Source organism: Streptomyces sp. NPDC059679, assembly GCF_042734105.1.
Lineage (GTDB): Bacteria > Actinomycetota > Actinomycetes > Streptomycetales > Streptomycetaceae > Streptomyces.
In genome coordinates this window covers 58251-115337 of sequence record NZ_JBHWES010000036.1, presented here as the reverse complement: position 1 = coordinate 115337, position 57087 = coordinate 58251, and the positions used below count along the sequence as shown (strand labels likewise).

46 protein-coding genes, 1 tRNA gene and 2 pseudogenes are annotated in these 57087 nt (G+C 69.4%); 27 read left to right on the top strand and 22 right to left on the bottom strand.

All coding sequences use genetic code 11. The features are described 5' to 3' along the window. The 3 genes and pseudogenes from ACFV2X_RS32035 to ACFV2X_RS32025 all read left to right on the top strand — a co-directional run. Positions 1–286 (top strand): annotated as a pseudogene (locus tag ACFV2X_RS32035) (integrase); the annotation flags it as partial. Next, the gene (locus ACFV2X_RS32030; RefSeq protein ID WP_385623194.1) at positions 286–828 is read left to right on the top strand and encodes an integrase core domain-containing protein; all 543 of its coding nucleotides are present in this window, start codon (positions 286–288) and stop codon (positions 826–828) included. The pseudogene ACFV2X_RS32035 and the gene ACFV2X_RS32030, both read left to right, overlap by 1 nt. Before the next feature lie 214 nt (positions 829–1042). Then, a complete protein-coding gene (locus ACFV2X_RS32025) occupies positions 1043–1612 on the top strand; it encodes a MarR family winged helix-turn-helix transcriptional regulator (RefSeq protein WP_385623200.1) in 570 nt (189 codons plus the stop codon). 34 nt (positions 1613–1646) lie between these two features. On the opposite strand, the gene ACFV2X_RS32020 is transcribed toward ACFV2X_RS32025, so the two are convergent. The 3 genes from ACFV2X_RS32020 to ACFV2X_RS32010 are packed head-to-tail and all read right to left on the bottom strand — an operon-like array spanning position 1647 to position 4720. After that, positions 1647–2042 (bottom strand): ATP-binding protein, encoded by a 396-nt coding sequence (locus tag ACFV2X_RS32020; protein WP_385623192.1) that lies wholly within the window; start codon positions 2040–2042, stop codon positions 1647–1649. Continuing rightward, on the bottom strand, positions 1993–4065 hold the full coding sequence (locus ACFV2X_RS32015; protein WP_385623190.1) for a SpoIIE family protein phosphatase: 2073 nt from the start codon (positions 4063–4065) through the stop codon (positions 1993–1995). The genes ACFV2X_RS32020 and ACFV2X_RS32015 overlap by 50 nt, the downstream gene beginning before the upstream one ends. After that, on the bottom strand, positions 4043–4720 hold the full coding sequence (locus tag ACFV2X_RS32010) for a TetR/AcrR family transcriptional regulator (protein WP_385623188.1): 678 nt from the start codon (positions 4718–4720) through the stop codon (positions 4043–4045). The genes ACFV2X_RS32015 and ACFV2X_RS32010 overlap by 23 nt, the downstream gene beginning before the upstream one ends. A gap of 119 nt (positions 4721–4839) precedes the next feature. Here ACFV2X_RS32010 and ACFV2X_RS32005 point away from each other — a divergent pair, with 119 nt between their 5' ends. The 3 genes from ACFV2X_RS32005 to ACFV2X_RS31995 are packed head-to-tail and all read left to right on the top strand — an operon-like array spanning position 4840 to position 7701. Continuing rightward, positions 4840–5961, top strand: coding sequence for an aminomethyltransferase family protein (locus ACFV2X_RS32005; RefSeq protein WP_385623186.1), 1122 nt, complete (start codon positions 4840–4842; stop codon positions 5959–5961). Positions 5962–5980: 19 nt separating this feature from the next. Next, positions 5981–6826: a formyltetrahydrofolate deformylase gene (purU, locus tag ACFV2X_RS32000; RefSeq protein ID WP_385623184.1), complete on the top strand. Its 846-nt coding sequence runs from the start codon at positions 5981–5983 to the stop codon at positions 6824–6826. 20 nt (positions 6827–6846) lie between these two features. Continuing rightward, positions 6847–7701, top strand: a complete 855-nt coding sequence (locus tag ACFV2X_RS31995; RefSeq protein ID WP_385623182.1) for a bifunctional methylenetetrahydrofolate dehydrogenase/methenyltetrahydrofolate cyclohydrolase — start codon at positions 6847–6849, stop codon at positions 7699–7701. A 257-nt stretch (positions 7702–7958) separates the two neighbouring features. On the opposite strand, the gene ACFV2X_RS31990 is transcribed toward ACFV2X_RS31995, so the two are convergent. The 3 genes from ACFV2X_RS31990 to ACFV2X_RS31980 form a co-directional block, all read right to left on the bottom strand. Further along, positions 7959–8450, bottom strand: a complete 492-nt coding sequence (locus tag ACFV2X_RS31990; RefSeq protein WP_385623180.1) for a hypothetical protein — start codon at positions 8448–8450, stop codon at positions 7959–7961. A 320-nt stretch (positions 8451–8770) separates the two neighbouring features. Continuing rightward, positions 8771–9472 carry a gamma-glutamyl-gamma-aminobutyrate hydrolase family protein gene (locus ACFV2X_RS31985; protein ID WP_385623177.1) on the bottom strand — a complete coding sequence of 234 codons (702 nt, stop codon included), beginning with the start codon at positions 9470–9472 and terminating at the stop codon, positions 8771–8773. Next, positions 9469–10959 (bottom strand): aldehyde dehydrogenase, encoded by a 1491-nt coding sequence (locus ACFV2X_RS31980; RefSeq protein ID WP_385623174.1) that lies wholly within the window; start codon positions 10957–10959, stop codon positions 9469–9471. Before ACFV2X_RS31980 ends, ACFV2X_RS31985 begins: the two co-directional genes overlap by 4 nt. Before the next feature lie 111 nt (positions 10960–11070). Between ACFV2X_RS31980 and ACFV2X_RS31975 the strand changes: the two genes are divergently transcribed. Then, on the top strand, positions 11071–11781 hold the full coding sequence (locus ACFV2X_RS31975) for a type 1 glutamine amidotransferase (protein WP_385623172.1): 711 nt from the start codon (positions 11071–11073) through the stop codon (positions 11779–11781). A 5-nt stretch (positions 11782–11786) separates the two neighbouring features. On the opposite strand, the gene ACFV2X_RS31970 is transcribed toward ACFV2X_RS31975, so the two are convergent. From ACFV2X_RS31970 to ACFV2X_RS31920, 11 genes are all read right to left on the bottom strand, one after another. After that, positions 11787–12893 (bottom strand): class II histone deacetylase, encoded by a 1107-nt coding sequence (locus ACFV2X_RS31970; RefSeq protein WP_385623170.1) that lies wholly within the window; start codon positions 12891–12893, stop codon positions 11787–11789. Positions 12894–12986: 93 nt separating this feature from the next. Continuing rightward, positions 12987–14444, bottom strand: coding sequence for an APC family permease (locus tag ACFV2X_RS31965; protein ID WP_385623167.1), 1458 nt, complete (start codon positions 14442–14444; stop codon positions 12987–12989). A 345-nt stretch (positions 14445–14789) separates the two neighbouring features. After that, entirely contained in the window at positions 14790–15002 is a 213-nt protein-coding gene (locus tag ACFV2X_RS31960; RefSeq protein ID WP_385623165.1) for a ferredoxin, read from the bottom strand. 55 nt (positions 15003–15057) lie between these two features. After that, positions 15058–16239, bottom strand: a complete 1182-nt coding sequence (locus ACFV2X_RS31955) for a cytochrome P450 (RefSeq protein WP_385623162.1) — start codon at positions 16237–16239, stop codon at positions 15058–15060. A 207-nt stretch (positions 16240–16446) separates the two neighbouring features. Beyond that, positions 16447–17082, bottom strand: a complete 636-nt coding sequence (locus ACFV2X_RS31950; RefSeq protein ID WP_385623159.1) for a TetR/AcrR family transcriptional regulator — start codon at positions 17080–17082, stop codon at positions 16447–16449. An 81-nt stretch (positions 17083–17163) separates the two neighbouring features. Then, positions 17164–18009 (bottom strand): fumarylacetoacetate hydrolase family protein, encoded by an 846-nt coding sequence (locus ACFV2X_RS31945; protein WP_385623157.1) that lies wholly within the window; start codon positions 18007–18009, stop codon positions 17164–17166. Positions 18010–18020: 11 nt separating this feature from the next. Beyond that, positions 18021–18947 (bottom strand): 3,4-dihydroxyphenylacetate 2,3-dioxygenase, encoded by a 927-nt coding sequence (locus ACFV2X_RS31940; RefSeq protein WP_385623155.1) that lies wholly within the window; start codon positions 18945–18947, stop codon positions 18021–18023. After that, positions 18940–20403, bottom strand: a complete 1464-nt coding sequence (locus tag ACFV2X_RS31935) for an aldehyde dehydrogenase (protein ID WP_385623154.1) — start codon at positions 20401–20403, stop codon at positions 18940–18942. The genes ACFV2X_RS31940 and ACFV2X_RS31935 overlap by 8 nt, the downstream gene beginning before the upstream one ends. Before the next feature lie 33 nt (positions 20404–20436). Beyond that, complete coding sequence (locus tag ACFV2X_RS31930) at positions 20437–21243, bottom strand: acetoacetate decarboxylase family protein (RefSeq protein WP_385623152.1); 807 nt, start codon at positions 21241–21243, stop codon at positions 20437–20439. 11 nt (positions 21244–21254) lie between these two features. Continuing rightward, a complete protein-coding gene (locus ACFV2X_RS31925; RefSeq protein ID WP_385623149.1) occupies positions 21255–22475 on the bottom strand; it encodes an NAD(P)/FAD-dependent oxidoreductase in 1221 nt (406 codons plus the stop codon). Between the two features lie 5 nt (positions 22476–22480). After that, on the bottom strand, positions 22481–22669 hold the full coding sequence (locus ACFV2X_RS31920; RefSeq protein WP_385623147.1) for a ferredoxin: 189 nt from the start codon (positions 22667–22669) through the stop codon (positions 22481–22483). Between the two features lie 355 nt (positions 22670–23024). Between ACFV2X_RS31920 and ACFV2X_RS31915 the strand changes: the two genes are divergently transcribed. The 7 genes and pseudogenes from ACFV2X_RS31915 (at position 23025) to ACFV2X_RS31885 (ending at position 30073) form a co-directional block, all read left to right on the top strand. Next, positions 23025–24380, top strand: coding sequence for a glutamine synthetase family protein (locus ACFV2X_RS31915; RefSeq protein ID WP_385623145.1), 1356 nt, complete (start codon positions 23025–23027; stop codon positions 24378–24380). Positions 24381–24416: 36 nt separating this feature from the next. Further along, positions 24417–25733, top strand: a complete 1317-nt coding sequence (locus tag ACFV2X_RS31910; RefSeq protein WP_385623143.1) for a cytochrome P450 — start codon at positions 24417–24419, stop codon at positions 25731–25733. 111 nt (positions 25734–25844) lie between these two features. Beyond that, the gene (locus ACFV2X_RS31905; RefSeq protein WP_385623141.1) at positions 25845–26783 is read left to right on the top strand and encodes a TIGR03619 family F420-dependent LLM class oxidoreductase; all 939 of its coding nucleotides are present in this window, start codon (positions 25845–25847) and stop codon (positions 26781–26783) included. 100 nt (positions 26784–26883) lie between these two features. After that, positions 26884–27078, top strand: a pseudogene (locus ACFV2X_RS31900) (NAD(P)-binding domain-containing protein); the annotation flags it as partial. A gap of 77 nt (positions 27079–27155) precedes the next feature. Beyond that, positions 27156–28265 carry an integrase core domain-containing protein gene (locus ACFV2X_RS31895; RefSeq protein WP_385623139.1) on the top strand — a complete coding sequence of 370 codons (1110 nt, stop codon included), beginning with the start codon at positions 27156–27158 and terminating at the stop codon, positions 28263–28265. Positions 28266–28485: 220 nt separating this feature from the next. Next, on the top strand, positions 28486–30024 hold the full coding sequence (locus tag ACFV2X_RS31890) for an ATP-binding protein (RefSeq protein WP_385623137.1): 1539 nt from the start codon (positions 28486–28488) through the stop codon (positions 30022–30024). Beyond that, positions 29998–30073, top strand: a tRNA-OTHER gene (locus ACFV2X_RS31885). The genes ACFV2X_RS31890 and ACFV2X_RS31885 overlap by 27 nt, the downstream gene beginning before the upstream one ends. 28 nt (positions 30074–30101) lie before the next feature. Here the strand turns inward: ACFV2X_RS31885 and ACFV2X_RS31880 are convergent. Further along, positions 30102–30680 carry a tyrosine-type recombinase/integrase gene (locus tag ACFV2X_RS31880; protein WP_385623198.1) on the bottom strand — a complete coding sequence of 193 codons (579 nt, stop codon included), beginning with the start codon at positions 30678–30680 and terminating at the stop codon, positions 30102–30104. 311 nt (positions 30681–30991) lie between these two features. Beyond that, a complete protein-coding gene (locus ACFV2X_RS31875; RefSeq protein ID WP_385623134.1) occupies positions 30992–31378 on the bottom strand; it encodes a hypothetical protein in 387 nt (128 codons plus the stop codon). 18 nt (positions 31379–31396) lie between these two features. Here ACFV2X_RS31875 and ACFV2X_RS31870 point away from each other — a divergent pair, with 18 nt between their 5' ends. From ACFV2X_RS31870 to ACFV2X_RS31860, 3 genes are all read left to right on the top strand, one after another. Further along, the gene (locus tag ACFV2X_RS31870) at positions 31397–32221 is read left to right on the top strand and encodes a hypothetical protein (protein ID WP_385623131.1); all 825 of its coding nucleotides are present in this window, start codon (positions 31397–31399) and stop codon (positions 32219–32221) included. 72 nt (positions 32222–32293) lie between these two features. Then, positions 32294–34447 carry a hypothetical protein gene (locus tag ACFV2X_RS31865; RefSeq protein WP_385623129.1) on the top strand — a complete coding sequence of 718 codons (2154 nt, stop codon included), beginning with the start codon at positions 32294–32296 and terminating at the stop codon, positions 34445–34447. Between the two features lie 146 nt (positions 34448–34593). After that, on the top strand, positions 34594–35130 hold the full coding sequence (locus ACFV2X_RS31860; RefSeq protein WP_385623126.1) for a hypothetical protein: 537 nt from the start codon (positions 34594–34596) through the stop codon (positions 35128–35130). 344 nt (positions 35131–35474) lie between these two features. Here ACFV2X_RS31860 and ACFV2X_RS31855 read toward each other — a convergent pair whose 3' ends face one another. Beyond that, complete coding sequence (locus tag ACFV2X_RS31855; protein ID WP_385623124.1) at positions 35475–36683, bottom strand: IS110 family transposase; 1209 nt, start codon at positions 36681–36683, stop codon at positions 35475–35477. Between the two features lie 324 nt (positions 36684–37007). Between ACFV2X_RS31855 and ACFV2X_RS31850 the strand changes: the two genes are divergently transcribed. Continuing rightward, positions 37008–37418, top strand: a complete 411-nt coding sequence (locus tag ACFV2X_RS31850; RefSeq protein WP_385623123.1) for a restriction endonuclease — start codon at positions 37008–37010, stop codon at positions 37416–37418. After that, positions 37415–38500: an integrase core domain-containing protein gene (locus ACFV2X_RS31845; RefSeq protein WP_385623121.1), complete on the top strand. Its 1086-nt coding sequence runs from the start codon at positions 37415–37417 to the stop codon at positions 38498–38500. Before ACFV2X_RS31850 ends, ACFV2X_RS31845 begins: the two co-directional genes overlap by 4 nt. A gap of 462 nt (positions 38501–38962) precedes the next feature. On the opposite strand, the gene ACFV2X_RS31840 is transcribed toward ACFV2X_RS31845, so the two are convergent. Beyond that, positions 38963–42280 (bottom strand): right-handed parallel beta-helix repeat-containing protein, encoded by a 3318-nt coding sequence (locus ACFV2X_RS31840; protein ID WP_385623118.1) that lies wholly within the window; start codon positions 42278–42280, stop codon positions 38963–38965. Between the two features lie 298 nt (positions 42281–42578). Here ACFV2X_RS31840 and ACFV2X_RS31835 point away from each other — a divergent pair, with 298 nt between their 5' ends. Next, positions 42579–43868: a S8 family serine peptidase gene (locus ACFV2X_RS31835; protein WP_385623115.1), complete on the top strand. Its 1290-nt coding sequence runs from the start codon at positions 42579–42581 to the stop codon at positions 43866–43868. A 233-nt stretch (positions 43869–44101) separates the two neighbouring features. On the opposite strand, the gene eccCa is transcribed toward ACFV2X_RS31835, so the two are convergent. After that, entirely contained in the window at positions 44102–48073 is a 3972-nt protein-coding gene (gene eccCa / locus ACFV2X_RS31830) for a type VII secretion protein EccCa (protein ID WP_385623196.1), read from the bottom strand. Positions 48074–48413: 340 nt separating this feature from the next. Between eccCa and eccD the strand changes: the two genes are divergently transcribed. The 7 genes from eccD to ACFV2X_RS31795 all read left to right on the top strand — a co-directional run bounded on the left by eccD (position 48414) and on the right by ACFV2X_RS31795 (position 57031). Beyond that, the gene (eccD, locus tag ACFV2X_RS31825; RefSeq protein ID WP_385623113.1) at positions 48414–49814 is read left to right on the top strand and encodes a type VII secretion integral membrane protein EccD; all 1401 of its coding nucleotides are present in this window, start codon (positions 48414–48416) and stop codon (positions 49812–49814) included. 41 nt (positions 49815–49855) lie between these two features. Then, positions 49856–51307: a type VII secretion protein EccB gene (eccB, locus tag ACFV2X_RS31820; protein ID WP_385623110.1), complete on the top strand. Its 1452-nt coding sequence runs from the start codon at positions 49856–49858 to the stop codon at positions 51305–51307. Positions 51308–51457: 150 nt separating this feature from the next. Continuing rightward, positions 51458–51793 (top strand): WXG100 family type VII secretion target, encoded by a 336-nt coding sequence (locus tag ACFV2X_RS31815; protein ID WP_385623107.1) that lies wholly within the window; start codon positions 51458–51460, stop codon positions 51791–51793. A gap of 77 nt (positions 51794–51870) precedes the next feature. Next, positions 51871–52194 (top strand): WXG100 family type VII secretion target, encoded by a 324-nt coding sequence (locus ACFV2X_RS31810; RefSeq protein WP_385623104.1) that lies wholly within the window; start codon positions 51871–51873, stop codon positions 52192–52194. A 139-nt stretch (positions 52195–52333) separates the two neighbouring features. Then, positions 52334–52663, top strand: a complete 330-nt coding sequence (locus ACFV2X_RS31805) for a hypothetical protein (protein WP_385623101.1) — start codon at positions 52334–52336, stop codon at positions 52661–52663. Positions 52664–52679: 16 nt separating this feature from the next. Then, positions 52680–53186, top strand: coding sequence for a type VII secretion system-associated protein (locus tag ACFV2X_RS31800; protein ID WP_385623099.1), 507 nt, complete (start codon positions 52680–52682; stop codon positions 53184–53186). Positions 53187–53281: 95 nt separating this feature from the next. Beyond that, positions 53282–57031, top strand: coding sequence for an AAWKG family protein (locus ACFV2X_RS31795; protein WP_385623096.1), 3750 nt, complete (start codon positions 53282–53284; stop codon positions 57029–57031). The last annotated feature ends 56 nt before the right edge of the window (positions 57032–57087 follow it).

Below are 57087 nucleotides of genomic sequence, written 5' to 3'. Positions count from 1 at the left end.
AGCGGCATCCAGATGCCACGAATGAACTCGATCACGGAGCGCTGGATACAGACCTGTCGCCGCGAGCTCCTGGACCGGACATTGATCTGGAACCAACGACATCTCCTCCACACCCTGCGCGAGTTCGAGCAGTTCTACAACGCACACAGGCACACCTGGCCATCGCGAACGCAGGCCACTGCACCCCTTGCCCCCACCGATCGACGATCCCGACGCGTTAGCCCGCCTCGACATACGCCGACACGATCGCCTCGGCGGCGTCCTCCACGGATATCAACATGCGGCGTGCCCTGCACGGATGAGATTTCCGGCAAGGGCAGAGTCCATGTCCTGGGCGTCACCGCCCACCCGACCGGTGCGTGGGTAACCCAACTCGCCCGCAATCTGCTGATGGATCTCGAGGAGAGCGCCGCTGGGTGCTTCCGGTTCCTCATCCGTGACCGGGACAGCAGGTTCACCGCCGCGTTCGACGCCGTCTTCGCCGGCAACGGCACAGCCGTCATCCCAACGCCACCGCAGAGCCCCCGGTCCAACGCGTTCGCCGAACGATGGATACGCACAGCCCGCGCAGAGTGCACCGACCGACTCCTGATCACCGGTGAACGACACCTGCGCACGGTCCTCACCACGTACGCGGAGCACTACAACGCGGGACGGGCCCACCGCAGCCGCGGCCTACGAGCGCCCGACGACGACCCGAACGTCATCCCCCTGCCCGCTGCCGCGGTCAGGCGTCGCCAGGTACTTGGCGGACTGATTAACGAGTACCACACCATGTCGCCCCGGCTGCCTCACCGTCCACCGGAAGAGCCCAGCTCAGCGGCCTGATCGGAATATTGACACCCTTCAGTTCAGTTCAGCTTCAAGGCCCGCAGCAGGTCCGAGGCCAGAGGAAGCTGTCCGCGTGGGGTGCGAGCATGCAGCGCCCCGAGCCCGGACGGGTCGACCCCCATGAGGTCGAGGGCAATGAGGCACCGTATAATTTGGGCCCGAACAATTCTCATGTCTCATGGCTTCTCAGGCGGCCCGAAGGAGCGTGCTCGTGCCCGGCCATCGATCCATCGCCGAAGCCGAGAAACTGGCAGCGGCCAGGCTCGGCGGTATCCCCGTCCGGCATGACCAGATGGCCGTTGTCGCCAACATCTATCGCGCCGCCTCGGCGGTGCGGCAGCACCTGGAGAACTCCGTGCTGCGCGGCGTCGACCTGACCTGGACCGCCTTCGTGGTGCTCTGGGTCATCTGGATCTGGGGCGAATCGGAGACGCGGCACGTGGCCGAAGAAGCCGGGATTTCCAAGGGCACGCTCACGGGGGTTGCCCGGACGTTGGAAAGGCGAGGGCTTGTGCAGCGAGCAGACCATCCCACCGACGGAAGGCTGGTGCTGCTGAGCCTGACCGACGAAGGGGAGGAGCTTATGCAGCGCCTCTTTCCGGCGTTCAACGAAGAGGAAGCCTTTGTCACCGGGCGGCTCAGCGACGCGGACTGCCGGACCGTCGCCGACGGACTGCGCCGGGTGGTGCTGCAGGTGGAGGAGGACGGCGAGGAGCGCCGCCAGGATCTGTTGGGCGGTGCCGCCCCCGCGCCACGCCGCAGCGGCCGCCGTAAGGCCTGAGCCGCGACAGTCCCGGACCAGGGAGCCCGGATCGCTACAGGTCGAATTGCTCGCCTGCGAAGGTTCCTGGCATCCTGGCTGGAACCAGCGACACCTCGGTCCAGATGGTCTTGCCCGTTGGCGTGTATCGGGTTCCCCACTGCTGCGTGAGTTGCGCGACCAGGAACAGACCTCGGCCGCCCTCGTCCTCCATCGCAGCCCGCCGCAGGTGGGGCGAGGTGTGGCCGCCGTCGGAGACCTCGACGATGAGGCCACGTTCCCTGATGAGCCGCAGACACACCGGAGCGCCGCCATAGCGGATCGCGTTGGTGACCAGTTCGCTGACGACGAGCTCGACGACGAACGACGCGGCTTCGTCGACTCCCCAGGCGGCCAGCTGATCAAGGGCCAGCGACCGCGCTCTTGCCACTTCTCCGGCGTCGGAGGCCACGTCCCACGTCGCCACCAGGTTCTCGGCCAGGGCATGGACGCGGAGCAGCAGCAGTGCGGCGTCGTCCTCGGGGGGGCTGGGGCAGGAGTGTGGTGATGACCTTGTCGCATGTCTTGTCCAGTTGGCCGTCCTCGGGCCCGGCGAGTGCGGTGCAGAGAGAGCTGACTCCCGCGTCGATGTCCGTGTGACGGTTTTCGACGAGTCCGTCGGTGTAGAGGGCGAGCGTGGCGCCTTCCGGCAGCTCGATGTCGGCGCATTCGAAGGGCAGGCCGCCCAGGCCGAGGGGCGGTCCGGCGGGAAGGTCCACGAGCTCGGCGTGTCCGTCGGGGGTGAGGAGCACGGGCGGCAGGTGGCCCGCCCGCGCCATGACGCAGTGCCGGGAGACCGGATCATAGATCGCGTACAGGCAGGTGACTCCCAGTGCCTGGTCCTCGGCCTCGGCGGGCCCGGAAGGCGGGGCGCCGGTGCGCGCCACGAGGTCGTCGAGACGGGCGAGCAGTTCGTCCGGCGCGAGGTCGAGTGCCGCGAGCGCCGCGACGGTGGTGCGCACCCGGCCCATGGTGGCGGCCGCGCTCGTACCGTGTCCGGCGACGTCGCCCACCACCAGCCCGACGCGTGCCCCGGAGAGGGGGATGACGTCGTACCAGTCCCCTCCGACGCCGGCGGGCCCGGCCGCGGGCAGATAGCGGTGAGCGACCTCCACACCCGGTTGCTGGGGCAGGGTGCGGGGGAGTAGATCACGCTGGAGCGTGAGCGCGGTCGCGTGTTCTCGGGTGTAGCGGCGGGCGTTGTCCAGGCAGACCGCGGTGCGGGAGACGAGCTCTTCGGCGAGTTGGATCTCCTCGTGCTCGAAGGGGTCGGCGTGTCGGGAGCGTGCGAAGGCCACCGCGCCCAGGGTGGCGCCACGGGCCTTGAGGGGAAGGGCGAGCATGTGGGTGGCCGCGTCGGTGGCCGGCGCGTTCTGGGCCAGGCACCGCAGGCGGACGGTGTCCAGTGCGTCGTACGCGGTGTCCTTGGCCGCGGCGTGATCGGTGCGGTGAGCCACCTGGCACAGGGTGGGGTGGGTGGCGAAGTGTTGTGGTTCCTGCCCGCTCAGGACGGCTTCGACGATGTCCACAGTGACGGCGTCGGCGAACTCGGGGACCACGAGTTCCGCCAGATCTTGGGCCGTGCGCCGGATGTCCAGGGTCCTTCCGATACTGCCGCTGGCCCGGCTGAGCAAGGCAAGACGCTGGCGCGCCACATAGCGGTCGGTGATATCGAGGCCGGCCTCACAGACTCCGATCGGCCGGCCGTCATCGTCCTGAAGCCGGAAGTAGGAACAGGACCAGACGCGTTCGTGACGGGGGTCGAGGAGAGTGGAGCTGCGGTAGCGGACGTCGATCACGGGTGCGCCGGTGCGGGCCACGCGCTGGACGATCTCTTCGACGCTCGTGGCTGTCCCCTCCCCCTCCCCCAGCACCTCGCCCTGCGGCAGGATGTCCTTCACGAATCTGCCGACAGCGTCCTCCAGCGGGATTCCGAACTGTTTTTCGAGCGCGGTGTTGATCCAGCGCACCCGAGCGTCCGTGTCGTAGACCACCAACTGGACGGGCGCTTCCCGGTCGAGTCCGTCAAGCATGGCCCGGCCGATGGCCTCCCGGTGCGCCAGCTCGGCGTCCACGGCCGTCAGCAGCCACCCGGTCGCACCCGCCCCCAGGGTGAGCGGGGTGAGAGACAAGGACACGGACACCGGGCGGCCATCACCACGGCGGACCGGCCGAGGGCCGAGCGACCATGCCGCACCACCGCCACCAGCTGCTGAGACGCCGGCACCCGTCTCGGTGTCGGCCAGGACGGCGTCGGCGGGCCGGCCCAGGACTTCTTCGGACGCCAGACCGAACAGCTCCTCGGCTTCCCGGCTCCACCCGGTGAACCGCAGGTGCTGGTCCAGCACCGCGGTCGCGCCGCCGGGCGCCGGTATGACTGAGGAAAGCCTGCCGTGCGGCCGGACTGGCCGGTCACGCCCTTTGAAAATGCTCATCATCGCCGCTCCTGGTGCAGGAGAGCTTCGGCTCATTCAATGTACCGCCGGGCGCCCTCGGTGACGCCTGCGCGCGATGGGCCGCGAGGAGCCGGCGCAAGGCGTCGACACTCTCCTCGGTGCGGTCCGGTGCGCCGGACGTGACCTGGTGGAAGACCAGGCCGTCCAGGGCCGCGAAGACGATCTCCGTCATCTCCTGCGACACGTCGAAGCAGGCCAGTGCCTCGCGGACGGCATCGCGGTAGGCGTCGTAGAGCAGGTCGATGTGGTGGCGCAGTTCCGGCCGTCGGCTGGATTCGAGCTTCAGCTCGTACTGGAACGCCTGCAGATCCGGATCGGCGGCGATGAACCCGGCCAGCGTCGCGGCGAAGTCCTCCAGCCGGCCACTGGTGGGCACCAACGACGACGTCTCGATGCTGCGCCGCACAGCCCAGCCCAAAGCCTCTTCGAGCAGGGCGTCACGTGATCCGAAGTGGTGGACGACGAGGCCGTGGGTCACACCGGCCTCGGCAGCCACGGACCGGTACGTCAGCTTCCGCAGTCCCCCTCGCGCGACGACTCTGATGGCCGCGGCCATCAAAGCTTCCCGTCCCTGACCGTATCCGGGCCGATTGTCCTGGCCGCCAGTCCCCTCCTCGACCACCGTCTTGGTCATGCACCCCCCTTTCCTCTCCCCCCTACGCACTCTCACAAGGGAATCTATCCTATTGACAAGTTATCCGAATGGATAGATTCTCGGCGGTGCCTCACTTCCTCCGCCTCACTGGAGTTCCTATGGCCCTGCCCGAAGGACTGCGCAGCACCCCGTTCTCCCCGCGGTACGACGACCGCGTCGAGGAGTGGATGGACGTCTACGGCCATGCCGTGCCCCTGTTCATCACGGACCCGGCCGAGGAGTACGAGGCATTCCGCACCGCCGCCGGTGCGCTGGACTACTCGATGCTCTACAAGTGGCACGTCGAGGGCGAGGACGCGCTCGCCACCGTCGAGGCCGTCTTCTCGCGGAGCGTCCGCGGGCTCGGCGCCCGTCGTATCGCCTACGGCGTGGTCGTCGACGGGGACGGCTTCATGATCGACGACGTGACCGTGGCCGTCCTCGCGCCCGGCCATGTGGTCGTCACCGGCGGCAACCCCGCCACCCAGCAATCGCTGACCGCGCACGCCCCCAACGGCACCACGGTCACCGAGCGTCGCGACGAGTTCGCCGTACTGACCGTGCAGGGACCGCGCAGCCGCGAGGTTCTCCAGCGGCTCACGCACGTCGACGTCTCCAACACCGCCTTCCCCTACTACACCTTCATCCGGGACGTCCTGGTCGCCGGCATCAGTGCGCAGGTCAGCCGGATCGGGTTCACCGCCGAACTCGGCTACGAGATCCAGGTGCCGCGCGAGCGTGCGCTGGACCTGTGGGACGCGGTCCTCGACGCGGGGGCTGACCTCGGGGTGAAGGCCGCCGGCGCGCTCGCCCTCCTGACGTGCCGCACCGAGGCCGGGATGATCATGGGTGAGCTGGAGTACGACCACACCGTCACCCCGTTCGAGTGCCGGATGGGCTGGGCGGTCGACTTCGACAAGGGCCCCTTCCAGGGCCGCGACGCGCTGCTCGCCAAGAAGGGCACCGCGCCGGGGCGTGTGGTCAGCGTCGTCGTGGACGCCGCGCCCGAGGCGGCCGAGGGCGCGCGGCTGGAGCTGGACGGACGGGACGTCGGCTACGTGACGATGGCCGTGCCCTCGCCCGTGCTCGACGGCGCCACCCTGGGGCTCGCCCGTGTGCACCGTGACGCGGTGAAGTCAGGGACCGTGTTGACCGCGGTCGCCGCCGACGGTTCCAAGGCCGACGCCACGGTGAAGCCCACCCCCGTGTACGACCCCGAGCGCACCCGCGTACGGGCCTGAGCCGGAAGGCACCGCAGCCATGCAGCGCTACATCCTGACCGTCAGCTGTCCCGACCAGCCGGGCATCGTGCACGCCCTGTCCGGTGGCATCACCGAGGCCAAGGGCAACATTGTGGAGAGTGCCCAGTTCTCCGATCCCGGCACCGGCACTTTCACCATCCGGGTGCTCCTGGAGACCCCGCAGGCCGACGTCGAGGGCCTGCGGGACGAGCTCTCCCCGCGCCTGGCGCGCTTCGACCCCGTGCTGTCCCTGCGGCCGGAGCAGCAGCGGCGCCGGGTCCTGCTGATGGTGTCGAAGTTCGACCACTGCCTGGTCGACCTCCTCTACCGCTGGCGTCTGGGCGAACTGCCCGTCGACATCCCGCTCATCGTTTCCAACCACCCCGACCTGGCGCCCGTCGCGCAGCGCTACGGTATCCCGTTCGTCCACCTCCCTGTCACCCGCGACACCAAGCCGGAGGCGGAGGCCGAGCTGGTGCGGCTGGTCGCCGAGCACCGGGTCGACTTCGTGGTCCTCGCCCGCTACATGCAGGTCCTCTCCGACGACCTGTGCCGCAAGCTGTCGGGGCGGGTCATCAACATCCACCACTCGTTCCTGCCGGGCTTCAAGGGCGCCAAGCCGTACCACCAGGCCCACGACCGGGGCGTCAAACTCATCGGCGCCACCGCCCACTTCGTGACCGCTGACCTGGACGAGGGCCCGATCATCGAGCAGGACGTGGTGCGTGTCGGACACCGGCACACCGCGCCGGAGCTGGTCGCCATCGGCCGGGACGTCGAACGGGTCGTCCTGGCGCGGGCGGTGCGTCTGCACGCCGAGGACCGGGTCGTGCTGACCGGCTCCCGCACCGTCGTGTTCTCCTGACCCGAGAGGTTCGTACGACCATGACCACCGCGACGCTGCTCGACGGCAAGGCCGCGGCAGCCGAGATCAAGGCCGAACTCACCGCCCGCGTCCAGGCGTTGAAGGCATGGGGCGTCACCCCGGGCCTGGGGACCATCCTGGTCGGCGACGACCCGGCCAGCCACTCCTACGTCGGCGGCAAGCACCGCGACTGCGCCCAGGTCGGCATCGCGTCGATCCGGGTGGAGCTGCCCGCCACCGCATCGCAGGCCGACGTCGAGGCCGCCGTGCTCCGGCTCAACGCGGACCCGGCCTGCACCGGCTTCATCGTCCAGCTGCCGCTGCCGGCCCACATCGACACCCACGCCGTACTGGAGCTCGTCGATCCCGCCAAGGACGCCGACGGGCTGCACCCGGCGAACCTCGGGCGCCTCGTGCTCGGCATTCCCGGGCCGCTGCCCTGCACGCCCCGCGGCATCATCGACCTGCTCCGCCGCAACCAGGTGGCCATCACCGGCAGACAGTTCTGCGTGATCGGCTGCGGCATCACGGTGGGCCGCCCGCTGGGCCTGATGCTGACCCGAAGCACCGAACACGCCACGGTCACCCTGTGCCACGAGGCCACCCAGGACACCGCGGCCCACGCCCGGGTCGCCGACGTGGTCGTGGCCGCGGCCGGCGTGGCCCACCTCGTTGGGCCCGACTGGATCAAGCCGGGCGCCACGGTCCTGTCCGTGGGCATCACCCGGACCGTGGAGGGCATCCTCGGGGACGTCCACCCGGACGTCGGGCAGGTCGCCGGCTCCCTGGCCCCACCGGTGGGCGGGGTGGGGCCGATGACCCGGGCCATGCTGCTGACCAACATCGTCGAAGCCGCCGAGCGCGGCCGGCCCTGACGGGAAAGCTGCGGGGCCGAGCCTGTTCGGGCTCGGCCCCGCAGCCGTGTGCGCGCCGGCGGGCACCGGCGGCGCCGGGGCCGGGCAGGCAGTACGCGCGCATGCTCGCCGTCTGCCCCAGCCCACAGGGCCCGGCGAGCCGTACGCACGATCACAGGCGGCCGGCGTAGAAGGTGTAGCGCTCCAGCGGTTCTCCCTCGTGGCCCCATGGCCAGGGCGTCACCAGGCCGTCGATCGCGGTGAACACCGGTCGGGTGTCACCCGTGCGGCCGGTGCGCACCAGGCAGTAGGCAAGCAGCCCGAGGTCGGCGACGGCGGCGGCCTGGCGCAGGTGACCGGGGGCTCAGCCAGGAGGTCAGCGCCTGACCCACCCATCGCACGACGTGCGGTTGTGTCCAGTAGCGGCTCGCCCCCAGCGCCCGGACTCCTCCTCCGTCCAGGTCGCGGTGGTACTGCCGCACGGCGGCCGTGGGCGGCAGGCATGCCGCCGGAGCGTCCGGCGGCATGACGGCGACGACGTCGTCGAGGAAGTCCCGCAACGCGCTCTGGCTCCTCTGCTCCTCCGGGGAGAGATAGCCCAGGATCTGCAGATGCGCCTGCCGGTGCCACGGATCACGCGCGCGGATCTCCTCCCAGACCGGTGCGAGCTCGGCACGGGGCAGCCCCAGCGACCGCAGCGCCGCCAGCGCGCCCACCCAGGGCGTCGGATCGCCCGGACGCGCCTCGGCGGCGAGGCGGCAGAGCGCCAAGGGCACTCCAGGGATCCGTGGCCCGTTCGGCCCACCCGGCGAGAACCAGCGCGTCAGGGTCGCGCGGTCGGCGCTTGTGCCACCCGCGGGCCAGCGCGGGAGCAGCCTGCGCGAGCACGGAGATCCGGTGGCAGCGGCGGTCCCAGTCGGGCCCGGTGTCCCGCAGGAGCTGCTCGATCCGGGCGATGGCGAGGTCCTGTGGGCCCGGGCCCCGCAAAGAGGCGATACCTCTGGGCACCCGGCCCAGGGCCGCATCGTCGAGTTCCGGGGACAGTCGGGGCTTTGGCCGCCTGGTGCTGCCGAAGAATGTCATTGCGGTGTCAGCGTCTGTCGTGGGCGGCTCGGACCAGGGCATCGAACAGTCCCTGCTGGGTGGGGTCCTCGTGGGCGGTGTCCTCCGGGTGCCACTGGACAGCGGTGAACCATCCGTGGACACCGGGAAGTTCGAGCCCCTCCACGGTGCCGTCGGCCGCGCACGCGGTGACCGCGAGTCCCACGCCGGCACGGTGGACGCGCTGGTGGTGGTAGCAGGACGCCTCGACCTTCTGCGCGCCGGTGGCCTGCTCCAGCAAGGTGCCACGCTGGATCGCCACGGGGTGGACGACATGCCGGTGCTCGCGTTCCGGGCCGCCCATGTCCTGCTCCAGGGTGCCGCCGAGGGCGACATTGACGACCTGGAGTCCTCGGCAGATCGCCAGCAGCGGCAGGCCCGAGTCGATGGCCTGGCGGGCGACCTCGATGTCGAAGTCGTCCTGGAGGGCGTCGACGTCGTAGACGCTCTCGTGCGTGTCGGTTGCGCCGTAGCGGTGCGGGGCGAGGTCTCCGCCGCCGGGGAGCAGGACGCCGTCGAAGCGAGCGAGACGTTCGGCCACGTCTGCGGAGGCGGGGTGGATGCTCGCCGGCTCGCCGCCCGCCCGCCACACCGCCTCGATCAGCGCGCGGGCGCCCACCTCGGCGGCGTAGCGCAGCGCGGAGGTCGTCGCGGAGAAGCGGGCGGGGATCGCGATCAGGGGTCGGGTCACAGCTGGATCCAGGTGGTCTTCAGTTCGGTGTACTTCTCGATGGCGTGGGCGGACTTGTCGCGGCCGTTGCCGGACTGCTTCATGCCGCCGAAGGGGACGGTCAGGTCGCCCTCCTCGTAGCAGTTGACCCAGACGGTTCCGGCCCTGAGCGCCCGGGAGACCTGGTGGGCGGTGGACAGGTCGGAGGTCCACAGGCCGGCGGCGAGGCCGTACTCGGTGTCATTGGCGAGTTCAACAGCCTCGTCGAGGTCGTCGAAGGTGAGGACGGACAGGACGGGGCCGAAGATCTCCTCGCGGGCCAGCCGCATGCCGGGGCGCACGTGGTCGAAGACGGTGGGGCGCAGGAAACTGCCGCCGGTCTCGGCCAGGGTGCGGCCGCCGCCGACGCGCAGGCGGGCGCCTTCCTCGAGGCCGGTCTCGATGTGGCCGAGGACCCGTTCGAGGTGGCTCTCACCGGCCATTGCACCCATCTCGGTCGCCGGGTCGAGCGGGTCCCCGACGACCAGTTCCCGGGCTCGCGCCACGATCGCGTCGGTGACCTGTTCGGCGATGGAGGAGTGCACCAGCAGCCGGGAGGGGGCGGTGCACATCTCGCCCTGGTTGAAGAAGATGCCCCAGGCGGCGGTGGCGGCGGCCTTCTCCAGGTCGGGCGCATCCGGGAAGATGATGTTGGGGGACTTGCCGCCGAGTTCGAGCCAGACCCGCTTGAGGTTGGAGTCGGCCGCGTAGTGCAGGAAGTGACGGCCCACGGCGGTCGAGCCGGTGAAGGCCAGGACGTCGACGTCGGGGTGGAGACCGAGGGCGCGCCCGGCGACGGGGCCCTTGCCGCTCACCACGTTGAGCACACCCGGCGGCAGGCCGGCCTCGGTGGCGAGCCGGCCGAGCAGCAGGGCCGAGAGTGGCGAGTTCTCCGACGGCTTCAGTACAACGGTGCAGCCCGCCGCGAGTGCCGGAGCCACCTTCCAACCGGCCAGCGTGAGGGGGAAGTTCCACGGCACCACCGCGCCCACGACACCGGCCGGTTCCCGGGTGACCAGCGCCAGGGCATCGGGGGCGGTGTGGGGCGAGGCGTCGGTGAGTTTGTCGGCCAGTTGCCCGTACCAGCGGAACGTGTTGATGACGGCGCGCAGCTCGATCTCGTACGCGTCCGTGATCGGCTTGCCCATCTCCAGGCTGACGGTCAGCGCCAGTTCCTCGCGGTGCTCTTCGAGCAGGTCGGCGATGCGCAGCAGGATCCGGCCGCGGTCGGCCGGTGCGAGGCGGGGCCAGGGGCCGGAGTCGAAGGCCCGGCGGGCGGCGGCCACGGCCGAGTCCACCTCTTCCGTGCCCCCGTCGGCGACCTGGGTCAGCATCTGGCCGTCGCGGGGGGAGACGGCGGCGAAGGTCGCCCCTGACCCGCCCTCGTCGACACCGTCGATGTGATGCGCGCCGGCCGGGTCCAGTGCCTTGGCCCGGCGCAGCCATTCCTCGTGGGTGATGTCCAGCATGCAGAACCTCCGGATACTTTATTTGATTCCAAACGATATGGTGTGGGCTCAGCCGTCACAAGCGTTCACGGATCGATCCGACGGGTCCGTGAACCCGGGAGGGAGCCCACCGTGCGCGCACTCGTCATCCAGCACGACCACGTGACCGATCCCGGTCCGGTCGGGGCCCGGCTCGCCCGGCGCGGATACGACCTGCACGTCGTGACCGTCGTACCCGGACATCGCCACCACGCGCCGGACGTGGCCTTCGACTTCCCGGCGGCCGACGGCTGGGGCCTGATCGTGTCGCTCGGCGCGCCCTGGTCGGTCTACGACGAGACGGCCGTGGGTTCCTGGATCGGCGGAGAGCTGGCGCTGTTGCGCAAGGCCCACCACCTCGGTGTCCCGGTGCTCGGGGTCTGTTTCGGCGCTCAGGCGCTGACCACCGCGCTCGGGGGCTCGGTCGAGGCGTCGCCGCGCCCGGAGATCGGCTGGGTCCGGGTCGACACCGACGATCCCGCACTGATCGGCCCGGGCCCGTGGTTCCAGTGGCACTACGACCGCTGCCTCCTGCCACCCGGAGCCGAGGAGGTGGCCCGCAACTCCGTGTGCACCCAGGCGTTCCGGCTCGGGCGGAGCCTGGGGATGCAGTTCCATCCGGAGATCACGCCCGCCACCGTGCGCCGGTACCTGGAGCTCGGCGGCGCCGAGCAGTGCCTGCAGCACGGCGTGGACCCCGGGGAGCTGCTCACCCGGACAAGGGACCTGGCGGCGACGGCCCGCGCGAACGCCCGCCGCCTGGTCGACGGGTTCCTCGATCGGGTCGCGGGCACGGCCGACTGACCGTCTCATGCGGGCAGCACCAGCGCGGCGACCTCGTCGACCAGCGCCTTCTGGTGCGGCGCGAGGTCGTGTCCCGTCATCCCGCCGACCACCGGGAACAGCGCGTCGTCCAGCACCTTCACCCCGGCCAGGGTCTCGATGACGGCGTGCCCGCAGAACGGCACATAGAAGAGGCTGTAGCCGCCTTCCTGCACCATCGCCACCCTGCCGTCGCAAACCTCGGCGGCGACCTGGAGGACCTGCTCGGTCATGCCCCGGAAACCGCGGCTGGTCACCAGCTGGCGCGCGAGCGGGTCCATCGCGCCTGGATCGGACCCCGAGGCGACGACGATGAGTTCCGGGGCGAAGGCGCGCAGGGAGGGTACGACGACCCGTTCGAAGGCGTAGAGGTAGCCGAAGTCGCCGGTACCGGGCGGCATCGGAATGTTGATCGCGCTGCCGGGCGCCGATGGCCCGCCGCGTTCCGTGAGATGCCCGGAGCCGGGCGGGAAGCAGCCGTCCTGGTGCACGGAGAGGGTCAGGACGTCGGGCTCTTCCCAGAAGACGGACTGGGTGCCGTTGCCGTGGTGGACGTCCCAGTCGACCACCGCGACCCGCCGCACGCCCAGGGCGGCACGGCCGTGCGCGACCGCGATCGCCACGTTGTTGAGCATGCAGAACCCCATGCCGGTGTGGGCCGGGGCGTGATGCCCGCATGGGTGGACGAGCGCGTAGCCGTTGTCCACCCGTCCGGTGACGACCGCTTCGACCAGTTCGATCGCACCGCCCGCGGCGAGCGCCGCGATCTCGTAACCGCCCTTGCCGAAGGGGGAGATGCCGTCGCCGGCGTCACCGCCCTTGGGCAGGGTGCTCTCACGCCGCAGTCGACCGACGTGTTCGGGGGTGTGGACCCGCAGTACCTCTTCCTCCGTGGCGTGTCGTGCCTCGACGCGTTCCAGATGGCCGATCAGGCCGGACACGGCGACGAGCTCGTGCAGCCGCCGCTTGGTGTCGGCGTGTGCCACATGGTGGCCGAACGGCTGGAGCCCGGCGGCCGGATCGGCGGGGAACAGCCCGCCGCTGCCGCTGTCGGCCCAGCCGAACAGCTCGTGCCACACGTATCCCGAGCTCAAGTGAATCCTCCGTGGGCGGGTGGGAGCCGGACGTGGCCGGCCCGGTCCCGGGGAGCGGGAACCGGACCGGTCACACCGTGAGAAGCAGCTTCTTCAGGCCGGGCCCGTCGCCCGGTCACGCGTCACGCGGGCGGCGACGATGCCGAGGACCAGGACCGCCGGGACGGCGAGTTCGAGCCAGGTCGCCGTGGTCGAGTCGCCGCCGATGAGGGTCGTGAAGTTGGCCAGGATCAGCCAGATCGCACCGGCGATGCCGAGCGCGCCCAGGATGGGGGCGATCAGAGTGTTCCAGGGGCGGGTGTCCAACCGCTCGCGCCGGAAGAACACCACCACCGACACGGAGGTCAGCAGGTACAGGAGCATGATCCCCAGCACGGCCACCCCGCTGAACCACGAGAAGAGGGTCAGCACCGGATCCTTGCCCAGCAGCGCGAAGGGCATGACGAGCAGCAGGGAGAGCACGGTCTGCACGCTGCCCGCCACCCACGGGGAGTGACTCCGATTGATCGCGGTCAGCCCGTGGGGCAGCAGGCCGTCGCGGCCGAGGGAGAAGAGGTAGCGGTTGGCGGAGTTGTGGAAGGCCAGGATGCCGGCGAAGAGGGAGGTCGCCAGGAGGATCGGCAGGACGTCGCCCACCCAGGCGCCGAACTGCGCGGTGATCGGTGCGAAGACCCATGCCGTGGCGTCACCGCTCGCCAGCGCCTTGCCGGCCTCGGCGGTGGCGCGGGAGGCGCCGTGGGCGGAGATCAGCATCCACGAGGTGAAGGCGAAGAAGCCGGTGATCACGGCGACGGAGAGGTACGTGGCCCGGGGCACTGTCCTGCGGGGCTCGCGCGCCTCCTCGCCGTAGATGGCGGTGGCCTCGAAGCCGAACATCGACGCCACGGCGAACATCAGGGCCACGCCGGGAGCACCCTGGAGCGCAGCGTGCGGCGAGAAGCTGTCGGCGAAACCCAGCCCCTCGGGGCCGCCGCCCTTGAAAAGGGTGACCAGGGCGAAGACGAGCAGGATGCTGAACTCGGCCAGGACGAACACGGCCAGCACCTTGGCCCCCATCTCGATGCCGGCCGCGCCGAGGACCTGGACGATCGCCATGGTGACCAGGGTCCAGACCCACCACGGCGCGTTCAGACCGGTGTACTGCTCCACCAGGGCGCTGACGATCGATCCGTACAGCCCGTACATGGCCGCCTGGACCGCGCAGTAGGCGAAGAGCGCGACACCGGCGCTGCCGGAGCCGGTCGGACGGCCGAGCCCCTTGCCGATGTACGTGTAGAAGGCGCCGGCGTCCACGACATGGCGTCCCATGGCGACGAAGCCCACGGAGAACAGCAGGATGACGATGCCGGCCCCGGCATAGGCGGCGGGCGTACCCGCGCCGTTGCCGATGGCGACGGCGATGGGCACAGCCCCGGCGATGCCGGTCAGGGGGGCCTGTGCGGAGAGGACGAAGAAGAGGATGCCGAGGACACCGAGGGAGTTGGGCTTGAGTCGGCCAGCGGTGGGTTCGTCCTGCACGGTCTGGTTTTTCTGGACCGTTTGACTGTCCACGCGGATCACCTGCCAGGGGAGCGGAGCGAAGGAGATTTATTTTGGAGCCAAACGAGTTGCCTCATGGTGAGGCGGAACTATCCACATGACAAGGGGTTGGGTGATGATTTTCCGCTACCGCTCCCGCCCGGGAGTGACATCCCCACGGGAACCGGCGGGGCCATCCGGCCGAGCCGTCGGGCGCCCGCCCGAGGGCCGCCGCGGTAGCGGCGCCAGGACGGCAGCGGAAGTCCGCCGCGTCACCCTTCGGCGGCGAGACGGCCGGACAGCCGTCGTCGACGGCCTCGACACAGCAACCCGGCAACCGGGCAACCCGGCGGCCATCGGTGCCCTGTCGGTGCCCGGCTACTCGTGGACGGTGATGGCCTGCAACGGACAGACGTCCGCGGCTTCCTGCACCTCGTCGACGTTCGCCGCGTCCACCTCCGCCGTGTACAACTCGGTGGCCTCGTTCCGCAGGGACAGGCGTCCCTGCTCGTCGAGGGCGAAGAGTTCGGGGGCGGCGTAGACGCACTGGCCGTGGTCCTGGCACTTCTTGAGGTCGACTTCGACGCGCATGATGACTCCTGGGTGTGGTGCTGTGCTGTGTGCTGGGGGAACGGCCGGCGTTCTGTCAGCGCAGCCGGATCGGCAGGTGGGCGATGCTGCGCAGGAACTCGGTGTGGGTGAAGGTGGGCTCACCGGCGAGTTCGATCATGCTGAAGCGGTTGACCAGCGTGGTGAAGACGACGTCGGCCTGTGCGCGGGCGAGCACCTGTCCCGCGCAGCCGTGCTGGCCGGAGCCGAAGGCCAGGTGCTGGCTCGCGGCGGCCGGACGGTTGTGGTCGAAACGGTCCGGGTCGGGGAAGGCTTCCTGGTCGCGGTTGGCGGAGCCGATGAGCAGGACGAGGACCTCGCCGGCGGGCACGGTCGTGTCGCCGATGACCGTTTCCTGGGTGGTGAGGCGGGAGACCATCTGCTCGGGGGTCTCGATGCGCAGCACCTCGTTGATGAAGCCGGGCCGGATTTCCGGCTGGTCGCGGTAGATCCCGATGTACTCGGGGTGTTCGGCCATGTGCCGGATGCCCTGCACGATGAGGTGCTTGATGTCCAGGTGACCGACGGCGAAGAAGAGCAGGATCGAGAAGATGACCTCGTTCTCGGTCATGTTCCCCGCGTGCTGCTCGGCGAGGAAGTGGTCGATCAGTCCGCTGCCGGGGTGGGCGCGCTTGTGGGCGATCAGGGCGCGGTTGTGCTGCTCGTACCACTCGAAGGCTTCACCGGTGACCCGCCAGTCGTCCTCGTCGGACCCAGGCCCAAGGCTGACGCCGATGTCATAGGTGGCCTTCTGGATCTCCAGCATCTTCGTGGGCTCGACACCGAAGATGTGACAGATGGTTTCGAACGTGGAGCGCAGGGCGAGGTCGTCCACCGCATCGAGCGCGCCGCCCGCCTCAACCGCCTTGTCGAGCACGGCGTCCACGGACGCCTGCATCACCTTGGACCACTCCTCGACCGCCTTGGGCGTGAACCAGCGGTTGGTGATGCGGCGCAGCCGCGTGTGGTCGGGGGCGTCCTGGCCGAGCACCGTGTCGTGCAATGGATCGGCCACACCGAAATCGAGCTTGCGGACACTGAGGGTGGGATTGCGGATCAGCTTCGCGACGTCCTCGTAGCGGGACACCACGTACACGCCGATCGGATGCCGGTAGACGGGCGCCTCCGCGCGGAGCCGGGCGTAGTACGGAGCGGGGTCCGCCCGGTAGCCGGGATCGCGGAACGGAAGCAGCTCGGCTGCGGGAGCCTCGATGGTCATGGGGATCTCCTAGGGATGCATGGCGGCCGCGGACGGTCCCTGCCATGCAGGCGAGAATTATCCACCTGGAAAGCTGCGTCAATGCTTCCTGCGACCGTAACCAACTCTTTACTCGTACGGAATCAAACGAGATCATGGCGCCGAACAGCGAAAGGCTCCGGACGCGGAACGTCCGGAGCCTTGGAAAAAGCAGGTCAGAGGGGGTTTTCAGCCGTCCTCGGCGGTACGGTCGCCGGCAGCGTCACCGCCTGCGTCGAGGAACCTCAGCAAGGAGCGCAGCTCTTCCAGTGCGGCATCCGTGACCTCGGGCTCACCGAGGACGAGCTGGTGCAGTACGAGGCCGTCGAGCGCGGCGAAGACCAGCCGGGTCAGTGCCTTGTCCGCGCCGGCGGGCAGCATGCGGGTCAGTTCGCGCTGGGTGGCGTCGAAGTACTCGTCGTACAACGCGCGGATCTGCGGCAGCAGCTCCGGGCGGCGGCGCGATTCCAGCAGCAGCTCGTACTGGAACGCCTGGATGTCCGGATCCGCCGTGACCATCTCCGACAGCCCCGCCGAGAAGTCCGCGACCTTGCCGGTGCCCGGTTCGAGCGCACTGGTGCTCAGCGAGGTGCGGATGGTGTGGGCGAGGGTCTCCTCGATCAGGGCATCGCGCGAACCGAAGTGGTGCACCACGAGGCCGTGGGTGACCCCGGCCTCCTCCGCGACGGCCCGGTAGGTGAGCCTGCGCAGGCCGCCCCGCGCCACCACACGGACGGCGGCGTTCAGCAGGGCTTCCCGGCCCTCGCCGTAGTGCAGGCGCTTGCGTGAGGGCCGGCTCTTGGGGGCGTCGGTGGACTCGGTCATGGAGGCGACCCTACCTGGGCGGGCGGCCGCACCGGACGCCTCGGTCGGCAGGCCCGGTGCGGCGCCGTTCATGGGCGTCAGTCAACGCCTGGGCGGGCGGATGCCGCGGAACTCCCAGTCGCCGCCGAGCGCGGTGGACAGGACCTCCTCGGACTCGGTGGGCTGGGCGCCGACGTCGGTGCGGACCGGGGTCGGGCCGGTCACGATGCGGTTCGTCAGCCGGCCGAGCCCCTCCACCTCCACCTCGACCACATCCCCCGGCTGGACGGGCCGGGAGTTGGCGGGGGTGCCGGAGAGCAGGACGTCACCGGGGTAGAGGGTGATGGTGCGGGCGATGTCGGCGACGAGGTAGTGCATGTCCCACTTCATCTCGTCGGTCGAACCGTCCTGCACCACCTCGCCGTTGACGTAGGTGCGCAGGCTCTTGCCGTGGAAGTCCCAGTCGGTGACGAGACCGGGGCCGAGTGGGCAGAGGGTGTCGGAGCCCTTCACGCGGAGCATGGACCCGGCGTCGGTGTCGCGGAAGTCGTGCAGGCCGTAGTCGTTGGCGATCGTGTAGCCGGCGATGTACTCGCCCGCCTCGGCCGGGGAGATGTTCCGCGCGGTCTTCCCGATGACGATGGCGACCTCGCCCTCGTAGTTGAGCCACTTGCAGCCCTCGGGGCGGACGATGGCGCCCTTGTGGGAGTTGAGGGAGGAGGTCGGCTTGTGGAAGTAGGTGGGGGTGTCGGGGAGGTCGATCCGGAACTCGTCGACGCGGCTGCGGTGGTTGAGGTGGACGGCGATCACTTTGGACGGCACGACCGGCGGCAGGTGCTGCGCGTCCTCGATCTTGACGCGGCGGCCGTCCCCGGCGACCAGTTCGTCGCCGTCGACGGTGACCTGGACGGCGGCGCCGTCCAGCAGAATGCGGCGGTATTCGGGCATGGCGGGCCTTTCTAGATACGGCTGTGAGGGGTGCGCGGGGAGGGCAGGCCGGCGCCGGTCCAGCCGTCGGCCGGGCGGTCGAACCAGAGGTGGACCTGACCGGTGCCGATGGAGTTCTCGTACTCCCCGTACTGGCGGGCCCGGGCGACGCACGCCTGCTCGCCGAGGGCGCCGGCCATCATCAGGTAGTGGAAGAACTTCGCCTCCGGCTTGAACTTCCAGAAGGCGTCCATGGTGTCGAGGACCTTGTCGTGGCGGCCCTCCTTGAACCAGGCGATCCGCTCCTGGTCGGCCTCGCGCGCCTCGGGCGTGAAGATGTGCACCGGGTCGCTCGACTCGTGGTCGCGCAGTTCGCGCAGCGGCCAGAAGGTGTGTGACAGCGCACCGGAGGCGATGAGCAGGACCCGGCGGCCCGGGGTGGCGGCGATGCCGTCGGCCAGGGCGCGGCCGAGGCGCAGGTGGTCCTCCATGTCGCCGGTCTGGCAGACCCCGATGGTCACCCACCGCTTGTCGTGCAGCCCCTCGCCGAGGAACTTCCAGAGGTTGATGGTGGCGTAGTAGATCGGTAGGTACTCGTCGTCGATCGCGGTGATCCAGGTGCCGTGCTTGTCGGCGAACTTCTCGATGTTGTGGGCGAGTTCCTGGTCACCCGGGAAGTCGTACGGCATCCGGCACATGCCGCGCGGCAGCTCCTCGGAGGTGAAAAGGCCGGCCCTGCGCTGCTGGGCGGTGACGACGAATTCGACCGTCGTGGCCCAGTGGGAGTCCAGGACGACGACGGTGTCGTAGTCGTCGCGCTCGAAGACGTCCTTGCGGAGCTGGTGCAGGCCGGTGACGAGGGTGATCTCCTTGCCCGCGTTGAGCTCCAGCCGGGTCTCCTGCGGAAGCACGATGGTGGGGACGTGGGCGAGCAGGCCCGCCCCGACGATCTCACCCATGGTTCCTCCAGCCGTTCGGCGCGGTCACGGTGTTCTTCACGTCGCAGTAGAAGTCGAAGCTCCAGGTGCCGCCCTCGCGGCCGACGCCGGAGTGGCGGGAGCCGCCGAAGGGCGCCTGCAGGTCGCGGACGAAGAAGCAGTTGGTCCAGACCGTGCCTGCGACCAGCTGGGCGGTGACGCGTTCGGCGCGCTCCGGGTCACCGGTGGCGAGCGTGGCGGCCAGCCCGAAGCGGGTGTCGTTGGCGAGGCGGACGGCCTCGTCCTCGGTGGCGAAGGTCTGCAGTGTCAGGACCGGTCCGAAGACCTCCTCCTGCACGATCTCCGAGTCCTGGGCGACGTCGGTGAGGAGGGTCGGCGCGTAGTACTGGCCGTCCCCCCGGTGCCCGCCGATGACCGCGCGGGCCCCGGCCGCGATCGCCCGCTGCACGAACCCGTCGATCTTCTCCAGCTGGCGCGGGTGGATGTTCGGGCCGATGTCGGTGGCCTCGTCACGCGGGTCGCCCTGGGTGAGCTGCCCGGCCTTCTCGACGAAGCGGCGGGTGAACTCCTCGGCGACCGACTCCTGGACCAGGAAGCGCGTTGCGGCCAGGCACACCTGCCCGGCGTTGTCGTACTGCTCCACCGCCAGGTCGACCGCGAGGTCCAGGTCGGCGTCGGCGAACACCAACAGGGGGGACTTCCCGCCGAGTTCGAGGCTGAGCGGGGTCAGGTTCGCGGCAGCCGAGGCCGAGATCCGCTTCGCCGTCGGCACCGAACCGGTGAAGCTGATCCGCCGCACGTCAGGGTGCGAGGTCAGGGCGTCACCGATCTCCGAGCCGTACCCCTGCACGACGTTCAGCACCCCGGCCGGCAGCCCGGCCTCGGCGGCGATGTCGGCCAGCAGGGAGGCGGTCAGCGGGGTCCACTCGGCGGGCTTGAGGATGACCGTGTTGCCTGCGGCGAGAGCGGGGGCGACTTTCCACGTGGCCAGCATCAGGGGGGCGTTCCAGGGGGTGATCAGGACGCTGGGGCCCGCCGGGTCCCAGCTGACGTGGTTGGTGTGCCCGCGCGTCTCGAAGTCCTCGTGCTCCAGCTTCAGCAGCCAGTCCGCGAAGAAGCGGAAGTTGTGGGCGACGCGGGGCATGACGCCCCGGCGGTGGGAGCGGAGCAGGGCGCCGTTGTCGGTGGTCTCGACGATGGCGAGCTCTTCCAGCCGTTTCTCGACGCCGTCGGCGACGGCATGCAGGATGCGGGCGCGTTCGGCGCGGGGGGTGGCGGCCCAGGCAAGGAAGGCGGCCTTCGCCGCGGCCACCGCGGCCGCGGCCTCCATGGCGGTGCCCCGGGAGATCTCCCCCAGAAGGCTGCCGTCGATCGGCGAGACATCGGTGAACGTTTCGGTGGAGGCGACGCGCTCGCCGCCGATCCAGTGCCGGGTGTCGACGGCGACCCCGGCCACCGTGAGGGTGTGCTCGGTCATGTCCGGTCTCCAAGTCCTGTGGTGCGTACGGGGTTACTCGGCGCCGGACGTGCCGGACTCCAGCAGTCGGCCGCCGTCCCAGACGACGCCGACCTGCCGGTAGTAGGCGGCGATCGGTTCGCGGATCTCCAGGCGTGCCAGTTCCTCGGTGGGCGCCTCGAACAGCTCCAGCTCGGCGTCGCCGCGCCACGGCTGCCCGCCCTCGAAGGAGGCGGCGCCGGACTCGATCAGCTCGTCGAGCGCCAGGCCCTTGCCCTTCTCGATGGAGGGCAGCCAGCGGTGGTGGGCCATGGGGTGGGCGTTGACGAAGCCGTTGGTCTCCGACGGCTCACGCAGGGTGACCACGGCTTGGGCGAGGCGCCGGTCGGCGGCGGCGAGGGTCGCCCCGAAGCGGGCGCCGGCCTCGATGCGCGGGGCGGGCCCGTACGGGTGCGGGCGGGTCTGGTGGATCGAGCCGAGCTTCTTCGGGTATCCCTGGTGCAGTCCGCGGGCGATGGCGAAGTCCTTGTCGACCCAGATGTAGACGCAGCGGCTGTAGGTCTGTCCCCGGTACTTGCAGCGGACGACCGCGAAGGCCTCCTTGTACTGGGCGAGCACCGGGTCCAGCAGCTCCTGGCCCGATTCCGAGCAGGACTGCCAGTCGGCCCAGATCAAAGCAACCGCGCCAGGGTCCTCGTCGGCCAGCTCCAGCGGCTCGGGCAGCAGTTCACGCACCCGCGCGGGATCCGTGCGGTACTCGACGGTCAGCAGGTCGCCGGAGTAGCGCCACGGCGGGGACGGGATCAGCGAGGAGGCACCGCTCGCCGTCTTGGGGTGGAAGTAACCACGGACAGTGGACATGAAGGGATTCCTTACGCGGTGAGGGCGGGCTGCTTGAGCAACTGGGCGCGATACCGGGCGGCCCCCATCGCGGCGGCCTGACCGCCGAGCGCGACGACGCCGACGAGCCGGCCACCGGTGTGGTATCCGACCAGGACGTCACCGTCGGGGTCGCCGTCCAGGATCCGTACGTCGTCCTTGCCCAGGACGGGCGCGCCGAAGGACTGCAGCCGGAAGTCGTGCTGGTCGCTCCAGAACGTCGGCAGCGGGGCGAAGGGCACCAAGTCCCCGTCTATGCCGGTGAGATGGGCGACAAGGGCCTTCGTGGCGTGCTTGGCCGTGTCGGTGGGGATCGACCAGTGCTCGACACGCCGGGGTACGCCGTCGTAGCGGGCGTTGGGGAAGCGGGCGACGTCGCCGACCGCGACGACCTCCGGCCGTCCCCCGACCCGCAGCTGCTCGCAGGTAAGGACGCCGTCACTGAGGTCGAGGCCGTTGCCCTCCAGCCACTCGACGTTGGCCACGGAGCCGACCGACTCCACGACCACATCGGCGGGCAGCACAGTGCCGTCGCTCAGCACGACCCCGGTGACCCGGTCCTCGCCCTCGAAACCGGACACTCCGGTGCCCAGCGCGAAGCGCACCCCTCGCTCCTCGTGCCGCTTCAGCAGTGCGCGGCCCAGCAGTTCGCCGAGCGGGCCGACCATGGGCAGGGGGAGCGGATCGACGACGGTCACCTCGCGGACGCCGAGGCCCACGGCGGTGGCGGCGACCTCGCAGCCGATGAAGCCGGCGCCGACCACGACCACGCGGGCACCAGGGCGGGTCAGCTCGTCGCGCAGGCCCTGGGCGTCGGCGAGGGTGCGGACGGTGTGGCGGCCGGTGAGCGGTCCGGGGCAGCGCAGGCGCCGGGGCCGCATGCCGGTGGCGACGACCAGTCCGTCGTACGAGATCGCCGAGCCGTCGTCGAGTTCGACGACGCGCCGGTCGAGGTCGGCGGCGACGACCCTCGTGCCGAGCCGCCACTCCACGTCGGCGGCGGCTGCCTTCGGCGTGAAGGCGAGCGACTCGAAGGGGGCCTTGCCGGCCAGCACCTCCTTGGACAGCGGGGGCCGGTTGTAGGGCATGTGGGGCTCGTCACCGATGACCCTGATCGTCCCGGTCCAGCCCGCCGCGCGCAGTTGTTCGGCGGCGCGCAGGCCGCCCATCGAGCCGCCGGCGACGACGACACGTCCGGTCGGGGTTGCGGTCATGGCGGTCATCCCTCGATCCGGATGGCCTGCAGCGGACACACGTCGGCGGCCTCTTCGACCTCGTCGCGCAGCGCGTCATCGGGGTCGGACACGTACACCAGGTGTCCGTCGTCGTTCATCGAGAAGACGTCGGGGGCGGCGAAGACGCACTGGCCGTGGTCCTGGCACTTGTTCATGTCGACGACGACCTTCATGGCGGTCCTCCTGAGGGGTGAGGGCGTCGGAGCAAAGAAGAGGAGAGAAAGAGAGGGGCCCGGCCCGGGTGCGGCCGGGCCCCTCGGCCAAAGGGGGCAAAATCCAGCGGATGCCGCACCCCTCACTCGTTTGGCTTCAAACAAGATAGGAAGCCGTCCGACCCTGGTCAATACCTGTCCAGATGGATAACTTTTATCTACCAGCCCCTTGCGGGGACGCAATCCCCTCCATATCGTTCGGGATCAAATGATTAGTCCGGGGCGCGCTTCTCCCCCGCCCCGGCTTCCCTCCTCCGCACCCCACCCCCAGTGCCCCCGGCACGGGGAGTCCCTTCCTTCCGCCAAGGAGACACCGGTGAGCGCATCCGACACCTCAGACATCCGCCAGCACATGGAGCGGCTCGCCGCCGAGGGCGTCGACGTGGTCCGCGTGGTCTACCCCGACCTGATCGGCACCGACCGCGCCCGCGAGGTGCTGCTGGACCATCTGCCGTCGGCCTGCGAGCACGGCCTCGCCTTCTGCCGCGCCGTCTACCACACCACCCCGCAGGGCGACGTGGTCCCGGTCGCGGGCGGTCTGGACGCCGGTCTGCCGGACGTGACCGTACGCCCCGACCTGTCCACCCTGGCCGTCCTGCCCTGGGAGCCGGGTGTCGCCGCCTGTCTCGGCGAGGTCACCGACCCGGCGACCGGTGCCCCGGCGCCCGAGTCCCCCCGCGACCTGCTGCGCACCGTCCTGGCCCGCTGTGCCGAGCAGGGACTGCGCCCCGTGGTCGGCCCCGAGCTGGAGTACTTCCTGCTGGAGGCCGCCCCCGGCTTGCCCACCGGCTGGCGCCGCTCACCGCAGACCGCCGGCGCCGTCTACACCGCGGGCCTGCGCGCCGACCCCGACAACCACCTGCTGCGCACCCTGCGCGCGCTGCGCGACCTGGGGCTCGGTGTCGTCACCGGCAACCACGAGTTCGACGGCGGCCAGTACGAGATCAACCTCACCCACTCCGCCGCCCTCGACGCCGCCGACCGCGCCTTCCGCTTCAAGGCCGCCGTCAAGGAACTGGCCCGCAAGGAGGGCAACCTCGCCACCTTCATGGCCAAGCCCTTCGGCGACGCGGGCGGCTCCGGCTTCCACCTCCACCTGTCCTGCAACGACGCCGATGGCCACAACGCCTTCGACGACCCGGCAGGCTCCTACGGCCTGTCCGCCACGGCCCGGCACGCCATCGCGGGCATTCTCGCCCACGCGCCCGCGCTCGCAGCCCTGGCCAACCCGACCGTGAACTCCTACAAGCGCTTCGGCCCGGACACCCTCGCCCCCTGGCTGATCGACTGGGGGCTGGACAACCGCAGCGCCATGGTCCGCATCCCGCCGGAGCGCGGTGGCGGGGCGCGGCTGGAGCTGCGACTGGGCGACGCAAGCGCCAACCCGTACCTGCTGATCGCCGGCACGATCGCCGCCGCTTCGCTCGGCGTCCAGGCCGGCGAGGAACCGCCCGCCCCGCTTCAGGGCTACGGCTACGACACTTCCCGTGCCGCCCTGCTGCCCCAGAGCCTGTCGGCCGCGCTCGACGCGCTGGAGTCGGACACCGCCCTGACCGACCTGCTCGGCAAGGACTTCACCACGTCCTTCCTCACCTACAAGCGGGACGAGCTCGAACGCTTTGGGCGGCACGTCACCGACTGGGAGTTCACCGAGTACGCCTACCACCTGTAAGCCCGCCCCGAAGCCCTCGCCCGAAGGATCCGCCACATGACCAGCTCCACCGTTCCCGCCGTCCCCACCACCCGGGCCGAACTGCGCGCAGCCCTCGACGAGCCCCTGCCGCTCGACCGGGTGGACCTCGCGGACCTCGACAACTTCGCCGACGGCATCACCCCGTGGCGCATGTTCCACACCCTGCGCCACCAGGACCCGGTCCACTGGCAGCCCGAAGAGACCCCCAACTCCGGCTTCTGGGCGGTGACCCGCCACGCCGACATCGCCACCGTCGACCGCGACCCGGAGACCTTCACCTCCACGAGGTTCGTCAACCTCGAAGAACTCGACGACGACCAGGTCAAGAAGCGCGCCTCCATCCTGGAGATGGACGGCGTCCGCCACCGCGCCCTGCGCAACGTGATCCAGCGGCAGTTCGGCGCGAGCGTCATCAACAGCTACAGCGACTTCCTGCGCGGCCTGACCGCCAAGACGCTCGACGCCGCCCTCGCCAAGGGCACCTTCGACTTCGTCGCCGACGTCTCCGCCGACTTCCCCATCAACGTCCTGGCCCGGCTCCTCGACGTCCCGCCGGAGGACAACCAGCAGCTCATCGACTGGGGCAACCGCATCATCGGCAACACCGACCCCGACTACGCCGACGTCCTGCTGCACAGCGCGGAGAGCGAGAAGTACCGCGACCTGCCCTTCCGTTCCCCCGCGTCGATCGAAGTCTTCGAGTACGGCAGGGCGCTGGCGCGGCAGCGGCGTGGTGGCGACGGTACGGACCTGGTCTCGAAGCTGGTCAACACCACGCCGCGCGACGGCGTCCCGCTCTCGGCCCAGGACTTCGACAACTACTTCCTGCTCCTGGTGGTGGCGGGCAACGAGACGACCCGCCACACCATCTCCCACTCCATGCTGGCCCTCCTCCAGCACCCCGAGCAGCTGGCGAAGCTGAAGGACGACCCGTCCCTGATCCCCACGGCGGTCGAGGAGTTCCTGCGCTGGGCCTCCCCCGTCTACCACTTCCGCCGCACCGCCACCCGCGACGTCGAACTCGGCGGCAAGCACATCAAGGAAGGCGACAAGGTCGTCATGTGGTACGCCTCCGGCAACCGCGACGAGCAGGTCTTCGGCAATCCCTACAACTTCGACGTCACCCGGCAGCACAACGACCACGTCACCTTCGGCAAGGGCAGCCCCCACCTGTGCCTGGGCAACCTCCTCGCCCGCACCGAGATCCGCATCATGTTCGAGGAGCTCATCCCGCGCATCGCCGACATCCGCCTGGCCGGTGACGTGCCGCGCGTCCGCTCCAACTTCGTCAACGGCATCAAGAAGCTGCCGGTCGAGGTCACCCTCGCCTGACTGCCGGCCGCAGCCGTCCAGACGGCTGCGGCCGCCCCGGGCGCCCCGGCCAGAACGAGCGGCCGCCCCTCACTCCTGCCCTCAAACACGCCCGCCTTGAGGATCGCCACGATGACCACTCCCCGTATGCAGCTCGTCCTGAGCGAGAACTGGACCATGACCGCAGGCCGCGCGGACCTGCCGACCGTGATCCGCTGGGCCCGCGAAGCCGAGGACGCCGGATTCGACTCCGTCATGATCAGCGAACACATCGTGCTCGGCCCCGACGCCGGAGCAGGCGGCGTGATGGGCAACCCCCGCGACTACGCCCTGCCGGGCAACCAGGACCCCCACACCCCATGGCCCAACTCCCTCATGCTGCTCAGCGCGATCGCCGCCGTCACCGAGCGGCTGCGCCTCGCCGCGTCGGCGGTCATCGCTCCCCTGCGGCACCCCCTGCTCCTGGCCCGCGAGCTCGGCACCCTCGACCTTCTCTCCGAGGGCCGTCTGATCGTGCTGCCCAACGTCAGCTGGAGCCGGGACGAGTACGCGGCACTCGGTGTCCCGTTCTCCCGGCGCGGCAAGCTCCTCGACGAGCACCTGGAGATCTGGGCGAAGCTGTGGGGCCCCTCTCCCGTGTCCCACGAGAGCGAGTACTACACCTTCCGGGACGTGTACTTCGAGCCCAAGGCATACCGCCCGGACGGCCCCCGACTGTGCTTCGGTGGCGCGGGCATGCACGACGCGATGGTCCGCAGGATCGTCCGGTACGGCCATGCCTTCAACCCGCTGGGCAAGGTGACGTCCGAGGAGATACAGACGCTGAAGGCCGCGATGGCCGCGGCGGGCCGCGACATCGCCGACCTGGAGATGATCGGCGGCACCCGCGCCGTGTTCCCCGACGACGACTCCTGCGCCGACCTCGCCCAGGCCCTCGAGCCCATCCCCGCGCAGATGGCCCAGGGCTTCACCACCTTCTGCATCAAGCCCTCGCAGTTCACTGACGACCCGAACGGGGTGGGCGCCTTCTGCCGCGAGGTGATCCGTCGCGTGGAGTTGCTGACCGCCTGACGGCGCCGGCCGATGTCCCGCATCGCGGCCCGAGCAGCCCGCTGACGACGAACGGCACCGGGCCGCGGAAGAACGAACCGAACGAGCCAAGGACCACAGCATGACGACTCCCGACGAAGCCGCCAGCACCCGTCCCTCCACTCCCGCTGAAGCCACTCGAAACGATCCCCATCGCCTTCCCGATGTGTCCGGCCTGGTCGTCGGCATCCTCGGCGGAACCGGCCCACAGGGGCGCGGCCTCGCCTACCGGCTCGTCGGCGCGGGCCAGCAGGTCGTCATCGGGTCACGGAACGCCTGAAAGGTGTCTTTATTGCCGTACGGTGGTTGACCTGGGGCTTTGCGATTGCCTGCATGTGGGCATGATCAATGATTGTGGGTCTGCGACTGCTCTACCTGATCTTCTGCCGACTGCTGGGCTGCCTTCTTTCGCTGGGCCGGTCGACCGTCGCGAACAACGCCGGGATCCTTGCCCTTCGTCATGAGGTCGCTGTGCTTCGCCGGCAGGTCCAGCGGCCGCGGCTCTCATGGGCTGATCGTGCCGTGCTCTCCGCTCTCGCACGGCACCTGCCACCCGTCTTACACCGCCACCGGCTGGTCACCCCGGGCACCCTGCTGGCCTGGCACCGCCGTCTGGTGCGCTGGAAATGGCGCCAAACACCGGTCAGGCCCGGTCGTCCACCATTGCCGGAAGAGACAGCACTCATCCAGAGCCTGGCGCGAGAGAACCCGACCTGGGGATACGTCAGGATCCAGGGCGAGCTGCGACGGCTTGGCCACCGGGTCGCCGCCGCCACGATCCGGCGCGTCCTGCGCCGCTCCGGCCTGCTACCCGCACCGCAGCGCGCCTCCCTGCAGACCTGGCGCTTCTTCCTCCGTTCGCAGGCGCACACGCTTCTGGCTTGCGATTTCATGCATGTGGAGACCGTCTTCCTCAGACGTCTCTACGTCTTCTTCATCATGGAGATCAAGGCCCGGCGCGTTCACGTCCTGGGCGTCACCGCCCACCCGACCGGTGCGTGGGTAACCCAACTCGCCCGCAATCTGCTCATGGACCTCGGAGACAGGGCCGGGTGCTTCCGGTTCCTCATCCGTGACCGGGACAGCAGGTTCACCGCCGCGTTCGACGCCGTCTTCGCCGGCAACGGCACAGCCGTCATCCCAACGCCACCGCAGAGCCCCCGGTCCAACGCGTTCGCCGAACGATGGATACGCACAGCCCGCGCCGAGTGCACCGACCGACTCCTGATCACCGGTGAACGACACCTGCGTACGGTCCTCACCACGTACGCGGAGCACTACAACGCGGGACGGGCCCACCGCAGCCTCGACCTACGTGCTTCAGACGATGACCCGAACGTCATCCCCCTGCCCGCTGCCGCGGTCAGGCGTCGCCAGGTACTTGGCGGACTGCTCAACGAGTACCACACCATGTCGCCCCGGGTGCCTCACCATCCGCAGGAGACGCCCAGCTCAGCGGCCTGATCGGAATATTGACACCCTTCACTTCAGGCGTGATCAACGAGTACAGATATGCCGCTTGACCAGGAGCGACGATTATTCGAGCCCCACAGCACAGGATGTCATTCTCGCCAAGCGCAGGCGCAGCGGTCCACCTTGCGGTATAACCGTGCCTCATCGAGTTTTGTATAAACCGAGCTATACTGATGGCGTAGGGTTCGTGTAGGGTTACCTGGAGGCGAGCATGGAGAAACCAGGGCATGTGCTCGACCGCGACGAGCAGTGGGCGGCGCTTGTGCGTTTCCTTGAGCGGGGAGGGCAGCCGCTGCGCATCGGCCTGGTCTCCGGGCGCCGCCGTCACGGCAAGTCCTTCCTGCTGCGTGCCCTGTGCGATGTTGCGGGTGGCCTGTACATCACGGCGGTCCAGGAAGAGGGAACGCGCGCGGCGCAACACCGCTTCTGCGCCGCCATCGCGCGGCACGCTGGCCTGCCCGAGAGTGCGGTCCGACTCGATGACTGGGAGCAGATCCTTGCCACGGCGCTTCAGGTGGTGGCCCGGCGCGCGGAAGCTGGCGGCGCCCCGCTGCTGGTGATCGACGAATTCCCGTACCTGCTCACCCACAGCCCGCAGCTGCCCTCGCTGCTCCAGCACCTGTACGACGGCTCGCAGGCCGACAGGGCCCCCGGCGGACGCCTCATTCTGTGCGGGTCGGCGATGTCGGTGATGCACGAGCTGCTCTCGGGCACCAAACCGCTGCGCGGCCGTGCCGTACTGGACATGCGGCTGGGCCCCTTCAGCTACCGGCAGGCCGCGGCGCTGTGGGGCATCGACGACCCGCAGCTGGCCTTCCAACTGCACGCGGTCCTCGGCGGGGCCCCGGGCTACCGGCAGTTGGTTCAAGACGATCCGCCGGCCGGTATCGACGGTTTCGGCGACTGGGTCGTGAACAACCTCTTCGACATCGACCTCGGCCTGTTTACCCGCAACGAGACGGAGTACCTGCTCCGCGAGGACCCGCGTATCACCAATCGCGTCGTCTACTACGAGGTCCTCTCCGCCGTCGCGGCCGGAGCCACCACCCCCAGCAAGATCGGCGGACTCATCGGACGCGAACGCACCGCCCTCGCCCACATCCTCGACGTCCTCCTCTCCTCCGGTTACCTGCGCCGCGAGGACGACCTGCTGCGCCAGCGCAAGCCCACCATCACCGTGGCCGACCCGATCATCCGCTTCAACCAGCTGATCACCGTCCCCTACACCGACCTGCTCGAGCGCCGCGAAGGCCAGCAGGTGTGGCAGGCGGCTGTCCCCACCTTCGCCTCGCAGATCCTCGGTCCCCACTTCGAAGAACTCGCCCGGGACTGGGTGCGACTCTATGCCGCCGACGAGGCTGGCATCACCGCCGGAGCGGTCGGCACCACCGACATCCACGACACCGAGGGACGCGCCAAGCACGAACTCGACGTCGTCGCCCTCACCCCCGGCGACAAGCCGCGCACCCCCAAGGCGCGTATCGCTCTGCTCGGCGAGGCCAAGGCGACCGTCCGACGCCGCGGCGTGGAAGACCTGGAACGCCTGGAGCACATCCGCACCGTTCTGAATTCTCAAGGCCATGACAGTGCCGATGCCGCTCTGGCCTTGTTCTCCCAGCACGGCTTCACCCCGCCGCTCTGCGAGATGGCCGCGGGCCGCGATGACGTCCACTTGATCGACCTTGCCACGTTGTATGGGCGCGATAACCATCAGCTGGGATCGCGTGATGCGCTCCGGCACGGCACTTGACGGGCTGGGGGTCAAGGGGGCGCAGGTTCAAATCCTGTCGTCCCGACCAGCGTTTTCGCAGGTCGGAGGCCGTTTTCTCAGAGATGGGAAAGCGGCCTTTTTCGTGTTGTGGGGGCTGGTGGTCGCATTGTGGTCGCAGTGGCTTGTTGGGGTCGGGGTGCGGTGGGTGAAGTAGCGGTCTTGGTGGGGGAGTAGGTCCGTTTCCAGTGGTGGTGGGGTCGGTTTCGGTGGTCGCGGTGTGGTCGCGGTCGGGGTGGCCAGTGGCGGCGGATGCCGCCGGTGTGGCCGGCGTCGGCTTTGGTGAGTGCTTTGTCGATGGCTTCTACGGCGTCGCGGGCGGCTTGCCGGGTGAGGTGGGCGTAGATGTTGGCGGTGGTGGAGACGGTGGAGTGGCGCAGGGTCTGGGAGACGGTGAGGAGTGGGATGCCTGCGGTGATGGGGAGGGTGGCGGCGAGGTGGCGCAGGTCGTGGAGGGTGATGATGGGGACTTTGGCCTGGGCTGCGAGTCGTTTGAAGGGGTCCAGGAGTGTCTGTGGTCGCAGGGGTTGGCCGTCGGGCCGGGTGAACACCAGGCCGGAGAACAGATCGTCGGGGCGAGGTGCAGCGGGGGTGAGTGGGGCCTGGTGCTGGAGAGCGGCTGCGACACGTGGGGAGATGGCGACCCAGTTTTTGCTGCTGCGGGTTTTGGGTGTGGTGATGACGAGTTGGCTGTTGTTGATGGCGGAGAGGGTGTGGCGGACGTGAGGACTTGTTCGTCGAGGTGGACGTCGGTCCAGTGGAGGCCGAGGGCTTCGCCTTTGCGCATGCCGGTGCCGATGAGGACTTCGACGAAGTCGGCTATCAGGGGGTCGGTGTGGTGGCAGTGGCGCAGGAAGCGGGCGGCTTGTTCGGGTGTCCAGATGGTGTGTTCGGCGGCTGGTGGGCGGGGGAGGACGGAGGGCTTTGCGGGGTTGTGGGCGAGGCGGCGCTAGCGGACGGCGTCGCCGAGTGCGCTGGAGAGTGTGGCGAGGCAGCGGTGGAGGGTGACCTTGCCGCGGCCGGCGGCGAGTTGGGTGCGGGCGAAGCCGGCGATGTGGCGGTAGGCGAGGTCGTCGAGCCTGAGTGTGCCCAGGGCCGGGATGAGGTCGTGGGTGACGTAGTCGCGGTAGCGGACGAGAGTGGTCTGCTTGAGGGTGAGGGCTTTGGCTTCGAGCCAGGTGGTGAGGTAGTCGGCCACGGTCTGGTTCGGATCGGCGTTGAAGCCGCCCGCCTCGCCCTCGAGCATCCGACGCAGCGCGGACCGGGCGGCATCTTCGCTGGGGAAGCCGCCGCGGCGGACGGTGGTGCGTTTGCCAGCGGGGGCGGGCAGGTCCACGGCGAAAGTCCAGGTGCCATGATCACGATCGCCGGCGAGCTTGGGACAGCGCATACCGAGCTGACGATGCTCGGCATCCCGGCAGCCACAGCGCCGGTAGACACGGCCTCGGTCGGCAGGGGAGGGCATGATGATCGCCTCCCGTATGTGGAGCAGAGGTGCCGACACATCCAGTTTGGACCTGGTGAGCTCGCCAATGCGACCACCCGAGGTGTCGCAGCCCCTCTGGCCTGCGGTGATCCCTTGTCGTGGCGCCACAAGTGCGAGGCAATGGCAGTCGGGGTTTCGACGCTCGACGTTTGCTGTTGCTGCTCAAAAATAGTGTGCCAAGCGGGCGCTCACGCTCTGGCGGTCCCGAGCGAGCCCTTCTATGGTCACGTCGTGGAGTGGGTGACTCTGGTAAGCGCTGCGGCGGGCGCTGTCATCGCAACGGCATCAGGTGCGTTCTTCGACCGCCATCGGTGGCGGCGGGACCAGAGCGCCCATCTCCTGGGGGTTCGCCGAACCCTGTACGGCGAGTACCTGACCTGCTTATCGAAGGCGCGCAACGCATTTCGCCTCCTTGCCCGAGACCGTGACCTTGGGGCGCTGGAGCGGGAGAGATTGGCGCGGGAATGCTTCGCTCCGTGCTACGAACTGCGCTACCAGATGACGATTACCGCGTCAGCGCTCGTTGTCGCGGCGTCCGAGGAGACCTTCCGGCGGCTTCGGGACATGCGGGATCTCGCCGCGGCCGGCGTGCTTGCGGGCGATGAGGCCTACTCGGGAGGTCGTGGCGCCTACGAGGCGGCGCTCACTGGGTTACGCCTCGCCATGCGAGCCGAACTCGGGTCAGATCAGTAGCCGGCCTGTCGGTCGTTGGCGCTAGGCTCGCGAACCGGAGGATTGGGGGAGATTTGTGCATGATCACTGCTGATGGCCGAGGTCCCGCTCGGGCCGTTCGAAGGCACGCCGATCACGGTCTACTCGGCTAAGGGGAAGAACGTCAGGCTGCACGTTGCCAGAGCATGCAGCCAGCTTCGTACGTCCGATGTGAGGACTGCTCAGGTCTCTTTGCGCTCGGCGGTGATGGGGCGGCTGTGCTCTCGCTGTACGGAGTGGGGATTGTGGGCACGGCCGACAACTGCGCTGGGCATGTTCCTGCGGGCACTCGGCGGAGTGGGGCTGCTCTATCAGCTGCAGTCCTACACCGAACCGGACGATGACGAGTGCTGGACGCAGGAAGAGGTACAGGCTGCTGCGGAACTTCTGGGCTCGGAGTCGGACGTCGCCGATGAAGAGGGTGACGAGGACGACGGGCAGGAGGCGCCTGAGGACGCGGAGCGCTTGCGTGACCTGGTGTTCTCTCATTGGCGTGGTGCGGCGGAGAGCCTGTACAGGGGTCAGGCCACCCTTGCCCACTTCTCCTGGCTCGAGGACTGGGCGAAGCCGCGGCTGGCGGCGAAGGCGCAGTATCTGGAGACGTTGCGCTCGCAGGCGGCCTTGTTCGTCGAGCCGGCGGGGCTGCTCGTCGCTGCTGCGGCAGCAATCCTGGAGATGCTCCGGCTCCCTGACGAGGATGCGGCCTTCGCGGTTCTGGGCGGCAGCGGCAAGGTATCCGCGGGGCTGAGCGCGTTGTGGCGCCGGTGGCAGAGCGCGGCCGAGAGTGGCTGGGAAGGTCCTCGGGCGCGCTCGTATATCTCCTACTACCTCGTGCAGGACATCCGCGGCAATCGGAAGGGGTATGGCGAGGCCCGCACTGGAGCGGCACGTCTGGTCGAGGCGTGGGAAGAGCAGGCCCGCGTGCTTGCCACATCGGGTGAGGGCAGGCCGACACGGCTTGTGACGGCACGCCTTCCGGAGGAAGGGCTGGATCTATGGGCGCAGGGCGTTGTGGCCGTGTGGGCCGTCGACGCGGACTGGGGACGTCGTACGGTCACACTTGACGTTCCCGCCCTCGTCGCCGACAGACTGCTCGGTCCGTCGAGCAGCATGATGTGCGAACCGTCCCGCGGAGAAGCCGTTCCGACCGAGCCGAGTCGCGGTCCGGCCGGTCGGCAGGGCACCGTCAGCCCCGGGGTCTTCGACGACACCCCGGTCTTCGACCGGCGACCCATCACCGCCGAACACATCCACGCGCTGAGGAGCTTCTCGCCCGGTGCTGACCAGCTCTACGTCGTCTTCTCGGTGAGTGGTGGGGCTGAGGTGCTGCCTCTCGACGTTATCGAGAGGAGGCTCGCGCAGGGGTGGGTCGGAGCCCTTGTCGCAGGGGCCGCCGACCTCCCGGGGAGCCTGATGGGCCCGTGGGCCCGGACTGTCGCCTCCGACCACGAGACGGGCGAGAACTACTGGACGGATGGTGATCGAGGCGTTCACCATCCGCGATTCGGCGAGGAGTTCGGTGGTGAGGACGGTGCGCGCCAGGCTGTCCGGCACACCTACCGGGATGCCGAACGGGAACCCAACTTGCGCCTGCTTGCCTTGTCGCGAGGGGTGCATGATCTGCGAAGCCTCGACGCAGGCCGTGAGCGGGTGCTGCCCTTGGCGGTGTGGCGGGGCCTCCTCGCCCACGACTGGCTGGATCTCGCGCCCTTCAGACAGCCCGGCGCCGACAGGTGGCGCAGCGGTAGTGGCGTTCCGCTGGGGTCTTTGGCCGTGGCCCAGATCTACGCCACGAACGCGGATCCGGGGATCGAGGGCAAGGGCCACTCGCCCCTGTGCAGGCATGCCGGGGAGCGCGGTGTCGCAGCCAGCGACGATCTTCTGACCATCGTTGACCTGCTCGCCCGGGACGACTTCGACTGGTGCAGCAAGTGTGGCGGCTACGCCGTGCGCAGGCTAACCGACACCCAGGTCTCGTACTACCGTGCTGCCCACAGACTGCACGACCTCGCACGTCAACTCGGCGACGACAGCAGGCACCACGACACCATCGACGTAGATACGGTGATCTCACAGCTGGAAGAACTGGCGGACTGGCAGCCGATCGATGAGGAAGGCTGGTACACCAGCGATTCCTGGCGATGGCGCGAGGCCATCAGAAACATCAGGCATAAGGCCGAGCGGACCCGTCGGCACGATGCTTCTTGAGCCGTCGGCCTTCCGGATCGTCGAATCCTCCCCATGAGGCCGACACCTGTCGGCGTCGGCCACCTTCCCGTTCTGCCGGTGACGGGTGAATCATCGGGCTGCCGACGGGCAGTCTTTGAGGTGTTCACAACTCGGGAGGGGACTTGATGCGGCGCACGGAAGCAGCCCGGCAACTGGGGGGATTCGTCCGCGAGCACCGCACCGACGGCGGCAGGCGCCTGCGCCAGGCCGGCGCCCTGCTGATCACCGGCGCCGTGGGCACGGCCTTCGGAATACCCGTCGCCGTTGCCTCCATCGGTACCACCGACGGCGCCCCTGAGCTGGCGGGCCTGTTGCTCGGGGTCGGCCTGGTGGGCCTGGGCCTGGGGATCTGGCGACTGACACAAGCTCTTCGCACCCGGGATCAGTGCTTCGACATCCACGAGCGAGGACTGACTCACCGGATTGCCGGCACCGCCACCCTGATCCCCTGGACAGACATCGAACAGGTGAGCACCAACGGCGACGACGGGCGGCCCCTGGCCGAGGCCCGGGGCATGGGCTTCACCTTCGGCATCCGTCTGCGCAGCGGCGACAAGATCCGCGTTGACACGTTCACCGAGGACACCCGGGAGCTGGCACTGGTCATCCACCGCGCAGTGAGTCTGGGACAGTTCCCGCAGGGCCGCGGCCGAAGACCATGACGACGAATGAGCGAGCCGCACCCATCGGGCTTCCACCAGCAGGCGGATCTCAGGCACAGAAGCCGCTCTTTGTCCGAGCCTGTTCCGGCCCCTGAGAGCCCAGGAGCTGCTGCTCCGGCCAGCCGACGAGTCACCGGCCTACTCCCGTCACACGTGTCTGTTCGCTCGGCACCCCGACCCCTGGACCTTATTCATTCGGTTGTGGTCTTTCCGTGAGCGATCCGTCAGTGATACCTCTAGTGGGTCCATCGCGGAAAGCGGCGGCATTCAGGGGGAGACGTTGGACCCGAGTCAGGGATCGCGGGGGGGGGGTGCCTCTATGTCCTTCGTCAAGCCTGAGCTGGTCATGCGACGGCTGCTTCGGGGAGGCGGGGTTCGTAGAAGGTGCCGTCGCGAAGCATCGCGAACAGCACGCTGATCCGTTGTCGGGCAAGGCGGAGAAGAGCCTGCGTATGGGTCTTCCCGCGGGCCCGGCAGCGGTCGTAGTAGGAACGGGAGGCGGGATCGTGCAGGGCAGCGAACGCGGACAGGAACATTGCCCGCTTGAGCTGGCGGTTGCCGCCTCTGGGCGCGTGTTCGCCGTGGATCGAAGTCCCCGAAGACTTCGTCGTCGGAGCGAGGCCGGCGTAGGAGGCCAGGTGGGCGGCGGTGGGGAAGCTGGTGCCGTCGCCGACGGTGACCAGCAGTACTGCGGCGGTCCTGACCGCGACCCCCGGCATCGAGGTCAGGACCTTGGAAAGAGGGTGGTCCTCCAGCAGGGCTTTGATCTGGGTCTCCAGTGCCCGGCGCTGTTCATGGACGGCCGCGAGGGAGCGGGCCAGGGACGGGATCACGAGGTCGAGGGTGCCGGTCCCGGGGACGACGACGGTCTGTTCGTCGAGCGCGTCGAAGACATCGTCGATCAACCGGGCGGCCATGCGCGGGGCCTTGGGCCGGATCCCCTCGACGAGCCTGCGGCGACCGGCCTTTCGCAGCGCGGCCGGGGAACCGTAGCGTTCCAGCAGCCAGGTGACGGCCTGGTGGTCCAGGCGGGGGCCGAGCACGCGTTCCAGGCTGGGGTGGAACTGGGTGAGCAGGCCGCGTATCCGGTTGGAGGTGCGGGTGGCCTCGGCCGCAAGGTCCTGGTCGAAGCCGGTCAGGACGGTCAGTTCGGCGGTGATCTCGTCGGTCAGTTCCAGCGAGCGCAGGGTGTGGGGCATGGTGCGGGCGGCGTCCGCGATCACCGCGGCGTCCTTCGCGTCGGTCTTCGCCTCGCCCGGATACAGGTCGGCGATCCGCCGCATCGCGAGTCCGGGCAGGTAGGCGACCTTGCAGCCCGCGTCCCGGGCGACCGTCAGGGGCAGGGCTCCGATGGAGGCGGGCTGGTCCACGATCACCAGGACGGTGCCGAACTTCGCGGTCAGCTTGTCGAAGACGGCCCGCAGCTTCGGCTCACTGTTGGGCAGCTGCTTGTCGAGGACCTTCTTCCCGGCCGGGGTGAGTCCGTGGCCGTGGTGAGCACTCTTGCCGACGTCCAGGCCGAGGAACACGCCCACGTCTTCGATCTCGAACATCGCGCCCCTTCCCAAGGGGTGTTGGCGGTGCCGGCCTCGGCTCGGGTGTCGTGCTCGCGCATCCACGTTATGCAGACCTGCCGCCCGCGAGCTGTCCGGCATTGCGCCGGACCGGGCGGTGGCCGGACCTCTGATCAGCGTCTCCGACGGCACCTCCCGGGCCCGGTGACACCACCCCCCAGGTCATCCGTTCGACAGGGGGGAACAGTCATGCCGGGCCCGGAGGCCAGCGGCCCCATTGCGGAACCGCGAAGAACATAACGGGGGGGGGGGGCAGGGAGCCAGGCAGGTGTTCCGTCGCTCATCCTCAACTATCCAATGGCCATGCATTTTCCGGCTATGCCTTCGCCTGAGAAGATAGTCTTCACTTACGATCCCCACGAGTTTGAGAAGTTCGTCGAGGAGTGGGTGCCCGCGCTGGACGGCCTGTACGTGCGGGTGGAGCGCCAAGGAGGCGCTGGCGACCACGGCATCGACGTGGCCGCATTCCTCACTCGCCAGGGCCTGGAAGGTCCCTGGCACAACTACCAGTGCAAGCGCTACAAGGGAACGTTGGCCTGGAGCACCGCCGCGGGTGAGATTCGGAAGATGTTCGCGGGTGTGGTCACCGGTCAGTTCATCGCGCCGGAGCAATACACCTTCATCGCCCCGTCCATCGTGTGGGGCTCGGTTATTCATCGCTGCTGGTCAAACGTCCCACCCGGCATGCAGAGAGCTGCGACCATGATGGGATGATCGTGTCGCTCCTGTACCAGGTGACTCGACGCCTTCTGGCCGTCCCGACGGTGCTTCTGCGGCGGGACACCTCGAAGGAGGCCGAACTTCTTGTCCTGCGCCATGAAAACGCCGTGCTACGACGCCAACTACAGGGACAAGTACGGTACGAACCCGCGGACCGCCTGTGGTTCGTCTCCTTGTTCTCCCTGATCCCCCGCCGCCGCTGGGCAAAGGTCTTCCCTATCGCTCCCAGCACGCTGTTGGCTTGGCACCGCAGGCTCGTCGCCCTCCGGTGGGACTTCTCCCGACGACGCCGCGGTCCCGGACGGCCGCCCACGCAGGCCGCCGTCAAGGACCTCGTACTGCGCCTTGCATGCGAGAACAGCCGATGGGGTCACCGCCGGATTCAAGGTGAACTGGCCCGGCTCGGACACCCGATCGCCGCCTCGACCGTCTGGCAGATCCTCCACACCGCAGGCATCGACCCCGCACCACGCCGCACCGGCCCAACCTGGCGCGAGTTCCTCTCTACGCAGGCTACCGGCCTGATCGCCTGCGACTTCCTCCACATCGACACCATCAGCCTGCAACGTCTCTACGCCCTGGTCTTCCTCGAGCACCGCACCCGGCGCCTGCACATCGCCGGCGTCACCGCACATCCGACCGCGGCCTGGGCCACCCAGCAGGCCCGCAACCTCGCCACCGACCTCGGCATACGCATGGACTCGCTGCGCTTCCTCATCCGGGACCGCGACAGCAAGTACACCGAGGCCTTCGACGCCGTGTTCCAGGCCGAGGACATCGAGATCATCAAGACGCCGGTCCGTGCGCCGAAGGCCAACGCCCACTGTGAACGAGTGATCGGCACTCTCCGCCGAGAAGTCCTGGACCACATACTCATCCTTGGCGAAGGTCACGCGCGCCAGGTCCTGGCCGTGCACCAGAGGCACTACAACGCGCACCGCCCCCACCGGGCCCGATGCCAACTACCTCCCCAAGCTCACGGACAACCACCTCCGATCCTGGAGTCGGCCAGCCGCAGAGTCCTGCGCACCCGCATCCTCGGCGGCGTGATCAACGAGTACAGATATGCCGCTTGACGAGGAGCGATGATTATTCGAGCCCCGCAGGACTCTGTCGCCCGATTCGTGGTGAGGTCCGATTCGATCAGCGCCACTTCCGCTTTCTCCGCCAGCGGTCCACCGGTCTCGCCAGGTCGGCTGAATCGGGCGACAGAGTCCCGCAGGGTGGCAGATGCCGTGCGAGAGCGGAGAGCACGGCACGATCAGCCCATGAGAGCCGCGGCCGCTGTACCTGCCGACGAAGCACAGCGACCTCATGACGAAGGGCAAGGATCTCGGCGTTGTTCGCGGCCGTCGAGCGGCCCAGCAACAGGAAGCAGCTCAGTAGTCGACAGAAGATCAGGTAAAGCAGTCGCAGACCCACGATCAGGGATCATGCCCACACTTGGGCGATCGCAAAGCCCCAGGTCAACCACCATACGGCAATAAAGACACCCTTCAGGACCGGTTGCCCCTGGCCGCCCTCCCCGTCGGCCCTGGTCAGCCCGCCGGCTGCCGCGTCTCTGCCGGAAGGTCTTCCGGCAGCAGCAGCCGCAGGTCGTCCAGGCCCGGTGCGGCCATTGTGCCGATCCGCCGGGCTTGGGCGGTCATCATCGCCTCCAGGATCTGGCGGGCGGTACGGGCGTTGCCGAACGAGCGGTCGCGCGGCAGTCCGGCCACGTAGCGGAGCAGCGCCTCGACGGTCTCCGGTGCGCAGTCGTAGCCGGAGGTCGTGGCGTGGCGGCTCATGATCTCGACCAGTTCGTCCGCGGAGTAGTGCTCGAAGTCCACGGTGCGGGAGAAGCGCGAGGCCAGGCCGGGGTTGGAGGCGAGGAAGCGGGCCATTTCCTCGGTGTAGCCCGCGACGATGACGACGACCTCGTCGCGGTGGTCCTCCATGAGCTTGAGCAGGGTGTCGACGGCCTCTCGGCCGAAGTCGGAGCCGGCGCCCTCGGGGGTGAGGGTGTACGCCTCGTCGATGAACAGCACGCCGCCCAGGGCCCGTTCGAAGACCTCCTTGGTGAGCTGCGCGGTGTGGCCCACATAGCGGCCGACCAGGTCGGCGCGGGCCACCTCCACCAACTGGCCGGTGGTCAGCACGCCCAGGGAGTGCAGCAGGTCGGCGTAGAGGCGGGCGACGGTGGTCTTGCCGGTGCCGGGCGGTCCTGAGAAGACCAGGTGGTGGCTGATCTTCGGGATGGGCAGTCCTGCGGCCTGCCGCTGCCTGGTGGCCGACAGCAGGTTGACCAGGTCGGTGACCTCGCGTTTGACGGCCTGGAGACCGATCATGGCGTCGAGGTCGGCGAGGAGTTCCTCGGAGCTGCGGCCGCCGTCCGCGCCCGCGGCGGCCGAGGCGCCCGCGACGTCCTCGGGCAGCAGCAGGGTGAGGTCGGACTCGGCGGGGCTGGCCATCGAGGCCAGCCGGAACGCCTGCCGGTCGATCATCTCCTCGAAGACCTGGCGGGCGGCGCGGCCGTTGCCGAACGTGGCGTCGCGCGGCATCCGCTCGTAGTGCCGGGCGAGGGCGTCCAGGGTGCTGGGGTCCAACTCGTAGCGGTGCGCCGCGCACATGGACTCGGTGATGGTCACCAGCTCCTCCACCGAGTAGTTGGCGAACTCGATGGTCCGGGTGAAGCGGGAGGCCATACCCGGGTTGGAGGCGAGGAACGAGCCCATCTCGTCGGTGTATCCGGCGGCGATGACGACGACCTCGTCGCGGTGGTCCTCCATCAGTTTCAGCAGCGTGTCGATGGCTTCCTTGCCGAAGTCGGCGCCGGAGCCCTTGCCGTCGGACAGCAGCGTGTACGCCTCGTCGACGAACAGCACGCCGCCCAGCGCCTCGTTGAACGCCTCGGTGGTCTTGATGGCCGTACCCCCGATGACCTGGGCGACCAGGTCGGCGCGGGAGACCTCGACCAGGTGCCCGGAGTTCAGCACGCCGAGTTCGGCGAGGATGCCGCCGTAGAGCCGGGCCACGGTGGTCTTGCCGGTGCCGGGCGGTCCGGAGAAGACCAGGTGGCGGCTCATGGGCGGGACGGGCAAGCCGAGGCTGGCCCGGCGCTGCGCGAGCTGGTTGAGGTTGACCAGGGTGCGCACCTGGTGCTTGACGTCGGCGAGGCCGATCAGCGACTCCAGCTCCGCGAGCGGGCCTTCGGGCTTCTTCCCGCCGGGGCCGGCCGCGGCCTTGCCCTCCTGGGCCAGGTCCCCGGCGGTCTCGCCCCAGGCGTCTGGGGCGGCGTTCCCGCTGCTGTTCAGGCCCTGGACGGTGAGGCGCTCGGTGGCCCGGGTCTGCTTCAGGCCCGCGCCGCGGTTGTCCCGTACGGCGCAGTCGGTGAGGGTGACCTGCTCGGAGCTGTCGACGCGGATGCCGTCGCCGACGCTGCCGCTGATCTGGCAGGACTCCAGCGTGGCCCGGCCGCCGTTGGCGACGAGCACGCCGTGCGCCCCGGCCTCGGTCACCTGGGTGTGGCCGGCGGAGAGTTCGCCGCCGCTCTCCACATGCAGCCCTGCGGCGGTGCCCGCGTGGATCTGGCAGTCCCGCACGGTGGAGCGACCCCCGGTGCCGACCCAGACGGCGGCCTGGGCCGTCCCGCGCAGCACGGTGCCGGTGATCTCGGGGGCACCGCCGCCCGCCGCGAGGATCCCTGCCCCTTCGGGCCGTTCGACCGTGCAGTCCTCCATGCGCCCGCGGCCGTCCTCGACGACCTCGATGCCGTGGCCGCCGGGCGCGATGAGGCGGGCCTTGCGCACCAGGGGGTTGGCCCCGGTACGGATGGAGACGGCGACCCCGGCCGCGTCCACCACCTCCAGCCGGTCGAACTCGGCCGAGGCGTCCTCGGCCAGCCACACGGCCCCCGTCGCGTCGGCGCAGTCCCGCACGGTGGTGTCGGAGAGCAGCGGGGCGCTGGAGCCGATGACGCGGATCGCGGAGGCGGCCGCCGCGTCGAAGGCGCAGTCCTGGAACGTGCCCCGGGAACGCTCGGTGACCGCAAGGCCGTTGCCCTTGGTACGCGCGGTGCCGCAGCGCAGCAGCTCCGGATCGGCGCCCTGGGCGAGCACGATGCCGGGTCCTGTGGTGTCGCTGACGGTGACCTCTTCCAGCGTGGGCCGGGCGGCGCTGGTGACGTAGACGCCGACGGACGTGTCGTGCACGTGGGTGCGCGCCACGTGCGTGGCACACCGGCCCTCCAGGGCGACGGCGGGCTTCTCGGTGCCGGAGATGTCGCAGTCCTCGACCCGGCCCTGCGCCTCGCCGTTGGCGAGCAGGCCGTTGCCCTTGGCGTCGCGCATCCGGCAGCCGCGCACGGTGGTGCGGGCCTGCTCGCTGACGACGACGGCGGAGGTGCCCAGGTGCTCGATCAGACAGTCGTCGATGATGCTGCCGGTGGGGGCCGTGTCCACCACGCCCGCGCCCTCGGGGTTGGAGACCCGGCAGCCGCGCATGGCCAGCGAGCCGTTCTCGCGGGCGAGGAGCGCCGTCCAGCCGGAGCCGACGACGGTGCAGCCGTCCATGGCGACCTGGCCGCGGGGCGCGTCCACCACCGGCAGGTCCTCGCTGCCGCCGCGCAGCGTCAGGTCGGTGAGCATCACCGCGTCCGCGACGAGCACCACGGCGGTGCCGCGCGGCGGGCAGATCTCCACGCTGCCGCGCTCGCCGTCGGCGACGATGGTGAGCCGGGTCTTGACGGTGAGGTTCTCGCGGTAGCGGCCGGGCTTGACGCGGATGACCGCTCCCGTACGCGCCTTCGCCAGGGCCTCGCCGATCGTCCGGAAGTTCTCCGTGTGGTCCGGGCCGACCGTGAGCAACTGCCGTGACACGCTGGGACCTCCTTGTTGTGGTGCCTGCCGCACCTCGATGACCTGGGCGTGGGCCGCGATTGCCGCGGCCGGGCCCGGCCGCCGGCGGTACGGTCGCAGGGGCCGCGCATGCAGGAGACGCGCGCACGAGGCGCACACGCGATGCAGGCTACGGGAATCCCGCGGTGGTCAGACGGGGTCAGACGGGGATCGGGTCGCCGAGTGCACGTCCTGGTGCCCATCAGGGCAGACCGCCGGTGCCCGTTCGGGCAAACCGCCGATCCTGGCGCGCCACCCCGGTCTGCGTAGCGTGCGCGTCATGCGACGTACACCTTCTTCCCGTCCTCTGGTGACGCGGGCGGTCGCCGCCGCCGCGCTGACCGCGGCTTCGCTCGCCTCCGTGGTCCCCTCCGCCGCAGCGGATCCGGGCTCGGGCTCGGTGGAACTGCCCGCCCTCATCTCCGTGCTGCCGTCCGACGACCCGTGCGCCAAGGCATCCAAGGAGAAGGCCGAGGACGCGACCTGGTCCCGGTCCACGCTCGGGCTCGGCCGGGCCTGGGAGCTGTCCCAGGGCGCCGGGGTGACCGTCGCCGTGGTCGACTCCGGCGTCGGCACGGACATCCAGGCGCTGTCCGGCCGCGTCACCGCGGTCGGCGACGCGGGCCAGGACTGCACGGGCCACGGCAGTTTCGCCGCGGGCCTCATCGCGGCGGCGCCCGGCAAGGGCGTGGGGGTGGCGGGGGTCGCGCCCAAGGCGCGGATCCTGGCGGTGCGCGGGGCGCGGACGCGCGGCGAGACCACCGTCGCGACCCTCGCGGCGGGCATCCGTACCGCGGCCGCCAAGGGCGCCGACGTCATCTACGTCGGATGGGTGCTGCCGACGGGGAAGGCCGAGCTGACCAAGGCCGCGGCGTACGCGGCCGAGCACGACGCGCTGGTGGTCGCCCCGGTCGGCCCGGACTTCCTCCCCAGGGACCGCAACACCGGCCAGCCGGCCGAGCCCGCGCCCTGGTACTGGCCCGCGTCCGCGCCCGGCGTGCTCTCGGTCATCGACTACGGCCCGGACGGCAAACGCCCCGACAGCGCGCCCGCGCTGGGCAACGCGGACCTGGCGGCGCCGGGCGACGCGGTGGTCAGCGTCGGACCCAAGGGCTCCGGCCACTACATCGGTTCGGGCTCCTCGCTCGCCGCGGCCCACGTCGCGGGCGCGGCGGCGCTGGTCCGCGCCCGGTACCCGGAGATGTCCGCGGCCGAGGTCGCGCGGCAGCTCACGGTGTCGGCGTACCCGGCGGGCACGCCGCGGGTGGACCCATACGCCTCCGTGAGTTCGCTGCTCACCGACAAGCAGGGCGCCACCCCGAAGCCGGCTGCCGTCCACGTCCCCCCGGCCGCCCCGCCCGGGCCGCGCCACCGCGCCCTGGTCATCGCGGGCGCGGGCGGCGGCCTGGTGCTGCTGGTGGCCGCCGGTGCCGTGGTGATCCCCCGCGGCCGGGCCAGGGGCTGGCGCCCGGCGGGCGCGGAGGACCTGGAGACGGCGGAGCCCACCGAGCCGACGGAGTCCGCCGAGCCCGCCGAGCCCACGGCGCCCGCGGGGGCCGGGATTTCCTGAGAGCCGCTGCCCGTACGGCGCCGGGGGCCCGTACACGTCCCCGCCGTACGGGCCACACGGCCCCAAGCGCCCGCATATCCCCGGTGCCTGTTCCTCCGGAATTCCTGCCCGCGGCCGCTTCCTTTTCGGGCAGTCCGGCAGAGTAATTCGGGCAGCTTCCGCAGCAATTCGGGTAGCTGCCCCGACCGAAATTCCCGGGCAGCAGGAGCGGGCCGTTATCCGGCACCGGCCCCTCATGTCGCCGGCCCCTCTTCCACAAGCGCCGTCTGCACCCGCGTCGCCTTCCGGCGGGCGACGCGCGTGGCCCGCCCCGCATTCAGCACCTGGCCCTTGACGTTGCCGAAGAGGAAGCCCTCAGCGGGCGGGCAGGACAGCAGCAGACCGGGGGTGTTGATCTCCTGCATGCGCCGCAGCAGGCGGTCGTTGAGGCCGCGCGAGGCGCCGGCCGCGGAGCGGGCGACGAGCATGTGCAGTCCGACTTCGTAGCCGAGCGCGAGGTGCGCCAGCAGCGGCTCGAACGGCGCGTTCATCGAGTCGCCGCCCACCATGTCGTAGTCGTCGACGAGGATGAACAACCGCGGCCCTGTCCACCAGTCGCACAGCTTCATTCGTGCCGGGGCGATGTCCGCGCCCGGCACCCGCGCCTTGACCGCTTTGGCCGCGCCGCCGACGATGTCGCGCAGGGCGTCGATGGAGACCGCGTGGCCGAGGCGGTACGCGTCGGGGATGCTCTCCACCAGGGTGCGGCGGTAGTCCACGACCATGATCCGGGCCTCGGCCGGTGTGTAGCGCTCCATGATGGCCTTGGCCGCCAGCCGCAGCATGTTGGTCTTGCCGCTCTCGGTGTCGCCGACGACGATCATGTGCGGGGTTTCGCTGAAGTCGTGCCAGACCGTGGACAGTTCGTTCTCCTCCAGGCCGATCGGGATCCGCAGGTCGCCCTCGGGGGGCGGGAGCTGGGAGACCGGAAGCCGGGTGGGGAGCATCCGCACCTGCGGGGTCCGGGGCCCGGGCCAGCTCTCCTTGACCGCGGCGACCAGCCCTGAGACGCCGTCCGCGAGGTCTTCCGCGCCTTCCACGCCGTCGATGCGGGGGAGTGCGGAGAGGTAGTGGAGCATGCCGTCGCGGGTCAGGCCGCGGCCGGGCAGCCGCGGCACGGTGGCCGCGCGGCGGCTGTTGATCTCGGAGTCCATCGCGTCGCCCATCCGCAGCTCCAGGTGGGTGGCGGCCTGGTCGCGTACGCCCGCGGACAGTTCCACCCAGCGGGCGGTGGTGACGATCAGGTGGACGCCGTAGTTGAGGCCGCGGGCGGCCATCGAGTTGAACGTCTGGATGTGCTGGTCGAAGTCCTGCCGTACGGTCGACCAGCCGTCGATGACCAGGAACACGTCGCCGTAGGGCTGGTCGGTCAGCTCCCCGGCGGCGCGGCGGCGCCGGAAGGTGGCCATGGAGTCGATGCCGTGGTCGAGGAAGTACCGCTCGCGTGCGGCCAGCAGTGAGTTGACCTCGGCGATGGTCCGGCCCACCCGTTCGGTGTCCAGGCGGGCCGCCACGCCGGCGGTGTGCGGCAGCTCGGCCAGGCCCGCCAGGGTGCCGCCGCCGAAGTCCAGGCAGAAGAACGACACTTCGCGCGGGGTGTGGGTGAGGGCGAGCGCGGTGAGGATGGTGCGCACCAGGGTGGACTTGCCGCTCTGCGGGCCGCCCGCGACGGCCACATGCCCGCCGACACCGGACAGGTCGATCGTCAGCAGGTCCCGCAACTGCTCGAAGGGCTTGTCCACGATGCCGATCGGCACGGCCAGCCGGCCTCGCCCCGGCCAGCCGACGGTGGTCAGCCCCAGGTCGGGGTCGGGGGTCAGCGGCGGCAGCACCTGGTCGAGGGTCGCGGGCAGGTCCAGCGGCGGCAGCCACACCTGGTGGGCGGGCGGCCCCGCGGCGAGCAGCCGCTCCACCGCGACGGACAGCAGCGTCTCCCCGGTCTCCTCCAACCCCTCCTCCGGCTCCGGCTCGGGCACGTCGGGCACCTGGCGGGGCACCACGTAGCCGGAGGTCCACGGCATGGTCTGGCTGGCGACCCGGGCCTGGTTCGCGCCGGCCTTGCGCTCCTGGTACGGGCCGGAGACATACGCCGCGCGGAACCGGGTCAGCGCCTCCACCCCGGACTTGAGATAGCCGCTGCCCGGGCGTGGCGGTAGCTGGTAGGCGTCGGGGACGCCGAGCACGCCGCGGCTCTCCATGGCGGAGAAGGTGCGCAGTCCGATGCGGTACGACAGGTGGCTCTCCAGCTGGTGCATCCGGCCCTCGTCCAGCCGCTGCGAGGCGAGCAGCAGATGCACCCCCAGGCTCCGCCCGAGCCGCCCGATCATCACGAACAGCTCCATGAACTCGCGGTGCGCGGCGAGCAGTTCGCTGAACTCGTCGACGACGACGAACAGGCTGGGCAGCGGCGTCAGCGGGGTGCCGGACGCCCGCGCCTTCTCGTAGTCCAGCGCGGAGGTGTAGTTGCCCGCCGCCCGCAGCAGCTCCTGCCGCCGCATCAGCTCGCCGTGCAGCGCGTCCTGCATCCGGGAGACCAGCGCCGCCTCGCCCGCCAGGTTGGTGATCACCGCCGAGACGTGCGGCAGTTCGTCCAGACCGAGGAAGGTGGCGCCGCCCTTGAAGTCGACCAGCACGAAGTTCAGCGTCTCGGAGGAGTTGGACAGCGCGAGCGCCAGCACCAGGGTCCGCAGCAGCTCGCTCTTGCCGGAGCCGGTGGCGCCGATGAGCATGCCGTGCGGGCCCGTACCGCCCTGGGCGGACTCCTTGATGTCCAGCTCCAGCGGGGTCCCGTCGGCGCACACCGCGATCGGCACCCGCAGCCGGGCGGAGCCGGTGTTGCGCCGCCACAGCGAGGCCGGCTCGTGCCGGCGCAGGTCGCCGATCCCCAGCAGGGTGGTCAACTCCACGCTCGCCGACAGCGGTTCGGATACCTCACTGCCCATACCCATCCGGTACGGGGCGATCCGCCGGGCCAGCGCGGTGGCGCCCAGCGGTCCGAACCGGTCGGGGCGGCCCAGCCGGGTGGGCTGCTCCTTGCGCTCCCGGTCGGTGCGCACCAGCGTGAAGTCCTTCTCGGACACGTCGAAGCGGAGCGTGACCCGGCCGGGCCGCCAGGTCAGCGCGCCGCTCAGGTCCAGTACGACGGCGTTGCGGAAGCCGGGGCCGTCCAGCCGGTGACCGCCGGGCACGCTTCCGCCGTCCACCACGATCACCGTGAAGGGCTCCTCGCGCCCGGCCGCCGCGTCCGGGTCGAAGGCCGGCCGCTCCAGGAACTCCGCGCCCAGCAGGTCCTCCAGCTCGTTGAAGGCCGACACGCACATCCGGGCCGGGCCCGCGCCGTCGCTCTCCTGCGGATGGAGGTTGTGCGGCAGCCACTTCACCCACTCCCAGTCCGCCCGCCGCTCATCCGACACACACAGCGCCACCCAGACGTCGTCGGGCGCGTGGAAGGTCGCCAACTGGGCGATCACGGCCCGGGCCACGGCACGTATCCGCTGCTCGTCGCCGCGGAACAGCACCCGCGCCCAGGCCCGCAGATAGATCGCGATCGGCTGCTCCGGCACGGTGGAGTACGCCCGGATGAAGCTGCGCAGGGCATGCGCGGACAGCGGCTCCAGGTCCTCTACCGGCGTGGTCGCCTTCGGCGTCAGCCGCAGCCCGAGCTTCTGCTCCCCGACCGCCACCCGCACCTCGCCGAAGTCCTCGTCCTGCGGGCGGCGCTCCCACAACCGGGTCGTGCCCGCCAACGCCCACAGGGCCGCGGGCTCCGGGTGCCGCCAGGCCAGCGCCTTCTGCTGGTCGGCGACGGCGGTGCGCACCTTGCGCCGGATCTGCGTGAGATAGCGCAGGTAGTCGCGGCGCTCGCCCTTCAACCGCTGCTTGCGCTCACTGACCTTGCGCATCATCTGGCCGAGCATCATGGCGCCGGAGGCCAGCACCATCATGCCGACGGCCAGGTACATGAAGTGGCTGCCGGACGACCGGCTCATGCCAGGCCGCATGAACATCAGCATCATCGACACCGACATGAGCGCCATCGGCAGGTACGTCCACACGGCCGAGCTGTCCGGCACCACCTCCGGCAGCGTGGGCGGCTCCTGGAGGTTCAACTCGCCCTCGGGCATGTCCGGGCCGCGCCGGCGGGCCGGCCTGCGGAACAAGACCACACTCAAAACGGTCTCCTTACGGGCGGTGGAAACGACGATACGGGCAGGGGCACCGGCGATACGGGCAATGGGTCCGCAGGTGCCGGTCCCGGGGTTCGGAATAGTATTGTGCACCCAATAGAAGGTGTGTACTTTGCCGAAAGGCAAGTGCATTGCCATGGCGTGCGGATGGAACTATGCCTACTGAAAAGCAGCCCCAGTCCGTTTCGCCACCGTGAGGACTTCCGCCCGGAACACAGTGTCATTCAGTGACATTCTGTCAATGAAATTCCAATGCCATTCCGTCATTTAGTGACACGATGTCCTTCGGCGGAATATCGGAGGAGCGTGAGCCAGTCAGATGACCGCCACCCAGGCCGCCGACATGTGCCGCCTGACCGTCCGCGCGCCCGCGAAGAGCGTCGATCTGGCGGTGCCCTCCGACGTCCCCGTGGCCGATCTGCTGCCCGCCGTCCTCGGCTACGGCGGCGAGGACCTCGCCGAGACCGGCATCGACCACGGCGGCTGGGTGCTCCAACGCATCGGGGCCGCGCCGATGGACGAGGAGCGCACCCTCGACTCGTACGACCTGCGCGACGGCGAGACGCTCTATCTCCGGCCGCGCACCGACGCGCTGCCCGAGGTCCACCTCGACGACCTGGTGGCCGGCATCTCCGACACCATGCGGTCCCGCCCCTACGGCTGGACCCCCGAGGCCAGCCGGCGGCTGCTGCTCGGGCTCACGGTGACCGCGCTCACCGCCGGGCTCGTGGTGCTCTCCCTGCCCGGCGGCTCGGTGGGGGTGCGCGCCCTGTGCGCGGCCGCGGTCGGACTGCTGCTGGTCGCGGCCGCGGGCTCGGCGAGCCGGGCGGTCGGCGATGCCACGGCGGGCGCCACGCTCGGCTTCATGGCCGCCCCCTACCTGGCGTTCGCCGGCTGGCTGGTGCCCGGCGGCGACCTGACCGGGCCGCACGCCAACGAGGTCGTGGGCGCACGGCTGTTGGCGTCGTGCGTGGCGGGGGCGGGCGGCGCGACGGTCGTGCTCGCCGCGGTGGCCGCGTACGCCGCGCTGTTCCTCGGCACCGGCGTGGTCGCGGTGTTCGGCGCGCTCGCCGGAACCCTCATGCTCACCGCGGACCTGGCGACGCACCACGTCGCCGGGATCATCGCGCTGGCGGCCGTGATCCTCGGCGCGTTCGTCCCCTCCCTGTCCTTTCGGATGTCGGGGCTGAAAGTGCCACCGCTGCCGACCAACGCCCAGCAGCTCCAGGAGGGCATCGAACCGCACCCGACCGCCGCGGTCGCCGGCCGCACGGCGCTCGCGGACGGCTGGATGAGTTCGCTGTACGGGGCGGTCGGCGCCACCTGCGCCGCCTGCGTCGTCCCGCTCGCCTGGTACGCCAACCTCCCCTCGGTGCTCACGGTCGTGGCGCTGTCGCTGCTGCTGATGCTGCACGCGCGGGGCCTGGGCAACACCTGGCAGCGGCTCTTCCTGACCTTCCCCGGCGCGGCCGGGCTGCTCCTGCTGATCCTTGTCGGCGCGCAGGACTACGCACCGGACCGCCGCCCGCTGGTGGTCGCCGGACTGCTCGCCCTCACGGCGGCGATCGCCATCGCCTCCTGGACCGTGCCGGGGCGGCGCCTCGTCCCGTACTGGGGCCGGGCGGCTGAAATCCTGCACTACCTGATGGCGCTCAGCCTGCTGCCCCTGGTCCTGTGGGCGCTCGGCGCGTACAGCGCGCTGCGCGGGCTGATGGCGTGAGCGGCGTGAACGGGACGAGCGGACGCGGAAGGGAGTGACCGGTGCAGACGAAGCGGGACCAGGTCCAGGCGCACATGTTCGTCATGGGGCGGCTCACCTCCGCCATGCTGCGCGCCGACCCGGACGCCCCGGAGAGCCCGCAGGGCAGGACCAACCGGGCCGTCACCATCAGCATCCTCATCGCGATCCTGCTCCTCGCCGGGTCGTTCGTCTTCGGCCTGCTCAAGCCCGGCACGAAGAGTTCGTGGCGGGACCCGGGCACGCTGGTCGTCAACAAGGAGACCGGCACCCACTACATGTACCTGGGCGGACGGCTGCGCCCGGTGCGCAACTACACCTCCGCGAAGCTGCTCGCCGGTGACCGGATGAAGGTCATGACCATCGGGAGCAAGTCGCTGCGCGGCACCCCGCACGGCTCGCCGGTCGGCATCCCCGGAGCCCCCGACGAGCCGCCGGGAAACGACAATTTGACCAGTGACCCGTGGCAGGTGTGCTCCGGGAACGCCGGCGGTGCGACCGGCACCACCGTGGCCGTGGGCGCCAAGGCCGACGGCGCGGGACTGAAGTCCGGGGAGGGGCTGCTGGTCACCGGGCCCGACAAGGACGACTACCTGGTGTGGCAGGGCCGCAGACTGCGGCTCGACCGCAAGGCCAACGCCGCCGAGGCGCTCGGCTACGGCTCCACCACACCGGTGCGGGTCTCGGCCGCGTTCCTCAACTCCCTGCCCGCGGGCCCCGACCTGACCCCGCCGGACGTGCCGGGCCGGGGCGGGCAGGGTCCTGCACTGGGCGGGCTCCAGACCCGGATCGGCCAGGTCTTCAAGGCCGCCGCACCGGGCGGCACCGCCCGCTACTACCTGCTGCGCAAGGAGGGCCTCGCCCCCCTGACCGCCACCGGCGCGGCGCTGGCCCTCGGCGATCCGGACACCAAGCTGAAGGCGTATCCGGGCGGAGTGGTGTCGGCCGCGAGCCTCGGCGCCGACGCGCTGAGCGGCCATCTGGCCCCGGACACACCGGAGACGGAGACGGCCAGACGACAGCCGGCCACTCCACCGGAACCGGTGGACCTCGGCGCCGGACGGACACCCTGCGTCGGAGTCGAGTCCGGGAGCGACGGTACGCGGGTGAGCGTGGCCCTGATCCGCGACGCGGACCTCGGCCCGACCACGCAGGCACCGCCGGACGGGCTCGTCCCGGCATGCGTGACGGTCAACCGGATCACGGTACGGCCGGGCGGCGGCGCCCTCGTGCACGTACTGGGCGCGGGCGGCGGCGAAGTCGGCAACACGCTCTACCTGGTGACGGACACCGGAATGAAATACCGGCTGCCCGCGGCCGATTCACTGAAAGCGCTGGGATACGGCGAGGGCGAGGCGCAGGCCCTGCCGTCCGCGCTGCTGGCCATGCTGCCGACGGGCCCGGACCTGACACCGCAGGCGGCGAGCGCCGGACGGGGCAAATCCTCGGCCCCGCACTGTGAAACAAAGAATTGACGGGCTTTTACCGTCATTCGCATTCTGACACCAAGTGACATTGATAACTGCAAGGTGAATTTTCAAGAGAAACGGTTGCTAACGCTGTTCACGGCGCCATAGCATCGCTTTAGGTGAGTCATACTCGAATAGCAGTCGAAGGGGCATCTCATGGGAAGTCTGACGAGGTCGGAAGAGAGCGCAACCCGCAACGGAATCTCTTCCACGGAAGAGGCGTTCAGCAACATCCAGGTCTGCCGCCAGGACGTCGAGAGCACGAAGATGAACCTGGGCAATGCCTACGGGGGCAGCGACGGTAAGAAGTACCAGGAACTGATGCAGCAGTGGGACGACCAGGCCGAGGTCATCTCGAAGAACCTCAACGACGTCATCGACAAGCTGAACGAGACGCTCCGGCAGAACAACCTGACGCAGGGTTCGCAGCAGGAAGCCGTCGACCAGGAGTTCTCGCAGGCGCAGTCGATCTTCGACTCGCTGCACGGCTGAGCGGAACCCCGGTGCCGGACACCCGGTTCCATCCCGATCTCCCCCCTATCCCCTCGCAGTGAAAAGAGGTACGTGCCATGTCAATGGACTTCTCCGACGGGCACATCTATGTCGAGTTCAACGGAACCGACAACGCGGCTGAGGACATGAAGCTGCAGACGCAGAACATCGCGAAGATCCTCGATCAGCTCGAAGAGCACCTGAAGCCGTTCATCGACAGCTGGGAAGGTGACGACCAGCAGGTCTACGTCGAGAAGCAGGCGAAGTGGAACCGGGCTGTCGACAACATGAGGCAGCTCCTCCTGAGCCATTCGGACCTGCTCGAACGCATCGGCGACGACTACCGGACCAACCAGCGCAATCTCACGACCAGTTGGGAAAGCGTGAAGATCGGCCGCTGAGGCGCGGTGTGGTACGGGCGGCTGTCTGCGCGGTGACACACGCGGGCGGCCGCCCGCCTCGGCACAGGACATCCGCAGGTCCCCCCTCCCCACAGGTGCCCCGCAGACAACTCCCTCAGCGAGGAAAGAGGTACGTGCTGTGTCAGTCGAATTCCCGCACACCCACCAGCGTGCTGAGAGCGAGCGGCCGAAGTCTCAGCAGATCGACAAGATCCTGTCCCAGCTCGGAATGGAGCTGCGGGAATTGATCAGCAGCAGCGGGGAGGGCCGCGACGAGGAGGTCTGCGTCAGGAATCTGGCGTCGTGGCACCGCGCCGTGGAGAACATGAAGGTGCTCCTCGCGAACCGTGCGGCGGTGCTCGACGACCTCGGCGGCAACTGCGGGGACAGCCAGGGCAGCCCGCGGACTGACGCACAGGGGCGGGGCCGCCCGGTGCGGCGCAGGACGTCCACGAGAGCGATGGCATAGGAGAAGGGGCAGAGAGATGGCCGAACCGATCCAGTTGGACAAGAAGTGGATGGAACACTTCATCAACCACGATGTGCTGGGCTTTCAGGATGAACTGAAGAAGATCCTCCAGGACAGGGGGGAAATCCCCGCGGTGAGCAGCCTGAAGAAGGACAACCCGCATCAGTGGGAGGGTGCGCACGTCCCCCCGGGGACGCAACTGCCCCTCACGATCGGCTTCATGGCTCACGACGAGGAGAGCAACGGGGACAACCTGCGCGGGGTCGTGAGTGAACTCATCGACCAGATCGTGGAGATGATCGGGCAGCAGCAGGTCCTCTTCGACGACATCGAGGACAACCTTCGGGAGACCGTCCACAAGTTGCTGAAGACCCAGGGCGCCAGCCTGGGCAAGATCGACGGCGAGAAGATCCTCGACCCCCTCGAAGACGTGGACGACGACCTGGCCTCCGCGCGGTCGGGCTCCGGCGGAGGCTCCGCGGGGTCCGGCTCCGGCGGGGACAGCGGCGGTGGCAGCGAATGACGCTGAAGAACCATGACGCCACGTGAGCCGTAGCCGTCCCGGCTGAACACCGCAGTACCCCCCCCTCGTTCCCCCCGCCCGATGGAGGCGTCGCCGTGCCGTTTTCCAGCAGCAGCGACCTTTGGCAGAAGACGGTGAAACTCTTCACCGGTTACGAAGCGCCGACGATCGAAGAGCTGTTCAAGGAATGGAAGGGCAACGAGGACATCCCGCTGATGAAGGTGGAGATCACCAAGCAGGGACAGGTCGACTACGTCGATCCGGATGACCTCTCCTGGATCGGCGAAAACGCGGGTCAAAACATAAGCAACACGAACTTCGTGATCCCCTTCTACAAGACGGGGAACGGGTATGACTCCGGCGCGGACGCGGCCGGAGACGAAATCTCGTACTACAAGGCCAGGTTCACGCTCCTGGGCGCCTTCAGCCAGGAGGACGGGGTGGTCAAAGGTGTGTTGGAGGGAGGCAAGAGCGAGACCAGACTCGACGGAGACTTCAAGGACTCGGACAAAGGGACGACGTACGACACGGAGAAGCACACGCAGTACGCCTACGGAACGGGCCGGGCCCTTGAGGCCCTGCTCGACAGGGACGAAGGCACACGTGACTTCGAGTGGAACGGAATCGACGTCCCCCCCGACAAGGTCGTCGAGCTGGCGTCCTTCGACAGGGCGGCCGATGCCTTCGACCGCGTCGCCCAGTTCTACGCCGACCGCCTGAAGGAACTAGAGAAATGGCACAAGCAGGTCGGGGTAGAGGAGAACGAAAAGTGGAAGGGCACGGCGGCCGGTGTCTTCTGGGACCTCATCCACAAGCTGAACAAGCAGTACGAGGACTACGCCGAGAGCCTGCGCAAGGGTAGTACAGGGTCGGTGCCGGGCGACGCCATCCGGGACGCACGTGATGTGCTCCAGAGGGAGGCCCGGAAACTCCAGCAGCACTGGGCCTGGTGGGAGATTCGCCATGGTAACCCGCTGAGCTTTCTCTCCGACCTGCTGACGGAGATCGTGAAGAATACGTGGGATCACAACATCCAGAACATCACCTACAAGGTGCACGCTTCTGCGCACGGGACGACCAGAGTCACCTACCATGCCACCGATCATTTCAAGCAGGACGCCGTCGATGGTGACGGCCACAGCTACGGCCCGCTGTACAACATTGACACCTGGAAGGCAGTCGGCCAGGCGGCGGTGGACAAGTGGATGGACTCCGTCAAGAAATACCTGATCGACAAGGCCGCCGACTCGCTGACGGCCGTGCACGACGCGTGGAGCCCCGCGAACTTCGACGTAGGAAAAATCAGGACGTCGAGCGGGGGCGACAGCCTGTCCAATGGCTACGAGGACGACAAGGCCGACAAGGAGAAGGCGGACGCGAAGCGGGAGAAGAAAGAGGCTGAGGCCGACGCCGCCAAGGAGAAGAAGGAATGGGAGGAGAAGCAGGAGAAGGCCGAGGCCGCCGCCGCCCGGAAAGAGAAGGAGTGGGAGGAGAAGCAGGCCAAGGCCGAGAAGAAGGCCGAGCAGAAGGAGAAGGAGGCCGAGGCCAAGGCTGCGGCGAAGGAGAAGGAACAGGAAAAGAAGCAGGCCGCGGCGGAGAAGGAAGCCGAGGCCAAGCAGAAGGAGCAGGAGCAGAAGCAGGCGGCCAAGGAGAAGGAGGCCGAGCAGAAGCAGGCAGCTAAGGAGAAGGAGGCCGAGCAGAAGGAGAAGGAGGCCGAGGCCAAGGCTGCGGCGAAGGAGAAGGAACAGGAGCAGAAGCAGGCCGCGGCGGAGAAGGAAGCCGGGCAGAAGGAGAAGGAGCAGGAGCAGAAGCAGGCGGCCAAGGAGAAGGAGGCCGAGCAGAAGCAGGCCGAGGCCGAGAAGGAGGCCGGCCAGAAGGAGAAGGAGCAGGAGCAGAAGCAAGCCGAGGCCGAGAAAGAGGCTGAAGAGAAGCAGAAGGAGCAGGAGCAGAAGCAGGCTCAGAAGGAGAAGGAGGCTGAGCAGAAGCAAGCCGAGCAGGAGAAGAAGCAGGAGGAGTACCAGCGGCAGCAACAGCATGCCCAGGCCGGTGTGATGGCCCAGCAGAGGAGCGAGCAGCAACGGGCGAAGAAGGAACAGGAGCAGAAGGAGAAGGAACAGGAGCAGAAGCAGGCCGAGGCCGAGAAGGAGGCCGACGCCAAGCAGAAGGAGCAGGAGCAGAAGCAGGCTCAGGCCGAGAAGGAGGCCGAGCAGAAGCAGGCCGAGGCCGAGAAGGAAGCCGACGCCAAGCAGAAGGAGCAGGAGCAGAAGCAGGCCCAGCTCCAGAAGGAACAGGACCAGAAGCAGGCCGAGGCCGAGAAGGAGCAGGCTCAGAAGGAGCAGGAGGCGGAGGCCAAGCAGGCTGAGCAGGAGAAGAAGCAGGAGCACCTTCAGCAGGAGCAGGAGCAGAAGCAGGCCGAGGCGGAGAAGGAGCAGGCGGCCAAGGAGAAGGAGGCCGAGCAGAAGCAGGCCCAGGCCGAGAAGGAAGCCGACGCCAAGCAGAAGGAGCAGGAGCAGCTCCAGAAGAAGCAGGAGCAGGAGCAGGAGCAGCTCCAGGAGAAGCAGCAGAAGGAGCAGGACCAGCTTCAGAAGGAACAGGAGAAGAAGCAGGAACAGCTCCAGGAGAAGCAGCAGAAGGAGCAGGACCAGCTCCAGAAGGAACAGGCTCACAAGGAGCAGGAGGCCGAGGCCAAGCAGAAGGAGCAGGAGCAGCTCCAGGAGAAGCAGCAGAAGGAGCAGGAGCAGCTTCAGAAGGAGCAGAAGGAGGAGCAGGAGCAGCTTCAGAAGGAGCAGGAGGCCAAGCAGGAGCAGCAGGAGAAGGAGCAGAAGCAAGAGCAGGAGCAACTGCAGAAGGAGCAGGACCAGAAGCAGGCCGAGGCCGAGAAGGAGCAGGCTCAGCGGGAGAAGGAGCAGGAACAGAAGCAGGCTCAGGCCGAGAAGGACGCCGAGCAGAAGCAGGCCGAGGCGCAGAAGAAGCAGGACCAGTACCAGCAGCAGCAACAGCAGTATCAGGAAGAGCAGCAGCACAAGCAGGAGCAGGCGCAGGAGGAGTACGACCAGCGCCAGCGGGAGTACCAGAAGCAGCAGGAGCAGGCGCTCAACCACATAGGCAGTGGGCAGCTGAACCACGGTGACCTGCCGCCGATGTCGCACGACCCGATCACCGGTCCGGTGAACGGCGACGACTCACTGACCAACCCTGGCGGGAGCGAGTCGCACATCGACTCCCACGGCCGGGTGGTCACGGAGTACCCGGACGGTCACAGGACCACGATCGATCCGGACCACCAGACTTCCAGCATCATCGACCCGGACGGGCACACGCGTTCCGGGCCGCTCAACTCCGGGGACATCCTCAACAACCCCGACGGCAGCATGTCGCACATCGATTCCCGGGGGCAGGTGGTCACGGAGTACCCGGACGGCCACACCACCACGATCGATCCGGACACCGGCGGTACGTCCATCAGCAACCCGGACGGCAAGACGATCACAGGGCACCTGAACGGGGGCGGCGACTCACTCCCGGGCTCCCAGCACCAGACCCCCGGAGGCAACCTCGGCAGCATCGGGGGTGGCGGCGGAGGCGGCAACTCCCATTCGCTGTACGACCCGTCCTCGTACGAGCGGGAGTTGTGGGACCAGGAGCCGTACCGGTCGCCAGGTGACCCGCTCGGCAACGGCGGCAACCAGACGGCGGCCGGCCTCGGGAACCAGACAGGCAACCAGCCCGGGACACCGGGCGGCGGCATGCCCCTCAACCCCGGGATGATGCCGGGAGGCGGCGGCGCCGGCGCCCCCGCCGGCGGGGGGGGGGGCGGGGCCGCCCCAAGGGGGGGGTCTTTTTAAAAAAAGAAGCGGCCGACGCATTAGGGTGGGTATTTATAGGTGGTGGGCCGGAGAAG

Coding starts and splice junctions, on each gene's coding strand:
- ACFV2X_RS31890 (WP_385623137.1), top strand. CDS start 28,486: ATGGAGAAACCAGGGCATGTGCTCGACCGCGACGAGCAGTGGGCGGCG.
- ACFV2X_RS31995 (WP_385623182.1), top strand. CDS start 6,847: ATGACCACCGCGACGCTGCTCGACGGCAAGGCCGCGGCAGCCGAGATC.
- ACFV2X_RS31835 (WP_385623115.1), top strand. CDS start 42,579: ATGCGACGTACACCTTCTTCCCGTCCTCTGGTGACGCGGGCGGTCGCC.
- ACFV2X_RS31930 (WP_385623152.1), bottom strand. CDS start 21,243: ATGTCCACTGTCCGTGGTTACTTCCACCCCAAGACGGCGAGCGGTGCC.
- ACFV2X_RS32015 (WP_385623190.1), bottom strand. CDS start 4,065: ATGAGCATTTTCAAAGGGCGTGACCGGCCAGTCCGGCCGCACGGCAGG.
- ACFV2X_RS31955 (WP_385623162.1), bottom strand. CDS start 16,239: ATGACCATCGAGGCTCCCGCAGCCGAGCTGCTTCCGTTCCGCGATCCC.
- ACFV2X_RS32010 (WP_385623188.1), bottom strand. CDS start 4,720: ATGACCAAGACGGTGGTCGAGGAGGGGACTGGCGGCCAGGACAATCGG.
- eccD (WP_385623113.1), top strand. CDS start 48,414: ATGACCGCCACCCAGGCCGCCGACATGTGCCGCCTGACCGTCCGCGCG.
- ACFV2X_RS31865 (WP_385623129.1), top strand. CDS start 32,294: ATGGCCGAGGTCCCGCTCGGGCCGTTCGAAGGCACGCCGATCACGGTC.
- ACFV2X_RS31815 (WP_385623107.1), top strand. CDS start 51,458: ATGGGAAGTCTGACGAGGTCGGAAGAGAGCGCAACCCGCAACGGAATC.
- ACFV2X_RS31910 (WP_385623143.1), top strand. CDS start 24,417: ATGACCAGCTCCACCGTTCCCGCCGTCCCCACCACCCGGGCCGAACTG.
- ACFV2X_RS31945 (WP_385623157.1), bottom strand. CDS start 18,009: ATGCCCGAATACCGCCGCATTCTGCTGGACGGCGCCGCCGTCCAGGTC.
- ACFV2X_RS32005 (WP_385623186.1), top strand. CDS start 4,840: ATGGCCCTGCCCGAAGGACTGCGCAGCACCCCGTTCTCCCCGCGGTAC.
- ACFV2X_RS31855 (WP_385623124.1), bottom strand. CDS start 36,683: ATGTTCGAGATCGAAGACGTGGGCGTGTTCCTCGGCCTGGACGTCGGC.
- ACFV2X_RS31850 (WP_385623123.1), top strand. CDS start 37,008: ATGCATTTTCCGGCTATGCCTTCGCCTGAGAAGATAGTCTTCACTTAC.
- ACFV2X_RS31925 (WP_385623149.1), bottom strand. CDS start 22,475: ATGACCGCAACCCCGACCGGACGTGTCGTCGTCGCCGGCGGCTCGATG.
- purU (WP_385623184.1), top strand. CDS start 5,981: ATGCAGCGCTACATCCTGACCGTCAGCTGTCCCGACCAGCCGGGCATC.
- ACFV2X_RS31870 (WP_385623131.1), top strand. CDS start 31,397: ATGATCACGATCGCCGGCGAGCTTGGGACAGCGCATACCGAGCTGACG.
- ACFV2X_RS31960 (WP_385623165.1), bottom strand. CDS start 15,002: ATGCGCGTCGAAGTCGACCTCAAGAAGTGCCAGGACCACGGCCAGTGC.
- ACFV2X_RS31920 (WP_385623147.1), bottom strand. CDS start 22,669: ATGAAGGTCGTCGTCGACATGAACAAGTGCCAGGACCACGGCCAGTGC.
- ACFV2X_RS31810 (WP_385623104.1), top strand. CDS start 51,871: ATGTCAATGGACTTCTCCGACGGGCACATCTATGTCGAGTTCAACGGA.
- ACFV2X_RS31800 (WP_385623099.1), top strand. CDS start 52,680: ATGGCCGAACCGATCCAGTTGGACAAGAAGTGGATGGAACACTTCATC.
- ACFV2X_RS31905 (WP_385623141.1), top strand. CDS start 25,845: ATGACCACTCCCCGTATGCAGCTCGTCCTGAGCGAGAACTGGACCATG.
- ACFV2X_RS31860 (WP_385623126.1), top strand. CDS start 34,594: ATGCGGCGCACGGAAGCAGCCCGGCAACTGGGGGGATTCGTCCGCGAG.
- ACFV2X_RS31980 (WP_385623174.1), bottom strand. CDS start 10,959: ATGCTGGACATCACCCACGAGGAATGGCTGCGCCGGGCCAAGGCACTG.
- ACFV2X_RS31845 (WP_385623121.1), top strand. CDS start 37,415: ATGATCGTGTCGCTCCTGTACCAGGTGACTCGACGCCTTCTGGCCGTC.
- ACFV2X_RS31940 (WP_385623155.1), bottom strand. CDS start 18,947: ATGGGTGAGATCGTCGGGGCGGGCCTGCTCGCCCACGTCCCCACCATC.
- ACFV2X_RS31935 (WP_385623154.1), bottom strand. CDS start 20,403: ATGACCGAGCACACCCTCACGGTGGCCGGGGTCGCCGTCGACACCCGG.
- ACFV2X_RS31950 (WP_385623159.1), bottom strand. CDS start 17,082: ATGACCGAGTCCACCGACGCCCCCAAGAGCCGGCCCTCACGCAAGCGC.